This window comes from Hyphomonas sp. (assembly GCF_036964145.1).
Taxonomy (GTDB): domain Bacteria; phylum Pseudomonadota; class Alphaproteobacteria; order Caulobacterales; family Hyphomonadaceae; genus Hyphomonas.
The window spans coordinates 228,546-286,216 of the sequence record NZ_JBALUC010000002.1 but is presented as its reverse complement, the minus strand read 5'-3'; the positions used below and the strand labels follow the sequence as shown (position 1 = coordinate 286,216).

Sequence of the window (57,671 nt, the reverse complement as noted above, 5' to 3'; positions counted from 1 at the left end):
CCAGTTTGAGCCAGTAGCTGCGCCCGACATGCAGGTCTTCGTCACTAAGCCAGATGACGGTTGCCTCAAATTGGTCCGCAACTTGGGGAGAGTTGTCTGCTGTTGCCAGAACGCTTCCCCGCGAGCACTCGATCTCCTCAGTCAGCGTGAGTGTGACATGTTGACCAGCCACAGCTTCGTCAAGGACGCCAGCAAAGGTGACAATGGATTGTATGGAACTTGTCTTCCCAGAGGGCAAGACACGTATCAAATCGCCTGGCTTGACTGTGCCTGATGCAATCAGACCCGAGAAACCCCGGAAATCAAGATCAGGGCGCTTGACCAGTTGGACCGGCATGCGGAATGGTTGTTCCCGGACGAAGTCCAGATCGATCTGAACAGATTCGAGATGATCGATCAGAGCCGGGCCATGATACCATGCTGTATTCTTGGATGGAGCGGCAGTGATATTGTCGCCTTTAAAACCGGAAATCGGTATTGCAACAAAACTGTCGATGCCGATCGTTTTCGCGAATTTGGCATAGTCGGCCACAATCATTTCGAATGTTTCCTGACTATAATCGACGAGATCCATCTTGTTCACAGCCAAGACTAGGTGGCGGATACCAAGCAGGTGGCACAAATAAGAATGACGGCGTGTCTGCACGAGAATACCCTTGCGTGCATCGACCAAAATCACGGCGAGGTCAGCGGTTGAGGCGCCAGTTACCATATTGCGTGTGTACTGTTCATGTCCCGGACAGTCGGCCACAATAAACTTGCGCCTCTCGGTGTTGAAAAACCGATAGGCGACATCGATCGTTATGCCTTGCTCTCGTTCTGCAGCGAGACCATCCACCAAGAGTGCAAAATCGATATTCTCTCCCTGCGTACCAGAACGTTTGCTGTCCTGCTCAAGTGCAGCAAGTTGATCTTCGAAGATCATCTTGGAGTCATAAAGCAGGCGACCGATCAATGTGGACTTGCCATCATCAACGCTGCCACATGTGATAAAGCGCAGCATTGTCTTGTGCTGGTGCTGATCCAGATAGGCGTCGATGTTATCGGCAATAAGGGCCTCAGTCTTGTAAACCACTGCTTTGCTTGGCTGGTCGGCCATTAGAAGTATCCCTCCTGCTTTTTCTTCTCCATTCCAGTGCCCTGTTCGTCTTGGTCAATGGAGCGGCCTTGGCGCTCACTGGTCGTTGTCAGCAGGGTTTCTTGGATCACTTCGGCAAGGCTCGAGGCCTCACTCTCCACCGCGCCGGTGAGCGGGTAACAGCCAAGCGTGCGGAAACGGATTGACCGCATCCTGGGCGCTTCATCCTCCTTGAGCGGGAACCGGTCGTCATCGACCATAATCAGCATCCCGTCACGTTCTACGGTCGGGCGTATGGCGGCGAAATAGAGTGGAACGATGGGGATGTTTTCCAGTTGAATATATTGCCAGACATCCAGTTCGGTCCAGTTACTGATGGGGAAGACACGGATGCTTTCACCCTTCTTCTTTTTCGCATTATATGTGTTCCAGAGTTCTGGACGCTGAGTCTTGGGGTCCCAGCCATGCGAAGCGGTGCGGAAGGACAAAATACGTTCTTTTGCGCGGCTTTTTTCCTCGTCGCGGCGTGCACCTCCGAAGGCAGCATCGAATTGATGTTTGTTAAGAGCCTGCTTCAGGCCTTCAGTCTTCCACATATCGGTGTGAAGCGGGCCGTGGTCGAAGGGATTGATTCCACGCTCCGCCGCTTCAGGGTTCTGGTAAACGATAAGATCCATACCGGCTTGCTCAGCCATAGTGTCGCGAAGCTCGTACATCGCCTTGAACTTCCAGGTCGTATCAACGTGCAGCAGGGGAAAGGGGGGCGGTGACGGGTAGAATGCCTTGCGGGCGAGGTGCAGCATCACGGCGCTATCCTTGCCGACCGAATAGAGCATCACGGGTCTTTCGCTTTCGGCAACGACTTCGCAGATGATATGCATGGCTTCAGCTTCGAGACGCTGCAGGTGTGTGAGATTTGCGTGTCTGGTCATTTCCATCCTATCCATTTTCAGGATCAGGTTAGCGGGCAAGTTGCAGTATGGACCTCCCAAATGGGAGGTGGTACAAAATTTTATGCGAGTTCCCGTTCTAGGCGAAACCGAATTGCTTGTGCCCTTGCATGAAGGTGTATTCGAGCAACCGATGTGGCAGACATTTCTCAGGCGACTATGCGATTCCGCTGACGCCGATTTCGCCGGATTGTTTCTTCGGTCGTCTGATGGTCGGGATTTGGTGAGCCTGATAGAAAGTGCTTTTCCGATGCCGGTCCAGTTTGAAAAGCTCTTCGCGCAGGCCTGCGACAACGGTCCATTCCGAACTCGACCTATGAGGGAAGGGCGCGTTTACAGTCTGGATGAGTTAGTTGAGGCGGGAGGCGAGGCAGAGCGGGCCTTTCGTACGAATGTCCTCGTGCCTTTGGATGTCACCAGCATGCGCGCGATGCGATTGCGGGAGCAAAGCGGATTGGATGCCTGGCTGGTGCTCGCTGGAGAGCGGTATCTTGGCGCGGAAGTCGGCAATCTGTTTTCTGCCCTGACGCCTCATTTGCGGGTGGCACTTCGGGTGCTTGCGACCCTCGAGCGTGAACGTACCCGGTCATCTCTCAACGCAGATATATTCAGCCGGATGAATTTCGGTTGGATTTCAGTCGACGCCCATGGCGGCATTGTCGATCTCGACGAACAGGCGGAACGTCTGTTGCAACAATCCCGCATCTTCCGACGGGGACCGTACAACCGGTTGACGCCATCCTCGCCATCCGTTGATCGACAACTCACTGACCTTCTACGGAAATTCGCCGGGAACTCGCGTGCCCTGCCACGGGCGATCAATCTAAGTCAGGACCCCTGGCTCGACATACTCGTCTCTCCGCTCCGCGTCCGGGCACTTACAGGTGATACCAGGGCGGTGGGGGTAATCTATTTTCGTGGGGATCGCCAGTCCACTGCAAACAGATGCGCACAGCTCTGCGATGTGTTTAATCTGACGGATAGCGAGGCTCGGCTAGCTTGGGCAATGACCCAGGGAAAATCGATTGTCGAGGCCGCAGAATCCTGTGGTCTGACAGTTGAGACCGCGCGCAATTACTCAAAAAAAATCTACGCAAAGACGGGTGCTCGCGGACAGGTTGATCTTGTGCGTCATATTTTGACGGGTGTACTGGCGCTTGCCTAGGCCAAGGGCGCTCAGATTCCACTATGTACGCATCACGCCATTCAATAAGAAGTAGGCGCTGTGCTGCTAGTATACAGACTATCAATCCAGACGCCTCAGGACTTCCCTGCGAACAGGTTGAGTTTCAACTTGCCACAGACGAGCAGTAATCCCTTTTGTCCTCAATCTCCTGTCCGGCCTCATCTCCAAATCCTTAGCCCAGCTTGATACCAGGAATGGTGAGCCAGGCCAGGAAGCGCCTCGACTCGACACCCGGCATCCTCATGCGATGGGATTAAGGCGTATTGGTCAATTTTGGCATGACGGCTCGCCCGACCATTCTCTGGGCTGTCTGTTGACCGGCGCCCTTCATCAGGGGCATGAGCGAGGTGCCCGCACGCTGGCGCAATGTTCTCATGGATTTTTCAATGTCATCTGTCTCTATCTCGAAGAGAGTCAGATAACGTCGCATGTTCTCTGGCTCTTCCTGCAGACGAAACCGTTGTGCTGAGACAAATCCCGGAACGTCCAGAACATCCGGCATGTGCTGGCATTCATACCAGGCGCGATAATCGTCATCTTCTTCGTCCGGCCCGACAGTGATGATGATAAAGCAGTACTGCTCCATGCCGCTTCTCCCCCGTGTGATTTGTGAAAGCAATTTTGTCTGTACGGTCAGGAGGAATCTTAGGTGTAAGTGTCCCTGATTGCTGCGGATCAAGCATGAAACGTCTCTAGGATCCAGCTTGGAGAGGCGCCAAAACCGCGCGGTATACATCCCGCTAAGACCCGGATATAAAAAGAAAATAATGCATTTCGAATCTGAGTTCTGTCCCCAACTTGCTGATGCTTGTGTTAAATCGAGACACACTATGGACAGAAACACATCGATTCACGGACTTTCGCTGTCCCTGAGTTGGTAGGCATAGTTTTTATCGTGACTCATAATCACATTCGCGACTTGTCTTTCCTGGCGAGGGGCAAGCGATAAATGGATAACAAACAAAAATAGATACCAAAAAGGTACTACGGGGAGGAATGATGAAAAAGGTTTCGATTTTAATAGGTGCTCTGACCTCGGTCTCGGTTGCGGCAATCTCGTCCGCGCTACCCGCCATGGCCCAAGATGCCGTACCTTCGGCAGCTACGGAAGAAGATTCGTCGAGAAAGCTGGGCACGGTGACCGTCACGGCGCGTCGGGTCGATGAAAGCGTTCAGGATGTGCCGCTTGCTATCACGGTGATTGATGAAACAGTCCTGGCCGATTCTGCGATCTCGAATATTCGAGATCTGCAAGGCTTTGCGCCATCCCTCTACCTGGCAAGTGGTCCCGGAGGACCGAGCGCAGCGAATGTCGGAATACGAGGGCAGACCCAGGCAGATACTCTGCTGACGACCGATCCGTCTGTTGCCGTCTATGTTGATGAAATCAGCCGGCCACGGCAAATCGGCTTGCGGGCTGCATTGTTTGATGTGGGCCGGATTGAGGTGCTCAAGGGGCCTCAAGGCACCCTCTTTGGCAAGAATACCACGGGTGGAGCCGTGCTGGTCTATTCGAAACGTCCCGATTTTGAGGGCGTAAGCGGATATGTGGACTCCATTGTCGGAAATCTGAATACCGTCGAGGTATCCGGTGCTGTCACGCTGCCGGTGATCGCGGACAAGATGGCAATCCGGGTGGCGGGCAAGTCCGCCCAGAATGATGGTATTGGTCAGAATGCGCTTGGTCAGAATCTTGGCGAGACCAATGACACGGCGGCGAGGGTTTCTATGCTCTGGGAACCGTCGAGCAATATCGAGTGGCTCGCCACCGCTGACTGGACTGAATCCGAGACGACCGGATCGGTCATCAATGTCGTCCATGTCAATGATCTGGCCATTGACCCTGACACGCTGCGACTAGGAAATGCCCTCAATTCGGTGATTACGGCGACCCGGGTCGAGCTTGGCCTGCCGGGAACGCCCGAAGGGATAACGGCTGCCTATAATGCATTCGTTGATTCCGCCATGAATACAGGCGGGTTTTACGAGTCAAATGGTGCGACACCGGTGTCGGGGCATCTCGAGCTCTGGGGAGCCTCCTCAGACCTGAAAGTGGATGTGGGTTCTGTGGTGCTGCGCTCCATTACCGGCTATCGCGACACCAGCCGCAATGACGTGCAGGATTATGCCCAGACACAATTTGACCTTCTGCGCCCGAACAATTTCTCCTATGCGGGTAGTTTCACACAGGAGTTTCACATCATCGATGATGTCGATGATCGCCTGTTCTGGATCGTGGGCGCATTCTATAATTATGAAGACGGCAGAGAGGGGAGCACGACCCCGCAATTGACGGCTATCAATCCGAACAGTCCGAGCATGACGGCTTTCTCGGCGACGAATGAAAACCTGTCCATCTTTGCCCAGGCGGAATACGAATTAACGGAGCAGATCCGGGTAACCGGCGGTATACGCTATTCCGAAACTGAACAGGAAGTCATCAGTCGAAACGCCAATGGTGGAGGCTGTGTGCTCCCGACAGAGCTCCTGGACACGCCTGGCACATGCAGGGCGACGTTCAATACGGACGCTGCGCAACCATCCTATCTGTTGAGCCTGGACTGGCAGCCACATCCCGACTTGCTCATGTATGCGAAACTCGCCAGCAGCTTCCGGGCAGGGGGCAACAATGTACGAGGCAGCAGCGACCCCGTGACGTTCTCGCCTTTCGAGCCAGAAGAAGCGACTGAGTATGAGATAGGCTTCAAGAGCGACTTGGCTGACGGGCGACTGCGCGTGAATGCGGCAACGTTCTATACGGACTATAAAAACATTCAGCGCAGCACGACAGTAAGTCGTAACAACAACCTGGCGACTTTTGTAACCAATGCGGCCGAAGGTCGTGTCTTTGGCGGCGAAGTGGAGGCCTGGCTGGTACCTACAGACAATCTCGCATTGAGCGGATCTCTCAGCTATGTGGATGCTGCCTATGATGAATGGCAGGATGCGCTTCTGGGAGACCGGACAAATGAGAAATTTGCGATACCGGATCTGCAATACTCCCTGACTGCAAAATATACGGTACCAGTCGGTGGAAATGACCTTAGCATTTTTGGTGCATGGCGGTGGCGCGACGACGTCGAGTTCCGCTCGGAAGCGATCAATACGAATACGGTCACGCAGGAAGGTTTCGGCCTGCTCGAAGCCCGTATCTCCTACGATCTGGATGATTATGGCCTTGAAATTTCTGCGTTCGGAAAGAACATGCTTGATGAGGAATACTATACCGGCTTCCTCGCCTTCGACACCAACCTTGGATACAATATCGGCTATACAGGGGACCCGGCGACGTATGGTCTCGAAGTCCGCTATCGTTTTGGCGCACGATAGAACCGACATCGACATGCGCCAGTTCAAATTGCATCCCTGACAAGGCCGCGCTGGCACCCTGAGTCGCATTAATGACTTTTTGGTGCCGGCGCGCGCGCGATAACCCCTTCAACCCACATGCCAGCAATGCTGCTGTCGCAGAGACGTCAAGATCGCCATTGCCAGAAGCGGTCCAGCGCATCTCGAAAATCTCAGATATCCGATAGGAAAGCCGATGTCCGACGCCGTCATTCCCGAAAAAAGCGCCCGGGCTGTCCCCCAGCCGGAGCGAGCGAAGTCTCCAATCTCGGCTGTTGCGATCGTCACAATTAGTGTTCTCATTGTCCTCTATCTCATGTCCTTTGCGGACAAGCAGATGTTTTCACTCCTCGTCGATCCGATCGGGGCTAATCTCGCGCTGAGTGACGTGCAGCTTGGCGTACTGAATGGGATTGCCTTTTCCTCAATGTATATAACCGGCGTGCTCATTGCGGGCTGGTGTGTCGACCGTTTCGAGATCAGGACAGTCCTCTTTCTAGCGGTTGCCTTCTGGTCTTTTTTTGCAGCATTTTCGGGCTTGGCGAACGATTTCGGAACGCTGTTCATTGCTCGAGGGGGCGTTGGGCTCGGCGAGGCGTTCCTGCCGCCAGCTGCCTATGCGCTTTTGGCCGCCACCTTTCCCAGGGACCGACTGGCATTCGCGAACGGTGTGTATCATGCAGGGGCGAATATTGGCGCCGTGCTGACACTGATATTTGGCGGCATGCTTATTGGAGCGCTGACGCGTCTCGGTTCAATCAGTCTGCCGATCATCGGTGAGATAGAGGGCTGGCAGGGAGCGTTTCTCTGTACCGGGCTGCCCGGCATTGCATTGGCCTTTCTGGCCTTTTTCCTGCCGCGTACTCGAAAGCATCGCTCAGCTGAGCAGCAGGCAGCAGCGGAGGCCAAAGCCAAGGCGGCCAAGGAGGTCAGCTTTACCGCTTTCCTGGCAAAGAATCCCGGCCTTGTAACTGCCCATGTTCTAGCCGTCGCGCTGCTTGCAGTGCTCGCCTATTCATTAATTACATGGAGTCCTGCATTTCTGGGGCGCACGTTTGGCTGGTCGCATGAGCGCATTGGCTGGACGCTCGCGGCAGGCTCAGCTGCCGGCGGGCTGGGCAATATCTTCTGGGGCTATATCTGCGATCGCTATTATCGAAAAGGATATAATGACGCGGCCTACCGCGTCTTCACCTTTGCCACGCTGATCGGTGTTCCCTTCATCATTGCGGCCTTTCTTCTGAAAAGCGAACAATGGTTTATCGTGCTCTATTCCGTGGCATGGTTCACAGCGAGTAGTTTCGGTCCGCTCGTAACGGCCGTACAGCTTTTTGCGCCGTCGGCCCTGCACGGGCGACTCGTGGCCATTCAGACCTGCTTCGTCGGCCTGTTCGCAATAGGGGGTGCGCCGCTCATTGTGGCGGTTCTGGCGGATCTCTATGGCGGGGAGGCATATATCGGCGAGGGCATTGCCACAACAGCGACGGTGGTAGGCGGCACCGGAGTTCTATTGCTTGTCCTGGCCACGCGGAGACTGCGAAATGCAGTCGCAATTGAAAACGCGGCGCACGATGCGTCTGACGGGCAATCCGCCCCGGAAACGGATTGATGCGAACCCGCGCGATTCCGGGAGTCTATTCGCATCGCTGCGCGAGGGAAATGCGAACGCTATGTGAAATCGCAAGATGTGCAAACAGGTAGCGACATGATAAGTGATGGTGCGTCACAAAACAGCCGCTGACTGAGCGCAGGCTAAGGGAGATTGAATCGATGGAAATGAACGACATGATTTTGGTGAGCGTGGATGACCATGTTTGCGAGCCTGCTGACATGTTCGAGCGGCACATGCCCGAGAAGTTCAAAGATCGCGCGCCACGCGTCGTGAAGACGGAGCATGGGCAGGCCTGGGTGATCGAGGACAAGAAAGTCACCGGGCTGGGCCTGAATGCCGTCGTCGGGCGCCCCAAAACAGAATACGGCTACGAGCCGATGTCCTTCGATCATCTCCGGAAGGGCTGTTTCGACATTCACGCCCGCATTGATGACATGAATGCAAACGGCGTTCTCGGTTCATTGAATTTTGCCCAGTTTCCGGGATTTTCTGGCGTCCGTTTCATGCGCCAGGAAGACAAGGCGCTCGCTCTTGCGACAATCCAGGCCTACAATGACTGGCACATGCATGAATGGGCTGGGCCATATCCGGATCGGATCATCCCACTCGCGCTGCTGCCCTTGTGGGATATCAAGCTTACGCTGGCAGAACTCGATCGCATGGTGAAGCTCGGCGTACACGCCATCAGCTTTACCGACAACCCGGCGCTGATTGGTCTGCCCAGCCTTCATGACCCTTATTGGGAGCCACTCTGGTCAGCTTGCGAAGAGGCCAATGTCGTTATTTGCGCCCATATCGGTACGGGCGCATCAGCAGACCATGCGTCAGACCTCTCGCCCATCAGTGCCTGGATCACGTCCATGCCTATATCCATTGCCAATTCCGCGGCTGACTGGCTCTTCGCGTCATTTTGGAAAGATCATCCAAAATTGAAATTAGCGCTGTCCGAAGGCAGCATCGGCTGGGTGCCGTACTTCCTTGAGCGGGCAGAGTGCACGGTACGCCAGCATGGTCAGTGGACGAACCTCAATCTAGGGGGTCTTAGCCCGACAGAAATCTTCCGCCGTCACTTCATCACCTGTTTCATCGAGGATGATTTCGGAATCAAGAATCGCCATGAGATCGGCATCGATAACATTACTTGGGAATGCGACTATCCTCACTCGGATACACAGTGGCCATATGCGCCCGAAATGCTCTGGGACGCTGTCAAAGACCTTCCCAAGGATGAAATCGACAAGATTACACACCTCAATGCCAATCGGGATTTCAGCTTTGCGCCCTTTGAGGGCATGGGCGGTCGCGAGAACTGCACGGTCGGTGCATTACGGGAACTCGCGCGTCAGAAAGGTGTCAATGTGGAGGAACGGGTCGGCATGGGGGGGCTGGCACCTCGGCTAGAACGGGGCAAGCCAGTGACATCCGGCGATGTGAAGAAAATGCTGTCAACTACCTGAGCCAGAGGCCGGAAACCGCCGGACATCAGTGATTTTTCGCGGCTTGCTTCGAATGATGCAGCTTGTCCGGGCCTGTCCTGCGGCTTGAACATCCCTCCCTCCCGACCGGAAGGCATACATCCGATGCAAGGAATCCCAAGTGTTACACAGAAACGATAAAGTGAGACCACTTCACCAAACCGTGACCAAAGTCCTCTCTGAGGCCGTAGAAAGACATGCCCAGCGGATCTTCCTCGATTTCTCGGGCACCACCTACACTTACGAAGATCTCGATAGAGAATCCAACCGGCTTGCGAATGGGTTGAAGGAACTCGGCGTGAAACGCGGCGACCGGGTTGGCCTGCTTATGGACACTTGCGTCGAAGCCATCGAAATATGGTTCGCAGTCAACAAGCTCGGCGCAATCTTCGTCCCGGTCAACGCGGCTTATAAGGGGGAATATCTACGGCACCAGTATGGTGACGCAGGCGTCGAGGTTGTTTTTGTCGAACCGCACTATCTCGACCGGATCGAACTCATCGCAGATGATTTGCCGGATCTGCGTGTGGTGATCCAGCGTGGTGACGAGATGCCGGAGTCAAAAGTCCTGGATGTGCGGCGCTATACCGATGTTTTGGGAGAAAACACGAAGTTCGTTGATGAAAATAAATTCAGCGACATATCGATGCTTATATATACAGGCGGCACGACGGGACCTTCAAAGGGTTGTATCGTCAGCCATAATTTCGTGTGCAACCTGGCGCGTCAATCTGTCGAAAATGGCAACCGGACCAGCGAGGATGTTAATTGGTCTCCCTTGCCGCTTTTTCACCTGAACGCATTGGCGTCCACGGTGCTGGCCTCTGCCATGGTTGGGGCGCGAGCATCCCTTTATCCCCGCTTTTCCGTCAGCAAGTTCTGGGATGAAATCGAACGAAGCAAAGCGACCCTGGTGAATCTGCTGGGTTCCATGTTGTCCTTCATTGCCGATCAGCCTGATAGCGAAGCCAGTAAGCGGTGCTATGGGCAGCTGCGTGCCATTCGGGGGTCTCCCTTTTCGCCAGAATTGCAGGAAAAATGGAAAACACGGTTTGGCGTCAAAGTCGCCGGCTCGAATGTATACGGCCTGACGGAAGCCTGTGTGGTCACCAGCCTGCACGATGACGAGTACGCCAAGCCAGGATCGTCGGGCAAGCGCAATGCCGATTTTGAGGTCCGCATTGTTGATGAGAATGATGAAGAGGTTCCGCCGGGTGTGGCGGGCGAAATCATCGTCCGACCCAACCGGCCGCATATCATGTTCGAAGGGTATTGGGGGCGACCTGAAGATACTCTCAAGGTCATGAAGAACCTGTGGTTGCATACAGGTGATATTGGCATGTTCGACGAGGACGGATATTTCTTCTTTGTCGACCGCAAGAAGGATTATTTGCGGCGCCGGGGAGAAAATATCTCCAGCTTCGAGCTGGAAAAGACATTTCGTCAGCATGCTGCGGTTTCGGATGTCGCCATACATGCCGTCTTTTCAGAAACTGCCGAAGATGAAGTGAAGGCGACTCTTGTGATGAGGGAGGATGCTGATCCTGTTTCGGAAGCAGATCTTTGCCAATGGTGTGCCGACCGTGTCCCGTATTTTGCAGTCCCCCGATATATCGAGTTCCGGTCGGACCTGCCACGCAACCCGGTTGGTCGCGTGCTGAAATACGTGCTGCGTGATGAAGGCTGCACGCCTGCGACCTGGGATCGGGAAGAGGCCGGATTTAAGCTCGAGAAACGATGATGAAGGCGAAGGCAGCGGTTCTCATAGCCGACCGGACATTTGACTTCCGTGAGCTACCCGTACCAGATGCCCCCCCCCAAGGCGGTGCCCTTTTGCGCGTAGAAGGTTGTGGCATGTGCGGCAGCGATATTGAGCAGTACAAGGGCGGCACGGCAAAGGCAGGTATCGGGGCGTTCCCTGTTATACCCGGACACGAAATTCTCGGAAGAATCCAGAGTCTTGATGCTGCAGGCGCCCGGCGTTGGGATTTGGCAGAAGGTGACCGCGTGGCGGTTCACGGACTTGCGCCTTGCGGAGTGTGTCCGCCGTGCATGCGGGGTGCCAAGTGCGTAGATGCCTTCTATTACGGTTTCCGGTCTTTGAGTGACGGGTCTGGCCTGTGGGGCGGATATGGCAATTATATGGAGATTGCGCCGCTGACGAAGCTCTACCGTATTGCCGATGATTTATCTGTCGAGGACGCTTTGCTTTTCAATCCGTTCGCGGCAGGATTTGACTGGGTCTTGCGTCTTGGCAGGCTGCAAGTCGGACAATCTGTCCTGATACTGGGCGGCGGTCAGCGAGGCCTGGCCAGCGTCCTGGCCGCAAAGGATGCTGGCGCGTCGCAAATTATTGTTACAGGACTTCGGCGCGATGCCTTCAAGCTGGAGATTGCACGCCAGTTCGGGGCGACGCATTCGCTGATTGCGGAAGAGACTGATGTGGCCGAAGCCATAGCTGAGCTGACGGCGGGCCGGGGCGTGGATCTTGTTGTCGACACGACGCCAAATGCCTTCCAGCCCGTGACTGATGCGATCAAGGCGGTCCGCCATGGCGGCCGCATCGTGCTGGGCGGGATCAAGGGTCACAAGGACATGCCCGCCTTTCCGGTCGATGAACTCTTGATGAAGCAGATCGAGATGATCGGGGCACTCTCGTCAAGTCATTGGGGGGTCCAGCAAGCCATCCGACTGGTTGAGGAAAGGCGCTATCCGGTGCACCTGATGCACACTCACAGCGTACCCATTCAGGACGTCGAGAAAGCGATCCAGACATTGGCCGGTGAAATTCCGGATGATCCGGCCCTGCACATTTCCATCATTCACACGCATTAAAGGGGGCGGGGGATGGATTTGGGGGTGCGAGACAAATTGTATATCGTCTTCGGGGGCTCGCGCGGCATGGGTTTCGAAGCGGCTCGGGTGCTGGCAGCGGATGGAGCCAGACTTGCCCTTGTCAGCCGGTCGCGCGCCGATATCGATGCGGCGGCGGCCAGTCTGTCGAAAACCTGCGGCATCAGCGCTTCGGGATATGTGGCTGATGGCGGGAAACCGGGCGCTATCGAAGCAGTTATCGGAGACATTGCCGATACGATGGGCACCCCGCGCGGCTTGCTTGTCACCACGGGCCTCACCGGGCGAAATGGCACTCTAGAGGATGTTGATGATGATGACTGGGAGGCAAACTTCCAGGATGTACTGATGGGCCATGTGCGCGCGATCCGGGCGACTGTGCCTTTGATGATAGCGGGGGGTGGTGGAACGGTTGTGACCACGGCCGCTTATTCAGCCCGCATGGCGAAAAGCTTTTTATTTCCTTATGCGGCGATGAAGGCAGCGGTCATCAACCTGACCAAGAATGTCGCGAAGACATATGGTGCGGAGGGGATACGTGCAAATTGCGTCTGTCCGGGAGCTTTCGAAACCCTTCGAGTTTCTGCACGCCTCTCCGAGATCGAGGAGGCTGACGGACTATCGAGAGCGGAGGCCAGGCGCATCCTCATGCGAGAGATTTTCAAGATGCCGGTCGCGCTTGACCGCCCCGGAAAGGCCACTGAGGCCGGGGACCTCATGGCCTTCCTGCTTTCTGAACGAGCCGCCTACCTCACAGGGGCAATTATCAATATTGATGGGGGGACGGACTTCTGAGTTCCCGCACCAACTTCACTCGACCGCCATCAGGCTCTTAGGTTGGCGGGTGGGGAACATGACCTTGCCGGTTTCGACGGCATGAGCGAGCTCCTGAGCCGAGAACTCCGGGGCAGGGACATAGCCCGGACCATTTTCCAGTCTTACTTCCCGGATAATCCCGCCGCCGGCAACAATCGTCTTGCCCGTTTGCGGAGCTGACAGGTCACTCACCATATACAGCACAACCTCCGCTACCTTATCGGGTGTGTAGACGGCCTTGTAGTCCTCATTGGTGACCGCCTCAGTCAGGCGGGTGTTCGCGGCCGGGGCGAGCGTCCATACACGGATACCGTAGCGTTCGCCTTCCAGGGTAAGGGTATTGGAAAACCCCCAGACACCGCCTTTGGCTGCACCATAATTCCCCTGACCGAATTTGCCTTGCAGCCCTGAGGTCGAACTCGTATTCACAATCACCCCGCCTCTGGCTTGCGTTTTCATCTGGATAAACACCGGACGTGTCACGCAGAACGTGCCCTTGAGATGTACGTGCATGACATCATCCCAGTCCTTTTCATCCATCTTGGCGAGCGTTCGGTCGCGCAGAATGCCCGCATTGTTGACCAGGATGTCGACGCCGCCGAATGCATTGATCGCTGATTGAAGAATCGAATCGCCTCCTTCGACCGTGCCGACATCGGCAGCATTGGCCACGGCTTCGCCGCCAGCTGCCCGAATTTCTTCTGCCACCCTGTCTGCCGAAGCTGAAATTGACACGCCACCGTCGGATGCCACGCCATAATCGTTCACAACGACTTTGGCGCCCTCGCGCGCGAAGGCCAGTGCGTAGGCCCGGCCAAGCCCTCCGCCAGCACCTGTCACGATTGCGACCTTGCCATTCAGAATACCCATCGTCCGCTCCTCAGTTCATTGTACGGGAAACTATTGTTGCTGTGCCCACGAGTCTGAAGCAGGTGGTTATGAAAGTCAGTGGGTTTCTGCGGCGCCTTTTAAGGGAAGTCGGAAAGATGTCTGACGGAGTTCGCATGAGCGCCCGGGATAAAATATAGGCAGAGTGTATCTTCAACATTCAAGGACCCCCCTGTTCGGGTGGGTTCTCTAGCGCGTGTAGGGAGACAAGTGTCATGAACCTGGACTTCAGCCCCGAAGATGAGGTATTTCGCGCAGAAGCGCGCGACTGGCTGCACGACAATGTCCCGCGTGAAGCACGCCCGCCGTCAGATCAGGGCATGCGGGCATTTGATCTTGCCTGGCAGAAATTGCAGTTCGAGGGGGGATGGGCCGGTGTGTCCTGGCCGCAGGAGTATGGCGGCCGCGGCCTGGGCCTGACCCGTCAACTGATCTGGTATGAAGAATATGCCAAGGCTGGCGCGCCCAATGCGGAGCTTCTGTTCGTCGGCTGCAATCACGCAGCCCCGACCCTCATGACTTGGGGCACCGACGCACAGAAACAGTATCACCTGCCGCGCATACTCAAAGGAGAAGTGGCCTGGTGCCAGGGGTTCTCGGAGCCAAATAATGGATCCGATCTCGGCGGCTTACGGTGCCGCGCCGTGGTCGAAGGTGATCATCTCGTCGTCAATGGGTCGAAAATCTGGACCAGTTCGGCACATCTGGCAGACTGGCAGGAATTGCTGGTGCGCACGGACACCGATGTCCCCAAACATAAGGGTATCAGTTGGGTCATCTGCGACATGAATACGCCAGGCATTGAGCTTCGCCCCATCCTGATCATGACGGCGCCCGGACATCATCACTTCAACCAAGTCTTCTACAACGATGTCCGTATACCGCTGAGCAATGTGGTCGGGCCGCTGAACGAAGGCTGGAAAGTGGCGATGTCGACGCTCGGCTTCGAGCGGGGAACGGCGAGCATGTCAGAACAGATCCGGTACAATGTCGTGGTTGAAAAACTCGTCGACCTTGCACGTGAGCGGTTTGGTGCTGCCGCACTGGAGCATGATGAAATCGGGGCGCGGCTCGCCCAGCTCAGAGCAGAGTCCTCCGCGGTTCGGGCGATGACCTATTCGATTGCATCGCGTGCGGCTGGTGGCCAGCCACCAGGATCCGAAGCATCATTGATGCGGGCCTTCTTCAGCCAGCTGCAACAACGTATTCGCCGGATCGCCCTTGACGTCATCGGTGCAGACTCGCTTGAGCTTCCTGATACCGATGATCCCTGGATACGACCCTATTTGCGTTCCTACAGCAACACGATTGCTGCGGGAACTTCGGAAATACAACGAAATATCATTGGCGAGCGGGTGCTCGGATTGCCACGTTAGGGGTCTCACATGCATTTATTGCCAACAGACGAACAGGTTCAAATCGTAGATACAGTCACCTCATTCCTGTCGGATATGGCTCCTGTCGAAAGACTCCGTCCGGACAAGTATGGGCAAATCGGCAATCCTGACTCAAATCTTTGGCCTCAACTCGGTGAACTTGGTTTTCTTGGACTGGGACTGGCAGAGGATGATGGCGGGGTTGGATTGGGCGCAGTCGAGGAAGCCCTTGTGTATCGCCAGTATGGTCGAAACCTTATCTCGCCAGAAATCTTCGGAATAACGCTCGGGGCGCATATGGCGGCCGACGCACATCTCAACACGGCTAGCGAGATCATGTCCGGAAAGATTCGGGTTGGACTTGCCAATCCGCGTGGAGTGGTAAGCTCTGACAATGGCCTGAGTGGAAGTTTTCACCTGATCGAAGCAAATAGAGCCGACCTCGTCGTTGTGCTCGCACCAGAAGGCCCCTACCTTCTGCCCGCGTCCGCATTCGAGGATATTGAAGACGGCTGCGGTATGGACAGCCATACGCTTTTGCGCCGCGCGCAGCTGCGCAATGCACAGCCTATGTCCAGCCGAGCTATCTCGAACACGCACAAGCCAAGAGCACTTCTGCTTTTGGCGGCGTATGCCTCAGGCCTCTCCAAGGCGTCACTCGACATGGCTGTCGACTATGCGAAGATGCGCGAACAGTTCGGAAAGCCGATCGGGGCCTTTCAGGCGGTCAAACACAAATGTGCGGATATGGCGATCGCTGCCGAAGTAGCCGCGTGCCAAGTCGATTTCGCATCGGTCGTAGTGGCGGAGAACAGACCGGATGCGTACTATCATGCAACAGCTGCCAAGCTCGTCGCAGTGGAGGCTGCCCTGAAGAATGGCGCCACCAATATCCAGGTGCATGGCGCGATCGGCTTTACCGCAGAAGCAGATGCCCATGTCTATCTCAAGCGCGCACACACGATTGATATCCTTGGGGGGGACCTGAGAACGACGCGGGCTTCAATGATTGGTCAGGCGGCGCCAAGCTGACACAGAAGGAACTTCCGTGGTTGCGCATTTATGCGTGTGCGTAACTCGACACTTGACGGCGTCCTCCGGGCAATCAAGAAAATTGGACTGGAGGCGCCGTCATTTTTTCCAGATGGAGTGAGAACTCAGGGGGAGGGCTGCAGGAACGACATCAGGTCTTCAGAAGTCCTCGCGATTCTTCGCATAAGTTTTCAACAGGTCTGGCGTCTCCGCGACGATGTCGAGCAGCGTCGTTTCACTGACCTTTTTCTGCTCGGCATATTCCACAAGGTGGTGAATGTCCTTGAGCAGATTGCTTGAATCCCCGGTCACTTTTCTGAATTGCTGGTTGTTCATAATAAGTCGCAAACCTGTGCTGGCCCCCGACGAGGCCGCAAAGACTTCGGCCGCGACCCGCTGGTCCATGCCGAATTCACGAGCCAGCTGCAATGCGTGGACAGCCATCGCTGTGTTCGCGAAGCAAAGATTGTTGTTGAGGAGCTTGGCGGCCTGTCCTGTACCAATGCCGCCCATATGAAAAATGTTCGAGCCAAAGGATGCCAGGACTTCCCGCACTGCTTCGAGTGTGTCGATATCGCCGCCCACCAGTATGGACATGGTCCCGGCTTCCGCCCCGTCCGGGCCGCCGCTTACCGGGGCGTCCAGAAGACGCAGCTTTCGGATATTGGCTTCCTTTTCCAGATCCACCATGGTGCCAGGGAGGACTGTGGAATGAATGCAGATGATCGTACCTGGCTCAGCTCCGGCAAACACGCCATCGCTTCGTAGCAGAATGTCGCGGACGTCATCGTCATTTACGACACAAATTCCGATGATTGGACACTGGCGTGCAAGGTCTGCCGGACTTGCAGCAACCGTGCAGCCGCCTTCCCGATAGGCAACCATGCTGGCCTCTCGACGTGCCCAGACGGCAAGGGGACGGACCCGGGTGATGCGCCAGGCAATTGGCGCCCCCTGATTGCCAAGACCTATAAACCCGACACGTCCGGTAGCGCCACTCATGCCTTTGCCTCCGCTGGCGCGCGGTGGCGGTCATCCTTGTCGGGGGTGAAGTTGGAGGTGAGGTCGTTGGAGGAACAATGCAGGTTGCGTCCGCCATCCACGGGGATCACGCATCCCGTGGTAAACGAGCTGAGATCGCTCGCCAGAAAAAGGGCGCTCCTGGAGATCTCGACAACACGTCCATGGCGCTTCATGGGCAGTCGGTTTTCGAACTGTTCCAGTACGGATGGATCCTTGAACAGTGCTTCAGCGCCGCTGGATTTGATGAGGGCGGGCGAAATGATATTGAAGCGGATATTGTCGCGTCCGAACTCAGCAGCGAAGTTCTTCATCATCTGGACTTCGGCAGCCCGTGCGCAGGAATAGACTGAGCGTTCTGTCGTCGATTCAAATGCCGATCCGGAGCCTATATAGACGACTGACCCTCCGCCCGCTTTCTGCATGTGAGGAATGCACATAGCGGAAATCCAGAAGCGACTTTTAAAGATGTAGAGAAACTGTTCATCGATCTCTTCATCCGGTGTATCTATCGACGCACCAAAAAAAGGACGAATGGTGGGTGAGATGACGAGGGTCGTGATCTGGCCAAACGTGCTGATTGCAGTGTCGACGATGGCCTGTAGGTCGGATTTTGTTGACAGGTCGCCAGCCTTGCCGACCGCGATCGGTTTGCCAGTAGCATATTTGGCGTTTAATGCCCCCGCCTTTGCGTCAGACGCTGTCTGCGACCGGCTGGTAATGATGACCTGACCACCGCCGGCCGCGATGTCTTCGGCGATCTGGGCCCCCATGCCCTTAGTCGCACCGATAATGATGGCTGTTTTGCCGGACATATCAAAGCTGTTTTCGGGCATGAAGGCGCATCTCCAAATTCACTTCAGCGGTCGTAGCAACAGAACGCTTATGATTGGCCATGAGAATTGCGGATTGGCCTGCGCCGCGTCCGTTTTCGCCTAAATGGGGGGGTGGATCGAAATATGCTCACTGCGCAGAATGCCCGGATAGCTCGGAAACGGGCAACTCAACCGGGAGAAGTGCGCGCATGCATCCACAGTCAGACGAAATGGCAATACGCAGTCTCGCTGCTGCCTATACCGACGCGGCGAACCGGCGGGACGGCGCGGGTATGGCGGCCGTCTATGCCCCGGACGGACAGCTTGAAGCGCCATCAGCAGGCGATCCCGTTGTGGGGCGGGAAAAGCTCGAGAAGCGCTTCAGGCGGCTCGTTGAACTAGAGCGTGACTTCCTGTTTCAGATGACGCATTCTGGGGTTGTGCAAGTGAATGGCGATAGAGCCATGGCGAGGTGGTGGTTTACCGAGCTCAAACAACCGTCTGGCCAGCCGGTCGAATGGGTGTGCGGAGTTTACCAGGATGAATGCGTGCGCCTCGACATTGGCTGGCGCTTTGCGCGGCGGGTAGTGTCTTCTCCATTCAGGTGGGTGCTTCCCGAAGGTCAGGATATTAATGCCCTACTACCTTCCTTCCTGCCAATCTCAGGCTTGCCGACAGCATGATGTCGACTACGCAAACAGGCGAGAAGCCGGATCCATTCGACCGACTCCGTCTTGAAGGAAAGGTCGCGGTGATCACCGGTGGCGGCGGAGGTATTGGACGGGCTATTGCCCTCCGGTTCGCCGAACTGGGCGCAGACATTGCGATCGCCGAAATCATCCCGGAACGAGCAGACGAGACGGTCGCACGTGCACGCGAATTCGGACGCCAGGCGATAGCCCTCCCGACGGATGTCATGGATACCGACCAGATCAGGGCGGCGATCGAAAGGACAGACGAGACGTTTGGGCGCATCGACGTCCTGGTCAATAATGCGGGCGGCGTGGCAGGCAAGGCCTTCCTCGATCAGAGCGAAAGAAGCTGGCGGCGGCACATCGACATCAATTTCGTCAGCATGCTGGCGGCTACATCCGCGGCAGTCCCGGTTATGATCCGCGGTGGACGGGGGGGCAGCATCATCAATATCACCAGTATTGAGGGCATGCGTGCGGCGCCAGGCTATGCGGTTTACGCGGCGTGCAAGGCCGCCATGATCAATTTTACAGAATCGATGGCGCTGGAGTTCTCCGCCGATGGTATCCGGGTCAATGCGATTGCGCCGGATCATACGATCACGCCAGGCGGGCGGGGCAACCGGACCGGGCCTGTTGATCCTCTGACCTGGCTCCATCGTTCTGATGAAGCCCAAGACGCCATGAACCGGCTCATTCCGCTGGGCCGGGAAGGCCTCGATACGGAATGTGGTGACGTTGCCGCCTTTCTGGCCTCCCCGATGGCGAGCTATATGACGGGCGTCACGCTACCCGTGGATGGCGGCACGATGGCGGCAGGAGGCTGGCACCGGGACAGGAACGGCCGCTGGACACAGATCGAGGGGCAGGGGCGAAGTTGAGCGTGTGATCTGCTTGTTTCGGCGCCTCGTCTTCCTCTCAGTGGAAACGGGCAAGATAGTCCAGGAATCCAGCTCTGATCGTCGGAGAGTCCAGACCGAACTCATCATGTGAATAAGTATGGGCACCGTGTTTGCCTTTTGGGCGTGCTTTCAATCTTGCGTGTAGGCGGTCCGAGAAATTCTTTGTGAATTCCAGGCCCAGCGCATCGTACAGAGAATGCAAGGTTGCGACAGGATCTTCATTCAAGTCCTTCTGATGAACATCTACGAACATATGTTCGCCCAGCCGCCTGCGCGATTCCATGGCGACTTTAATGCCTGCGGACTGGAATTCCAGTTGCATGCGACCCAGGGCAGGCTTGTCTACGGTTTCGCCGCCCGCTTCGCGGATGGTCGAAACAAGACTGCACACTGAAGGTATGCTTAGGGCTGGATCACGATGCGCCCATACGAACCGGGTATCAGGAAAGACCGAGGCAATCGCAGTGAGGGAGAATATATCTGGCGGATTCTTGAGGTTCCAGTACGGCGCCGGAGACTTCCATTGCAATAATTTCAGCACCTTTGCAAAATACATATAGGCCGGGCGCATATCGACATCCTGCAGCCAGTTAGTATAGCCCGGAATAGGCCAGAGACTTGGGAGCTGCAGGTTGCGGAAGGTCAGGCCAAGCTGGATGCCATGTTCCGAGGGATCTTCCGGTTCGACGGGCAGCATCGTCTTGAGAGCCGGTAGCGCCGCATCCCGCGCGGCAAATGCGCGGCTTGTCTCCTCAATACGGGGGTCGAATTTGTTGTGCGCATCCGGTGGCGGGGTGACTTGTGTTGACTCCCAACGCCTGATCGAGCGCATCTGAGGGTCCTCGGACAGGAATTGCGACAAGGCGGTTGTTCCGCTGCGCGGCAAGCCTATGACGAAGATGGGGGAAGTAATGCGTTCCTCAAGGATGGATGGGTGCTGCTTGAGGCAGGCTTCAATACGCAATCTTTCGCTGAGCGATGCAATGATGCTGGTTTCTGCCTGTCTCAGGCGAGATTGCGGCAAGTTTGATTCGAGCCGCAAGGAGTCGCAGAAAATGGTCAGGCCATCATCAAGCGGTTCATCTCCAAAATCATCCAGACCCGTCAGGTCGATAGCTTGCTGCTTAAGGGTGCGGGGATCCAGCATGTTTCAGCCTTTCAGTTCTGGTGAGGTTCAGGAAACGAGGGCATCTGGGCGGCGCGCTTCGACCATCCGGCGCATTCCCTCTTTCCATCGAACCTGCCATTCCATGCCAAGCGATGTCCCGTAATCCGTATCAGTAATACGGCCCCACAATGTCTTGCCTGCCCCGTATTCAAAGATTGGCTCGCGTCCGACCAGCTCTCCGATATACCGGCACCACTCCTCAAGCAGTACGCCTTCCGGCCCGCCCCAGTTAACCAGGGTCGCGGGGGAGGATGCGGCGCGGGCGAACACTGCGAGGTGGCGCACCATGTCATCCTCATGGATAGGTGAATGAAGGCAGGGGCGACCTTTCGGAAGAAGCACTGGCCGCCCTTCGATTATGGACTCCAGATGGTGACCCGGCAGGCCCCCATCATCGTATGGCCCACCATAGGAAACGTCGAGACGGGCAATAGTTGCCGGCGTGCCGTTAATCCGGGAGAGCGTCCTGACAACGCCTTCTGCAGCGAGTTTAGTGGGGCCGTAATTCGGGGCGAAAGGCGTTGTGCCGCCGACATCATCCGTTTCCTTGTACCTGTGATGAGGGTCCGGATTATCCAGATAACATCCACTCGCAGAGACGAATATAAAGGCATCCACATGGCGGTATTTGTGCATCAGAAGACCAGTGCCTTCCGCATTCTGGAGCATTCCGTTTTCCGCTGTTCCCGGCTTGGTGTTCGCGGCTACATGGACGACGATCTCGATCTCATCTGGTGCGTCATCGAGTTCACCCTTGGCAAAATCCCCGATAATGGTTTTCACCCCGGCTTGTTCTGCACGTTCGCGAGACCCCGGGCTTGAGTAGCGCGCAAGACCCCATACGTCATTGTCCTGTGCCAGTTGGTCTGCGAAGGCCCCGCCAACTTGGCCGGTCAGTCCTGTAAGCAGAATTTTTTTGCCTTTTAGCATGGCGCTCTCCCTTGTCTGAACGAATAGCCGACGAACGCGTCCGGGTCTGGAAGCTTTTCCAAAGTGTTGAGGAAGAGCGGGTGGACCAAAAGTTCGGTCGATCAGTATTTATTGTATGGGACGGAGTATAGCGGCCGCTTCATGCTCCGTATTATGTGATCGTGACTTTCACATATGGGAGAGTCCCATTAGCTGAGTCCGGAGCTGAAGGTTAGGGTTAGGTTGGTTCAAAGTTTGCCCGAGTGACGATTGAAAACAGCCGGTCAAACCCGGCATGGGGGTGAGACGGCCACCGGCTTCGCTGATCCCGAAGAGAGGGAATGCGCATGGATGACGATTTGAAGACAGACCCGTCGCCGCCCAGGGCAGAAGACGCCTTAAGCCAAACACCAGAGCCTGAGCGAGGCGCCTATCGCTGGTATGTGCTCTTCGTGCTGACAGCGATCTTCACGGTGCACTATATCGACCGCACGGTCATGTCAGTCGTCATCGAACCGATCAAGGCGGAGTTCGGCCTGTCCGATTCTGCGCTCGGCTTGTTATCGGGCCTTGCCCATTCCGGGGCGCTGTCCCTGCTGGCCCTGCCCATGGGCTGGTTCAGTGATCGTACCAACCGGGTTCGCATGGTCTCCGGTGTTGTAATGATCTGGAGTGCGATTACGGCCCTTGGCGCGCTGGCCGCAGGCTACTGGTCTCTGCTGTTTATGCGGATGGGCGTGGGTGCTGCAGAAGCGGGAGGGCCGCCAGCCAGTGTGTCAATCATCGGCGATCTATTCGAGCGTCGTGAATTGCCAACAGCGATGGGTGTATATTACCTGGCGATGGGATTGGGGACAGGTCTGATCTTTCTTGTTGGCGGCTATGTTGCCGAGTTCTTTGGTTGGCGCGCCGTATTTCTGATTGCGGGCATTCCAGGTTTTTTCCTTGGGCTCATCCTGCTGTTTACCGTGCGAGAACCTCATCGGCGTTCAACACCTGACGGCACGAAAGCGCCTGGACTCAAAGAAGTCGTGAAAGCTCTCTCCACGAACAAGGGCCTGTTGTTTATTATCCTTGCCGGGACATCTGCATCGCTCGCTCAGGCCGCCTTGCTGACCTGGATGGGGCCATTCCTGATCAGGTCGCGCGATCTCAGCCTCGGTGAAGCCGGTGTGGTCATGGCGATTGCCGCCGCAGGCGGGAAAACGCTCGGGTCGCTGCTGGCTGGCGTAATGACCCGGGTGATGGCGCGGGACCGGATCCGTGAATTCTTCCGGTTTCCCTCGCTCATGTTGCTGCTGTCGCTGCCTACATGCTGGATTATGGTATGGGTTGACAGCGTCGCGCTGAGCATCCTGTTCGCGATCCTGCTGAGCGTCATTCTCGGCTGCTGGTCGGGGCAGGTGACTGCCATCGTGATGACGGCCAGTCCCTTGTCCATGCGGGGTACGGCAACCAGCACTTATTGGCTGATGGCCAATCTTGTCGGAGTCGGCCTCGGCCCGCTGGTCATCGGTCTGATCAGTGATCTGGCAGGGTCGCTCGGTACAGCCATGGCCATTGCGACCATCATCAATGCGTTTGCGGCTGTGTTCTTTTATCTATCGTGCCGGAATGTCAGGGAAGAGGAGGACCCGGTCTCTGCTGCCTGAGTTTTCGTTTTATCAGGTCTCCATCGGGCAGGGCAGATCTTATGCCGCTAGATCAGCCTCAATGGCAGTTGCGAGCAATTCCTTCCACTCCCGGGCCGCGCCTCCCACGAGGGCAAGATGACGGGCACGGCGAAAATACAGGTGGCAGTCGGCTTCCCAGGTGAACCCCATCCCGCCATGGGTCTGAATGTTTTCCTTCGATGCAAACCAATACGCGTCACACGCCGAAACGCGGGCCGCGGCGGCGGCGAGCGGCAGTTCCGCTTTGTCGCCGGCAAGGGCCCAGGCCCCGTAATAGGCATGTGCCCGCGCCAGCGTGTTCTTCACATACATGTCCGCAAGCTTGTGCTTGATGGCCTGAAACCCGGCAATCGGTCGACCAAATGCAAAACGCTGCAACGCAAAATCGCGCGCCATGTCGAGACAGCGTTCGGCGCCACCCAGCTGTTCGAACGCCGTGAAGACCGCGACGCCTTGCAGGACCCGGCAGAGCAGATCTTTGCCTGTCCGACCGGTGCAAAGCGGTTCAGCCGGTGTTTCATCGAATACCAGACGGGCCACCCCCCGGCTCTGGTCAATACTTTCGAGAGGCTGTGCCTCCACGTCTTCAAGCGAGACAATGAACAGACCGATCTCTCCCTTGTGGCGTGCCAGCACGATCGCAGCGCCAGCAATAGCGCCGTCGGTCACAGGAGCCTTTGTGCCGGACAGTTTGCCGTTTTGATAAGTGGTTTCGATGGCGTCCAAATTGAGCGCACCGGGCTGTTCCGACAGGGCGAGACAGCCAATCAATTTGCCCGCTGCAACTTGAGGCAACCAATCCTGACATTGTACGGTAGACCCACCGCACTGAACCGCCTCGGAAAATCCGAACACTGTGGAATTGAACGGGATCGGCGCGCAAGCCCGGCCAAGTTCCTCGGCAATCGCACACACATCCACCCGGCCGAGACCGAGGCCACCGACTGCTTCGGGCAGGCCGGCTGCCACCCACCCCATATCGATGACTTGCTGCCAGAGATCGGGATCGTAGGCACCCGCATTCGTTTCCAGGCTTTTCCGGACACGATCAGGCGGGCATTCGGCATCAAGGAACTTGCGTGCCTCTGTTTTCAGGAATTGCTGGTCCTCTGAGAAGTCGAAATTCATGCGTTGGTCACCCTGTGCCGCTTGACTAAAATAGTGGCTCAACCTAGCCGCAGAACGTCCTGACAGGTTAGGCCAAAACATCCCGGACAGGTCCGATTTACGCATCTGTCGAGGGCTGGGGTTTTGTGGCGCTTGCGATATTTTGCTCATCTTGACATTGACGCATCAGACATGAGCAGAGGATCTCTCTTGGATTTCGACGATACTGACGAAGAAGCCGCCTTCCGCAAGACTGCCCGCGACTGGCTGGCAGCCAACGGGCCGGCGAAGGGATGGTTTGCAAGCTTACCGACCGATGCGGAAAAGCTACAGGCCGCGCGTGATTGGCAGCGGACCAAGTTCGAAGGCGGGTTTGCCTGCATAACTTGGCCAAAAGAGGTTGGTGGCGGGGGTGGTACATCTATCCAGCAGGTCATCTACAATCAGGAAGAAGCGAAATATGACGTTCCGCGTGGCTATTTCGACGTGACGTTTGGCATGTGCCTCCCGACACTGATGAAAGTGCTCGGGGCGGACGCCACGAAACGGTTCATTGGGCCAGCCCTTCTGGGCGAGGAAGCGTGGTGCCAGCTCTTCTCGGAACCCAGTGCGGGATCTGACCTTGCCGGCCTCCGAATGCGTGCCGTCCAGACCGGCAACACGTGGATGGTCAACGGTCAGAAAGTCTGGACCTCAGGTGCGCATTTCGCAGATTATGGTCTGCTGCTGGTGCGTACCAGTCCGGAAAAGCCCAAACACAGGGGTCTCACCATGTTCTGGGTCGACATGCGCTCGCTCGGCATCAAGGTTCAGCCGATCAAGCAGATGTCGGGCCGGTCGATGTTCAACGAAGTGTGGTTTGACGATGTGGAAGTCAATGACAACCAGCGCATCGGCGAGGTTGATGATGGCTGGAGAATGTCCCTCGTCACCTTGATGAATGAGCGGTTGTCAATTGGCGGCGGGAGTGGGCCGACCTATAGGGACGCCATGAAAACCGCTGCGGAAATAACCGGGCTCGATGGTCGTCCAGCGTCCGAGGATCGCGCGTTCCGGGAGAAAATAGCCGAATGGTATATTGCGTCCAAAGGTGTGGAGTTGACCGGGTTCCGGACGCTCACCGCCCTGTCGCGAGGGGAAACGCCCGGTCCGGAATCGTCGATTAGCAAACTCGTCTCGGCCAACACCGCGCAGGCCGTAGCGTTGGAGATGATGGATGTCCAGGGGGAATGGGGCGGCGTGCGTGACGCTGAGGAATCCGTCGCAAACGCTGTTTACCAGATGTCGATGATGATGAGTCCTGGCGGACGGCTGGCGGGTGGCACCGACGAGGTGCTTCGGAATATCGTCGCCGAACGCGTTCTGGGACTTCCGGGCGATATTCGCGTCGACAAGACTGTGCCATTCAACAAGATCCCGACCTCATGACCGCAGGGCAATCAGCAGCCGCAGGCACAGAACCTGTCCTGAGCGATTTGGTAGATGGTGTGCAGTGGCTGACGCTCAACCGGCCGGACCGACTGAACGCGGTCACGCCAGAACTTTATGAACAGCTGAAAGCGCGCGTGGCGGAAGCTGCTTCAGATCAGCGTGTGAAATGCGTCGTGCTGACGGGGGCGGGAAAAGGATTCTGCGCCGGCAAGGACCTCAAGGCTACTGTCGCAGAACAGAAGGCGACGGCTGGCGAATGGCTGGAGGCCCGGATTGATTATCTTCTGGCGTCCTCACAGATATCAAAAATGCTCCACGAAATGGAGAAGCCGACGATCGCGATGGTCAATGGGGCGGCGGCCGGGGCGGGGTTGAGCCTCGCGGCCGCTTGCGACTTGCGAATTGCGGGGGAAGGTGCCGTGCTGACATCGGCGTTCGTGAAGGTCGGTTTACCCGGTGACATGGGGGGCACGTGGTTCTGGACCAGGATATTGGGGGCTGCCAAGGCCAGGCGACTCTATCTCCGAAGTGAGCGCTTCGATGCGCAAGCAGCGCTGGCATTCGGTCTTGTCGATGAGGTGATCAGCAATGACGGGTTGAAGGCGCATGTTTCCACGATCGCCGCGCAATTTGCCTCGAATTCTGCGACAGCGTTGCGGTTTGCCAAGGCCGCGCTGAATGCAGCCCCGTCCTGCACTCTTGACGAGATGCTCGAGGTCGAAGCTGTGAATACGGCGAGGGTGGGCCTGGACGCCGCGATGCAGGCCTAGCAGGTTACGTCACCCGCCAGGCCCTGTCGGCGCTATCTGATGCGGTATTTTTGTTTCTGACCGAGCTTGCGCTCTGTTCCCGCCATGGCGATCGGATTGCCGATCTGGGTATACATCAGGGCATTTTCCATGGCTTCGCGATGGGGGAGGCTGAGCGCTTCCCAGATCGCGCGTACGGATCCTTCGATGGCGACCGGGTGCTTGTTGGCGATGGATGCCGCCAGCTCCCTCGCACGATTCCACAAATCATCGCGGGTCACGATCTCGGTCACGAGGCTGATGCGCAGGGCGGTTTGTGCCGACATCCGTTCTTCATTTCCGAGCAACACCATTCGCTGGATTTCCGACAGCGGCATTCTTGCGAGAGCACCGACCGGTTCACAAGCCGATACCATGTTGAAGCTCACATGCGGGTCGAAAAAGGTCGAATCATCCGAACAGATAATAATGTCGGCTTCGTTCAGGAAGTAGAAGGCGCCGCCTGCACAGATGCCTGAGACGGCGACGATCATCGGTTTCCAGACCTTGTTGGATTTCGGTCCGAGAGATTCCGCAGGATCATCCATCTGCCATGGTTTCTGACGCGCGTCCGGCAGGCGGTAAGGTGTAATTCCAGGCCCCCCCTTTACATCAGCGCCGGAACAGAAAGCCGGGCAGGGGGCAGCCTGAAGGACAATCGCGCGCACCGCATCATCGTCCCGGATGCGGTTCCATACATCGGTGAATTCGTTCGTCATGTCCCTGGTGAAACTATTGTACGCTTCCGGGCGATTGAGCGTGATCGTGGCAATCCCCTCCGACACATCAAAAAGTATAGTCCTGTAGTCCATGAATCCTCTCCCAATGTTATGCTGAGCCCATCAACTGGGGCTGATATCTCGACGAAACTAAATTAATTTATGACGTACCGTCACTGAAAAACCTATTCTTTTTCAATTTGGCTTATGTGTTTTCAATCAAGACCATTGCAAAATACGTGCAGTTGAGACAGCCTACAGCACGGGAAAAAAACAAAAAATATAAAATCTGCAAATCTTGGGAGGTAAAAATGTCGGAGATAGATAGACTTATTCGTTTTGCTGCAGTTGCTGAAGAGTTGTCATTTAGCAAGGCGGCGCGACGTTTGAATGTTGATCAACCTTGGCTTTCGCGACAGATCCAGCAATTGGAGATGCGGCTTGGATTCCCACTGTTCGTGCGCAGCACACGATCCGTTCGACTAACTCGGGAAGGGGAGCTGCTCTATGAAGAGGCCTATCTGCTGAAGGTCGCCAGTGACGAATGTCTCGACAAGGCGAAGCACATGATGAAGAGCCACAGTCAGGTCATTCAGGTGGGGGTCAATCCGTTCACCTATTGGGTGCCTGAGCGGCGTGAGCTATTCACCCAATTCGAGGAGCGGCATGATCGCGTCAGTGTCGAGATTACGAGCAATTATACATCAAGACTGATTTCGAAACTGCGCAAACGACTGATCGATTTTGCACTTATCCCCTTGTTCAGTGACCTGCCCGACCTGGAATCATTGATTATCCACTCCAGCCCCGTCAGCCTGCTCGTTCCGAAGGAGGATGAACTGGCAAATCGAGATGAGATTACGCTCGACGATCTGAAGGGACGCAAGATTCCGGTTACCAATCCCCGGATCAATCAGGAATTTTACGATCGCATCTATGCCCCGGTCATTGATCGGGGATGTGAGGCCATTATTGTTCCGGAAGGTGCCCAGGCCATCGCCCACCTGGCTCAGGAGCAGCGGCTGCCCTTTATAAGCTTCAGCTACCCGCATAGCGATCCCGGTGTAGATGGATCGTTTGTCCATGTTCCGCTTACGGGTCGTGCTCCTACCGTTGAATATGCCCTTGTTCGCAGGAATGAGCCGCCACGCGCAACCGTCTCGCATTTCTGGAAAACGGCAGAAAGTCTGGCGCCGGCGTCGCGGACGAAAAAAGGCCGCAGCGTACGGCAGGAAGAAGCCGCTTAAGTCAGATATCTCGGGTCTCGGGCTGGTTCTTGGCTGCCAGCCCGACGCAGGCCGGCTGGCTTTTCAAAGGGTGCAGCTCAGTCCACCAGCACCGCACGGCCATTCTTGAGGACGGTCGCATCGCGCTCCCGTACATGCGCGGTGAAGGATATCTCGGTTCCCGACTTCCACAGATGGAAAGTTATAGTGTCACCGGGCAGAACGGGTGCGGAAAAGCGGACATGCAGTTCCTTCAACGTTTCTGGTTTGAAGTGACCAAAGGCATCAAGGATGATGCGAGCCGCCAGACCATAGGTGCACAAGCCGTGAAGTATGGGCCGATCAAAGCCGGCGGATAATGCGACGCCCGGATCTGCGTGAAGGGGATTGTAGTCTCCGCTTAGTCGGTAAAGGAGCGCCTGATCGGGTCGAGTTGTGATCGTCGTGACCAGGTCCGGCGCTCTGTCAGGCATAGGATGCGGCGGTGGCGCGCCATCTCTGGGGGCGCCGCAATTGCCATCGCCGCGCGCAAAGGATGTGACCCTGACTGTGGCGAGCGGTATATTCGTTTCAGCGTCTATCAGGTCAGTTTCGGTGTTAACCACTGCACCCTTGTCGCCCTTGTCGTATACCGACAGGACGCGTCCTTCGCCCCGGAGGCGGCCATGTGGTGGCATGGGATTATGCCAGATGATTGATTGTTCGCCGTGAACGGACATACGGTAATCAATGCCGAGTGCATCGACGGTGACGCCGAGACCGCGGACCAGAATGGCCGCGATGGTCGGCATCGCCTTCTGATCTTTCTCGTAGACGAAAGGCAATTCGCGTTCATCCAGCGGATCGGAGCCAAGCCCGAGACCCAATGAGTACAGCATCGAATCCTGACGGGTCCATTCCTTGGTGTGACCTGAGGATGTGAGGTTTAGAATTTCCGGATACTGAATCGGCATTTATGTTTCTCGGTCTGTTGAGGTGAGCTGGAGGCGCGATTAACCACGCGCGGGCGAAGGTGCGAAAAGTGGGAGCCACACATCTTCAACCTGTTCGAACACGACGCTGACGGGCATGCCGATCCAGACATTTTCGGGCGCACAATTAACGATGTTGGTTGTCAGATTCAATCCGGCCTGCTCCTCAAGCGTCACAATGGCGATTGTGTAGGGCGTTTCGAGGTCCGGCTCCCATTTCTGGTGATTGATTGTATAGGTGGAGACGACGCCGCGCCCTGACATAATCGCGGGCGCAAGGTCACGTGATAGGCAGCGTCTGCAGATGCCTGTATGCGGATGAATATAGAGAGCGCAATTCTGACACTGCGTAATAATTAAATTGCCTGAAGATCCGCCTGACCAGAAATCAGAATTATCTTTGTCTATAACAGGAAGGTGATGTCTAATCATGTGGGTTTCAATCATCAATCAATGTGATACTTCTTCACTAATCATACTGCGTTGTGGGAGCAATAGCCGATATGTCCGAAGGCATTCTGAGCAAGATCAGGGTCGTAGAGTGGTCAGGAGGCCACGCCTGCGCCTATGCAGGCCTTTTGCTGGCTGAATCAGGGGCGGACGTCGTTCTGATTGAGGGGGATGAGTCCGGGCCGAGGCACAACTTGGCATCATTTGCTGTCTGGGATCGCAGTAAGCGAAGGCTGAAGCGCAATTGCGAGACACCAGAAGGCATGGAGATGCTGCACGATCTCCTGTCCGAGGCAGACATTCTGCTGACTGATATAACGCCCAGCGAAAGGAATCGCCTCGGGCTGTGTTCGCATATCATCAAGCACAGGCATCCACAGTTGATCGTCACGGAGATTGGCGGGTGGCCGGCGGGGCACACGCTGGAGGATGTTCCCGTGGATGATACGCTGGTTCTTGCTGAGGCGGGACTAATGGACGAGCAGGCCGGCGTTCGGGAGGGTCCTATCTATCTGAGATTCCCGCTGGGCAGCTGGGGGAGTGCTTACCTTGCTGCCATCGGCACAGTTGCCCGTCTCATACAGAGGGCGCGGGGAAAGGGTATCGGAGGCGTCTCAACAAGCCTCGTTCAGGGTGCGCTCGCGCCGAGCGCGATGTTGTGGCGCACGGCGGAAAAGGCGACGCCAGCATTCAAAAATTCAATGGGGAAGAGCATTCGGTCTCCCCAGTTCGAATGTGGGGATGGGGTGTGGATCCACATCAAATCCACTCCGGATCACGCACCCTTGATGCATGCCGCGCTGCAGGAACTTGGAGCCGAACGGATTGCGCAGCTGAATGCGGAAGAAAAAGGCGATCACATTTGTCCCAACTGGGGTGCAAACAAACACATCTTCAAGACCCGACCGAGCAAAGTCTGGCTTGAAGATCTCTGGTCGGCAGATGTGGCCGTGCAGCCTGATGTGCCCATGGGGCATATCTATTCTGATGCGCAAGCCAGGCTGAATGGCTACGTCATCGAGTTCGAGGACCCTATCTTCGGCAAGACATGGCAACCCGGTGCTCCGGTTTCAATTGAACCGCCGATGCGTGCTTGCCGCCCCGCGTCCTCCGCGTCACCTTGGCGCGATGAGGACTGGTCGAGCGAAGCCGGGAAAAGTCACATTGCGTGTCCGCCTGACGCGGCGCTTGATTTGCCTCTGAAAGGCGTGAAAGTGGCTGACTTCGGAGCCTTCCTCGCCGGGCCGTTCGCAACCATGATGCTGTCCGACCTTGGCGCTGATGTGGTGAAGGTCGAAGGCCTCACGGGCGATCCCCTTCGCCGCAATGATGGCGCCTTTTTTGGCTGTCAACGGGGCAAGCGTTCGCTTGCGGTCAATCTGAAGCACGAAACGGCGGCTGATATCATTAAAAGGCTTACCAAATGGGCCGACATCGTTCACCACAATATACGGCTCCCGGCTGCACATCGCCTCGGTATCGACTATATGAAACTGTCGGCGATCAATCCTGACCTTATCTATTGTCATGTCAGCGCTTATGGCCCGAAAGGCCCTCGCAAAGACTGGCCGGGATATGACCAGCTGTTCCAAGCACAGACGGGATGGGAATTCGAAGGAGCCGGCAAAGGCAATCAGCCGATGTGGCACCGTTTCGGCATGATGGACCATCAATGTGCACTCGCCAGCCTCTTTGGTACATTGCTGGGCCTGTATCACAGGGACAATGGCCATGGTGGCCAGGCTGTCGGGGCTTCACTGCTTGGTGCCGGATTGATGACGGTGAGCGAGACAATCATGCTCGAAGACGGTTCGCTGACACCCTATCCGGTGCTGGACCAGCAGCAGATGGGTGTATCTCCGACCCGCCGTTTGTATTCGTGTAAGGATGGTTGGGTCGCCTTCGCCAGCGATATGCCCGAAGCGTGGGAAAGCCTGCAGCATCACACGGACGAAACCAGCGTGCGCGGCGTCGAGCATTACCTTCAAGGCTTGTCTGTTGTCGACGCCCTGGCACTGGCTGGCCATTGTGAAATTCCAGCGGCCGAGGCAAGGACCGATAACCGGGACAGGTTTTTTGAAGATCCGGCGAACCTGGACAGAGGTCTGGTCGCCCGGTTCAATCAATCGAAATTCGGACAGGTCGAGATGGTAGGTTCATTCTGGCTCTTCGATGGCCAGCCTGCTTTGCCTCAACACGGCGTACCGGACCTGGGAGAGCATACCGTGCTATGTCTGGAAGAGCTGGGTTTCAGTCAGATCGAGATCCGCAATTTGTGCCGAGACAAAATAGTTGCAGATCTGCGAAACGAGGTAGCCGAATGAAGATTCACCTAAATACGCCAAATGAGGCCCATCATGACTGATTCAGAAAGGCCTGCACCGGCTAAGAAGCAAGGCGTCGAGCGCAAACCGAAGAGCGTGCCTGTTCGCGGCCGTGAAAACCGGCCGAGATCAAGAAGGGAGAAGTCGATTCTTACGCGTCAGCGCCTCTGCGACGCGACGAGTCGATTGCTTGAAAGCCGCTCCCTACGCTCGGTGACCGTTTCGGATATTACCAATATGGCATCTGTTTCCCCGGCGACTTTCTACATCTACTTTGCGGATGTCGAAGAGGCGGTTCTGGCCGTTCTCGAAGATCTGAAGGGAGAGCTTCCGGACTTTCCCAGTCTCGTAAATGCCATCGATACCGCCGCGCCGGAAGCCGGCGTCCGTGCCATGGTGAAGGCATATCTGTCATTCTGGGACAAGCATTATGCGGTGTTGAGAATCCGCAACCTGGCAGCAGATGAAGGTGAGCCACGCTTCCGGGAAGCACGGGCAACTATGCTTCGTCCGATGATGGCTGCGCTCGAGGATAAATTCAAATCGGGGCATGGCCCGGTGCTTGGCTCTCCTGAGGCGCCCGTCCTTGCTGTCGTCACTGTGTTAATGGGAATGCTTGAGAGACTTGCCGCTGTGATCCGGCTGCGCCCTGCAGGACGCGACATTACGAGGGGACGACTAATAGACGGAACAGTCATGGTGATTTCCACGATTATGACAAAAAAGGCAGACCGGAATGGCAAATAATTTCAGAGGGGCGGCGATCACAGGTGTGGGGCTGGCTGCACCCGGCCGCAAGGCGACGCGCCCCATCATGGATCTCATGCTGGATGCGTCTTTTCAGGCACTGGATGATGCGGGTCTAACTCCGAAAGATATCGACGGCATAGCAACATGGCCCAGCAAGTCGCCATCACCTGGCATGTCGCCGATAGGCGTGATTGACCTCAAAGAGGCGCTGGGATGTGATTTGAGCTGGTATAGTGGCCTGATAGAAGGTCCGGGACAGCTCAGCTCGGTGATTAATGCTGTAGGGGCAATCGCGACCGGGCAAGCGCGGCATGTCCTCTGCTATCGCACGCTCAATGAATACTCCGTCCGAAAATCGAAATCGCCAGAACCTCAACCGGATGCGGTCGCGAACCGGATTGTCGGTCCTTATGCCTGGCAGCGGCCATTCAACGCGCTCTCACCGGTCAATTCGCAAGCGATGCTGGCCCGTCGGCACATGCATGATTTCGGTACGACGAAGGAACAGCTTGGGTGGGTCGCAGTCAATGCGCGGCGCAATGCCATGCTTAACCCGCATGCAGCCTATCGTGATCCGATGAGCCATGAGGATTACATGAATGCCCGCATGATCTCTGATCCGCTCGGACTTTATGATTGCGACGCCCCGACAGATGCCGCGACGGTTGTAATCGTATCATCATTGGACGCCGCCAAGGATATGAAAAAACCGCCGCTTAGGATCGAGTCGATGGGGGCAGCCGCGTTTGGTCGCAATAGCTGGGACCAGTATGAGCCACTATCCGGCATGCCTGCCCTTGATGCCGGGCGGCTGCTCTGGTCGCACACTGATCTGAAACCGACCGATGTCGATGTGGCGAATATCTATGATGGTTTCAGCATTCACACGCTGGTGTGGCTGGAGGCGCTTGGTTTCTGCAAACGCGGCGAGAGCGGACCCTTCGTCGAAGGCGGTGCGCGGATCGCGCGGGATGGTGAGCTACCCATTAATACAGGGGGCGGACAATTATCGGGGGGGCGGCTGCACGGTTTCGGCCTGTTATGGGAAACCTGTATTCAGCTTTGGGGGGAAGGGGCAGACCGGCAGGTTCCCGGCAATCCTGAGGTCGGTGTTGCAGCAGCAGGCGGGGGCCCTCTGGCTGGATGTCTTCTGCTTACCCGCCAGTGAGAAGCGACATGACATCTGACACCTCACCCCAGAGCGTCCTCATCACCGAACGCATCGGTGGCATCTCCCTACTCAAACTCAATCGGCCTGACCGATTGAACGCATTGTCTCCACAATTGCATGAAGCGCTTCAGCAGGCAGTCCGCGTAGCGGCGGAGGATACTGACGTTCGCGTTGTCGTGATCACGGGCGAGGGCAGGGCGTTTTGCTCCGGCGGGGATACGGGCGGGGCACCGGGTCAAGCCGGTCCAATGTCTCAGGAGCGACGTATTGACGAGATGGTCGCTCGCTCGGCGACCAACCAGATTCTGCACGAGATGCCCAAACCCTCCCTCGCCCTGATCAATGGCGTGGCGGCCGGCTCGGGGCTCGCCCTGGCGCTAGCCTGCGATATCCGGATTGGTTCCGTCGAGGCATGCATGGTACCAGCCTATGCCAAGCTCGCTTTGTCGGGCGACTATGGCGTGACCTATTTCCTGACCCAACTGGCCGGACCGGCAAAAGCGTGTGAGCTGATGTTTCTGAACCAGAAGATCGATGCCACCGAAGCCAGGGCGTGCGGATTGCTGAACCAAATAGTGAGCGCCGATTGCCTCCTGGCCCGGGGATTGCAAATTGCTGAGCAGCTTAGTGCCGCGCCGCCTGTCGCGCTTCGCCATATGAAGCGCAACATTCGCGCGTCCGTCCGGCAGGATCTCGGGGAAATTGTGGCGCTTGAAGCATCCGCGATGATCCGTTGTTCCAAAACGCAAGATGCAAAGGAAGCGATGCTTGCACTGAAGGAAAAACGCATGCCTGTCTTCAAGGGCTACTGATTTTAGCCATCCGCAAATCTGCTGGGCAGGCATAGGTCAGGGCCGGTCAACCTAGTTTAGGACTGGCCGGCCCTGACGGTCCGTACTCCTAGGCTTTTTCCAGAATGTGCACGGCGCTGCACGTGCCGAGGCCGACAACGTGCGCAAGGCCGATTTTGGCCCCGGGCTGCTGGCGCTGGCCAGCTTCGCCCCGAAGGTGGGTGCAAATCTCATAGAGATTGGCGACGCCTGTCGCAGCGATCGGATGCCCTTTTGACAATAGTCCGCCCGAGAGGTTGACCGGGATGCGGCCTCCCATCGTTGTCTCTCCATCTTCCAGCATGCGAACTGCTTCGCCCTCGCTGCACAGTTGCAGATTTTCATAGTGGAGCAGTTCGGCCGTGGCAAAGCAGTCATGGAGTTCAACAAGATCGAGATCTGCGGGATCGATACCTGACATTTCGTAGGCCTTCTGGGCAGATAACCGCGTTGCCGAATTAATGTCCGGCATTTGCGGATTTCTGTCCTGCCAAGGGTCGGAGGCAAGTGCGGATGCCCGAATGCGGACAGCCCGTCCGAGTCCGAGTTCACGTGCCTTGCGTTCGGAAACAAGGATAGCGGCTGCCGCCCCATCAACATTGATCGAGCACATGAATTTGGTGTTCGGGTAGGCAATCATTTCGGCGCCCATAACCATTTCCAACGGTGTTTCCTTCTGAAGCATAGCCTTCGGGTTCAAAGTGGAATGGTGGTGGTTCTTGACCGCGACGTTGGCAAAATTCTCGAAAGTGGCGCCATGTTTTGCAGCATATTCCATCCCGGCTTCTGCAAAGGTCGCGGGCATCGAAGCTGATCCCATGAGGCCTTCAGTGGGGATCGGACTTGCGCGCGATCCCCCCAGCATGCCCATTCCTGTCATCTGCTCGACGCCGACAGCCAGGACGACATCATAGTCGCCCGTGCGAATTGCCATCCAGGCATCGCGGACCGCTGTGGCGCCTGTTGCACAAGCATTGCTGAGATTGGTCACAGGGATACCGAATGCACCCACTTGCTGCAGGATCTTTTGCCCGTTCATCGTGTTGAAGACGCAGCCTGAATAGACAGACTGGACATCCTTGATTGTCAGGCCGGCATCGTCCAGCGCGCCAAGCACGGCCTCGGCTCCCAGGAGGGCGGGGGTCTTGTCGGGGTACCGGCCGAATTTGATCATGTCGATCCCGGCGATGTATACGTCGCTCATGTTTCTAGCTCCTGGGTCGCCGTCACCGGCTCAAAAAAGTGGCTCACATAGTGATTGCCCTGATCGTCCTTGCGGTTCAGGGCGTCATCCAGGACCACGTTAACGGCCATGCCGAGTGAAATGCTTCCGGGATCTGGTGCAATACCTCGCAGATTCCCTTTGAGGCTGGGTCCATCATCCATGTCGACTATCGCGGATATGAAAGGTACTGCCACATCTGGAAAGCTGCGGTGCACGATCGAGTATGAGTGCAATATGCCTCTCATTGTTGCAGGGTGATGGAGGGAAAAACTGTCCCTTGCACCGCACTTTCCGCAGGCAATACGGTTTGTTTCCAGTGAAAATGCACCGCACACGGTGCAGCGCGGAAATTCAAGATGAGCCGCACCGGTCTGCTCCACCTTGATAAAGGGTGTGGCTGGCAGAGGGTGTGCTGGTTCAGTTTCAGTCATGGTGTACTCCGAATGTCTGGTATTGAATGGGTTGCGCGAGAGTGCAATTGAGTAGGCAGGCAGCGTCCACAACACGGAACAGATTGGCTTGGATGGTGACTGAACAGACCAACAGCATGCGCTATTCCGCCGCTTCTTCTACGCTGCTGGCTTCTTCATCCGCCCAGAGGTCGCGTGGCATACCTAGCACGCGTTCGGCGAGCTTATTGCGGTGAATTTCGCTGGTTCCGCCACCGATGGTGGAGGCACGGGTCGAGAGATATGCAGAGGTCCAGATGCTTTCCTCAAGTCCCGAGCTCCCCATTACGTCGATCAAGAATTCGAACATCGCCTTCTCGTTTTCCTGGCCGACAATTTTGGTGATGGAGCTCTCGCTGCCTACGTCGGAACCGCTGGTGAAGCGGGCGACGTTGCGCAAGCCGTGCAGATGTACGATCTGGGTTGTCGCCCACAGCGTGTTGAAACGCTGACGGAGGCCTACCTCAAGGCCGCGTTCGGCTTCACGCTGTTTGAGCAGGCTGGCGATACGCCGGATGGTCCGCGCCTGACTGGCATGTGCGCCGAGAAAATTGGTGAGGTGCTCGCCCTGCATAGTCGTCCGATTGACTGACCAGCCAGCATTCCTGGGCCCGATCAGGTTACTCTGCGGGATGGTCACATCGTTGAAGAAGACTTCGTTGAAATGATAGTCGCCATTGTTCCGGCGAATTGGCCTGACTTCTACACCCGGGCTATTCATCGGAAAAATGACGACACTGATGCCGTCACGCTTGGGGTGCTGCGGTCCGGTCCTTACCAGAGCGTACATCCAGTCGGCATGCTGGGCCTGGGAGGTCCAGATCTTGTGACCGTTAATGACCAGATTTTCGCCATCCCTGACAGCTCTGGTACGTAGTGATGCGAGGTCAGAACCTGCGCCACGTTCGGAAAATCCGCCTGCCCAAAGGATATCGGCGCGTCGCGTTGGTGCGAGGAGTTTTTTCTGTTCATCGGTACCGTGCGTGATAAGCGTGGGGCCGACCAGCATCAGTCCTCGATTGCCAGGTAGCGGGGGCAACCCCCGCTTTGTCATTTCAGCATAGTACAGGACCTGTTGGGTAAAGCTCGCAGCGCGTCCGCCATATTCTACAGGCCAGTGAATGCCGGCCCAATTGCCCTCAGCCATCTCAGCCTGCCAAGAGCGGCGAGCGGCAAGATCCGAACGGCGCAGCTCCGAGATTTTTTCGGGAGGGGCATGGTCGTCGAGCCAGGTCTGGAATTCAACCAGGAATTCGGCGTCAGCCTGACTTGGAACAAATCCGATATCCTGCTCAGTATTCTTGCTTGATCCGGGCTTGTTTCGCTGCGCGCCATAGCGGTCGAGCGCATCTTCGCCCAAGACTTGCAAATGGGAGGAGGGGGGACCAAAACTGATTTCACAATGCTTGCTGCGTCGCATCAGGAGATGCAGGTCATGTTCCCACGTGCAGCCGATTGCACCATGCATCTGCACCGATTCACCAGCAATATATGTCGCAGCTTCACTCGCTGCAGCCTTGGCAAGGCGGGCGGCAGCCCCCTCTGGAATACCCTCATGAGCGGATCGTAGCGCACCCCAAAGGCTTGAGCGCCCGGCTTCCAGTTTTAGCAGGCAGTTTGCGAGGTTCTGCTTGATCGCCTGAAACCGTCCAATCGGCTGGCCGAACTGTTCTCGCTGCAACGCATACTCATTGATCAGGTTAAGCGCACCTTGGGCTACGCCCACCGCTTCGGCGGCAACAAGACATTGAGCAATTTTCAGGAGATCGTCGACCGGAAAATTTCCTATCGGAGCTGCCGGCGCATCGACAAGTTTAATTCTCGCCATGGGGCGTGTCCTGTCGAGACTTTTCAGGGCAGTTCGTTCCACGCCCGGCGCGTTTGCGTCCACGATCCACCAAATGCCGTCGGCGTGTACCAGGAGACTCCCGAGATTCATGCCCTCAAACGCAAATGGAATGTCAGCAGACAGATGCCCGGCTTCTTTGTTTCCCGGTTTCATCGAGACGTCGGGAAGGCGTCCATCGGCGTGGAGGAGAGGGCCTATGATCGTCTTGCCACATGCCAGGTCCGCTGCAAGGCTAGCAGCGTTAGGGCAGGCAGAAAGTATATGGCACGCCAGATAGATCGATACGACCGGAACGGGGGCAACCTGCTCGCCAAGCGCCTCTACCACCAGGCATTCTTCCGCCAGGCCGAGTTCAGATCCCTCCATATCCACTGGTAGGACAATGCCGAGCAGGCCGAGTTCACCCAGCCGCTCCAACAAGTCCGGATCCACACCGGATCCATTCTCCACCGCGGCGCGCGCCGCGCTCCGATCGGCGGCCAGACGGCGGACAGTGCGGTCGATCTGTTCTTGTTCGACGGAGCGCATAATCAATAAACTCGGCTTGTTGAATGACGACCCGCATGGTCCTCGTCTGCCCGTCATTCGTCTATGTAGAATTTTTTTCGGATCGTCCTTGGAAACGCATAAGACGCCCTGTTCGTGAGCTGTTGTACTGATGAGGAGCGGGAGCGTGCGTCACGCTGATCAGGCGTGGCGGCACCGGCGCAACCGAAGTATCGCTGCGCGGCTGTCTGCAGCAATTCTAGCGTGCCAAGAGTGTTAAGTGGAGTGATCGTTGAAGATCGAAGTGACATCAGAGGAAACTGCATTTCGGGCCAAAGTCCGGGACTGGCTGACTAACAATGTTCCAAAGACAGTCCGCCCTTTTGCCGGGGATGAAGTTCGGGACTTCGACCTCGCCTGGCAAAGGCGTCAGTATGAAGCGGGCTGGGCGGGAATAGCCTGGCCGAAAGAGTTCGGCGGACGCGGTGCCAGCCTCATGGAGCAGCTAATCTGGCATGAGGAATATGCGCTCGCTGGCGCGCCGAGATCGGGTTGCTGCTTCGTTGGCCTCAGTCATGCCGGTCCGACCTTGATTGCCTGTGGGACTCAAAGCCAGAGGCGGGACCATCTCCCCAAAATCCTGAAAGGGGAAGCGGTCTGGTGTCAGGGGTTTTCTGAGCCGAATTCCGGGTCCGATCTTTCCAGCCTGTCGACCAAAGCTGTCCTCGATGGTGACGAACTTATCGTGAATGGATCGAAAATCTGGACGAGTTATGCGCAGCATGCGGACTATCAGGAGTTGCTGCTGAGGACGCAGCCGGGATCAGAACGCCATCACGGGCTCAGCTGGGTCATCTGCGACATGAGTGCGCCTGGAATAGAGTTGCGGCCAATCCGGACGATGACCGCCGCCGAGGATTATCATTTTTGCCAGGTTTTCTACAATAATGTGCGCATACCGCTGTCAAATGTGGTCGGTGAGCTGGGCAAGGGATGGGCAACAGCGAACGCAACACTGGGCTTTGAGCGAGGCACAGGTTTCATTGCCGACCAGATTCAGAATAGTGAGTTGATCGAGGCGTTGATCGATATGGCCCGAGACCGTCCCGGAGTCGACGGAACCGGTTCCATGCTAGATAATCCGGACATCGCCGCGAGCCTGGCGGCGCTGAGGGCTGACGCAGCGGCGATACGCTCAATGACATATGCGACGATCTCGCGCGCTGGTCATGACAATCCCGGACCGGAAGGCTCTATTGTCAAACTCATCTATTCCGAGGTCGCCCAGCGCGCGCGGAAGCTGAGTATGGACATACTGGGGGGCGACAGTCTGGAGACCACGCTCGCGGAGGGCCTCGTCTTTTTCTACTTGCGCTCTTATGCAAGTACAATTGGTGGCGGAACATCCGACATCCAGCGCAATCTGATCGGCGAGCGTGTTCTTGGCCTGCCAAGGGGACCGAGACAATGATTGACCTTCAGCCATCTGACGAACAGCAGCAAATTATCGACAGCATCTCGTCGTTCCTCGCAGATACTGCGGCGATCGATCGGTTGATCTCGTCGGGTGCCGCTGTGGCGAACGAAGATCAGGTTTTGCGCCATGCGCTCGCCGGGCTCGGTGTCTTCGGACTCGGTGTTGCTGAAGAGTTTGGCGGCGTCGGATATGGACTCGCGGAGGAAGCGCTGGTCGCCCGAGAATTCGGCCGTGTGCTTCTGTCGCCAGCGCTGTTGATGGGAATTGTCGCGCCACATGTTGCGCTGACATCCCAAAACGGTTCGCTGGCCAACAATATCATGAGCGGCGCAGTAGCCATTGGAGCCGGAGCGAGCATCACAGCGGCGGATGAAGACCTGCTGGGTGAGTGGCATTTTATTGATTCCCGGGATGTGGAGTTGATACTGGTGTGCCGGGACGATCGTATAGGATTTGTCGCAGCCAGCGATCTTGCTGGGCGGCGGGATGTCCTCAGTATGGATTGGACGCTGAGCCTGGAGCGAGGTGACGTGACCGGCGGAGTGGTCAGCATGGTTTCGCCGACCTTATGCCGTCGCATGAATCTACTTGTCGCCGCATATATGGTCGGAGCGGCCGAAGCGGCGACGCAGATGTCGGTAGATTATGCGTGCGTGAGGCATCAGTTCAACCAACCGATCGGGGCATTTCAGGCGGTGAAGCACAGGTGTGCTGACATGCTGGCGGCGTCGGTTTCGGCCTGGAGTCAGACGGCTTTTGCCATACTGGCGCATGCGGATGAGGCCAGTGACGCAGCCTATCAGGCGCATGCGGCCTGCATGATCAGCAAGAACGCATTGTTCAACAACGCGGCCAAGAATATTCAAAACCATGGTGGCATAGGGTTTACGGGAGAGCACACACCCCATATTTTTGTGAAGCGAAGTCACTTTATGGACCGAATAGGGGACACTGATCTTGCTCATCGCTCAGCATTATTGGGTCGCTTTCCATCTCGTTCACAGTCATTTGTGAATTTTTAGCTCGGCGATGCGGGATTCACAATAACGATGCTGGCTGTGTATCTATATATGGGGTGGCAGGTGAATTGTGAAAACATGTCAGAAATGGAATTGGGATTGTGACTGAAATCGAGCAAGCAGAACAGATTGCGGCACATTTCGCTTCTTTGCCGAAGCTGGAGCCGGAAAGTGAAGCCGTACGCTTCAAAGGCAGAGGCTATTCTTGGGGTGACCTGGGAGCGATTGCGGATGGACTGTCTGATAAGTTTGAGGCGTTGGATGTGCCGGAATTTGCCTGTGTCGGCTGGCTCGCGCGCAATGATCCGTCGCTCGTTGGGGCGTTGATAGGCCTTATCCAGACACGCCATTGCATCTCGCCGCTCAATCCTCATCAACCTGCCGAGAAAACCGCTGAGCAAGAGCGCCAGCTCAAGATGGGTGTTGTGGTAGGCGTGGCGCAGGATTTCACGCCCGAACTCATGTCAGCAATGAAAGATATCGGGGCGGCGGGTCTGGTCCTTGATATCGGTGCGATCGAGCCGGTTCAGTTCGCATCTGGCTTGGCGGAACTGGGTGAGGGACCCTTCCGCTCGTTGGGCGAGGACATAGTTGCCGAGCGGCTCACCAGTGGTACGACCGGCGAGCCGAAGCGCATTCCTGTGCCGTCAGCAACCTTTGCCAAAGCCATGCAGCTCGGTGCCCGGTCGGAAAAGAACAAGCAGGCAGAACCGCTCAAAGTGAAGCGGTCTCCCGCCATCTTGCAAACCACTTTCTCCCATTCCGGCGGGATGTGGGGGGCGCTCCTTTCGCTGAATCAGGCAAGACCAATCGATCTGCACGAGAAGTTTACGCCCGAAGGCTGGGCGGACGCTGTTGAGAGAACGAAGACGCGCGTTTGCAGTCTTGTGCCTTCGATGATCACCATGGTGCTTGAGGCCGATATTCCGCCCCAAAAGCTTAGCAGCCTGATGGCGATTCGGTGCGGGACGGCTGCGCTGGATCCCGAAACGCAAAAGCGTTTCGAAGAACATTACAAGGTGCCTGTTCTGGTGGAGTACGGCGCGTCCGAGTTCATGGGCGGCATCGCCGGCTGGTCGCTCGCGGATCACAAAGCTTATGGACAAAGCAAGCGCGGTTCGGTCGGTAGGCTGCGTCCAGACATGGAGGTCCGGATTACCGGGCAGGAGGCCAATGAGGCGCTGCCGGCTGGAGAAATCGGGACATTGAATCTCAAGACTCCACGTGCCGGTCCGGACTGGATTCGTACAACGGATCTCGCCTCGCTGGATGCAGATGGCTTTCTTTACCTGCACGGGCGCGCCGATGAGGCGATCAATCGGGGTGGGTTCAAGGTATTGCCGGACAAAGTCGCAGAGGTGCTGAGATTGCATCCGGGCGTTCGGGAAGTCGGCATACTGGCTGTGAAGCATGCTCGCCTGGGACAAGTACCGATAGCGGTCATTGAACCAGCATCTGATGTGCCGAGACCGACCAGCGAGGAGTTGAACGATTTCGGACGAGAGCAGATGGCCGCGTATATGGTACCGGTCGCGTTCGAGTTCCTGGACAGCCTTCCGCGTACCCTCTCCATGAAGGTGGACCGGCCTGCGCTTCGAAAACTATTCCAAGATAAATACGACCTCTGATTACGTCATAAAGGGTTCAATATGGCAGACATAGCAGCGCCTTCAGCGCGAGACATAGACGGCACGATCACTGACGAAGACATTGAGCGGGCCCGTAAGCAAATCGGCATCCCTCAGCGTCGGTTTGTGCCGACATTCAATGTGCGGGCATCACAGGATGCAATGCGCCATTTTGCATTTGGCCTTGTCGGGGATGATAACCCACTTTGGCATGACCCGGGATACGCGTCCAAATCGCGTTGGCGGGGACCGGTTGCTCATCCGCTCTTTATCCAGACGATGGGTGAAAACGAAACGCCGCCCTATTCTGATGATATAAAGCCGCTGTTCAAGGGCTTGTTTCGGGGGGTCGGAAAATATCTCGCTTCAACCACGTGGTCTTTCTACAAGCCGATTTTTGAGGGTGATATCGCCTACGAAGAATATACCACTTCGGACATCCAGGTGAAGGATTCCAGTTTCTCTGGCGGCCGGAGCGTGATTGATTCCTATCGTTCGCTCTATGTCGACCGGTCTGGAGCACCGATCGCCACACGCGAACATTCCTGTGTAAATGCGGAGCGCCGGGGATCGAAGGAAAAGGGCAAGTATGCTGACCGCGAGAAACACGTCTATTCGCCGGATGACATCGCCCGGATCGATGAAGTCTATGCGGCTGAGAAACGCCGGGGGGCTGAACGTCGGTATCATGAGGATGTGGACATTGGCGAGGAGCTAACACCTGTCGCCAAGGGACCGCTTTCAATGGTGGAGATTATCAGCCGCCATATCGCGACCGGCATGGCCGATGGATACAATATCGGTCCGCTGAGATATGGTTGGAAGGCGCGCCAGAAAATCTCCGCATTCTATACGCCGGACGATTGGGGCGTACCACAACCGCAGCAGCGCGTTCATTGGGACGATCGCCGGGCGCAGGATCTTGGCCTGCCAGGCGGCTATGATTATGCGATCATGCGATTTGCGTGGCTATCTCACATTGTGACCAATTGGATGGGGGATGATGGCTGGCTCGCAGAGTTGAAAGTTGATCTGCGGCAATTCAACTTCGTCGGCGACTTCCATATCATTTCCGGGGAAGTCACCGGGAAGCGTGTCGAGAACGGTCAGCCGGTTGTTGATATTGCCTTAAAAGGGGTCAATCAGCGCGGTGATGAGACAACCAGGGGGGTGGCCAAGGTGATGTTGCCTTCGCGCGCATATGGCCCGGTGACCATGCCGGTTCCACCTGCTGAACTCTCCAGACGTGGTGCCGAGATGATGCAGGCTGCTGCAGAATATTCCGGCAAGGGAAAATCATGACAGAGGTGAGGTTTGACGGCGACGTCATAATCGTGACGGGCGCGGGGGGCGGCCTCGGACGCTCATATGCATTGGACCTGGCCCGGCGAGGCGCCCGCGTGGTCGTTAACGATCTCGGGGGATCGGCCTCGGGCGACGGGGCCGATGCAAGTCCGGCGGCCGAGGTGGTGGATATGATCAAGGCTTGTGGCGGCGAGGCGGTCGCAAATTTCGACACGGTTGCAACCCAAGAGGGCGGTAAAGCCATTGTTCAGGCAGCCCTCGATGCATGGGGACGGGTCGACGGTGTTATCTGCAATGCCGGAATCCTGCGTGATCGGAGCTTTGCCAAGCTTGACTTTGACGACGCACAAGCCGTTGTGGATGTCCATCTCTGGGGTGGTATCAACGTTTCCCAACCAGCTTTTCTGGCGATGAAGGGAAACCCCAATGGCGGGCGCATTGTATTGACGACATCCGCTTCCGGCCTGCTCGGGAATTTCGGACAGACCGCTTATGGCGCGGCAAAGATGGGGCTGGTCGGATTGATGAGATCTCTCCGGATCGAGGGTGAGCGGTCAGGTATCACGGTCAATGCACTTGCACCGATCGCCGGGACCAGGCTGACCAATAATGTTTCCGACGACCCGAACGCTCCGAAAGCCCCCGACAGGGTCGCGCCCATCGCGACGCTGCTCGTTCACCGGGACTGCCCGGCCAATGGCGACATCTTCATGGCCGGAGCAGGCTGGTTCTCGAGGTGTTTCATTGGCCTGACAGAGGGGTGGTCGGTGCCGGGCAATGTGACGGCGGAGTCCTTGCTGGCGAATTGGGACAAGGTCACTGACGAGACAGGGTTCACGCAGCCTGCAAGCGTGCTTGAGGTGAGTGAAATTCTCAACCGGCTGCTCGTGGCCAACTGAGCCGGCACAATGTGAAAGGTATTTCAGAGAGTATGGACGCTATCCTGTATGAAGCGAGGGACCGGGTCGCCATTATCAGCCTGAACCGGCCCGAAAAGCATAATGCAATGAACTCAGCCATGAGTGAGGCATTTGCGCATGCGATTGCCAGAGCCCAGGCCGACTGTGATGTCCGGTCGATCCTTTTGCGAGGAGAAGGCAAGTCCTTTTGCAGTGGCCGGGATACGTCGGCGCTGGGCGTTCGTCCTGAGGGCGTCAGCGATTTCGCACATGTCAGCCAAAGTCAGAGCCGCAAATTCAATCTCATCGACAGTCAGAAGCCTGTGATCGCGGCCTTGCGCGGCCACGCAATTGGCGGCGGATTCGAGATCGCGCTGCATTGTGACATGCGCGTTGCCTCAGAAACGGCTCGGCTGTCCCTGCCTGAAATCGATCATGGAATAATAACTGATGGCGGCGGGTCCGTCATCACGGCGGCCCTCGCTGGCGCATCGCGCGCAAAATACATGCTGATGACCTGTGACGCCGTTGGGGCCCATCAGGCCCTGCAATGGGGTCTGGTTGATTTCGTTGTACCAGACAAGGACCTTGACGCTTTCGCGTTCGATCTTGCGGCTAAAGTTGCTGCACGCCCGCCCATCCATGTCGCGATGGCCAAAATTCTCATTGACGGCCTTCAGGGCGAGTCGATCCGGAGAGGTATCCGGGAAGAACTCATCGCCATAACGGCGCTATACAAGACGGAAGACCGTCAAGAGGCAAAGACCGCACACACTGAAAGCCGTAAACCAGAATTCAAAGGATGCTGAGATGTCACTCCCGGAACCGTTTCCTGAAAATCATGACTTCCTTCCGCCTGACACGTTCAGCGAAGATGTCATCATGGTTACCGGTGGCGGGACAGGGCTCGGCAAGGCAATGGCGAAAGGCTTTGCCCGTCTCGGCGGACGTATCGCGATTGCAAGCCGAAGTGCTGAACATCGTGATGCGGGTGTCGCGGCGATTGAGGCGCTGGGGGTCGAGGCGGTCGGCGTTGAACTCGACATCAGAGACCCGGAAAACGTTGCCGGAGCATTCGATGAAATCGAGAGAAAACTTGGCCCGGTTTCGGTTCTGGTGAACAATGCGGCTGGCCGGTTCATGGCGCCAGCCGAAGACATATCGCCGAATGGCTGGCGCGCGGTAACCCAGATTGTCATGGATGGCACCTTCTTCTGCGCGCAGGAGTTTCACAAACGTCGGCTCGCCGCCGAAGGCAAGGGGGCTATTCTCAATATCGGCGCCACCTTTGCCTGGACAGGGGGGCCTGGCTCAGCGCATTCTGCAGCCGCCAAGGCAGCGGTAAACAATTTGACGCAAACGCTCGCCGTTGAATGGGCTGTGGATCAAATCCGGATCAATACAATTGCACCGGGGGTATTTCCACACGAAGATACAGCAGAGCACATGAAGGGAAGCTGGTCGACTGATCGCGGCCGGCAAATCCCTGCGGGACGCGTTGGACAGCTTCAGGAGCTCGCTTGGGCCGCATGCTTCCTCTGCTCACCCTACGCTTCCTACATCACCGGCCATACACTTGTCGTGGATGGGGCCAACTGGTTGCGACACCGAGCCTCTTCGGCCCCTGACTTTGTTCCGGTGCGCGACTGGGCCCGGCAAAAAAAGAAGACGTGAGGAAGGGTGCGGCCATGGGTCAGACAAAACAGGGAGTGACCATTGTCACCGGCGCAGCAGGTGCACTTGGGTCCTGCGTTGCAAAGAAATTGTCAGACAAGGGATTGATTGTTTGTGCTATCGACGTGCAGCCCGTCCCAGAGCAAGACGGTATAAGGTCCTGTGGCAGAGAAGTGGACCTGACCGATTTTGAGGATGTCAGACGCTCCATTGCCGAGATTGTCGATCTGTGGGGTCCGATTGAAAACCTGGTGAACATAGCTGGCGGATTTGTCTGGGAGACCCTGGCAGAAGGATCAGTTGAGACATGGAACAGGATGTGGGCCATCAACCTCCAGACGGCGCTTCACATGAGCATGGCCAGCCTGGAACAGGTGAAGGCTTCGAAGGGTAGCATCATCAATATCGGCGCTGCGGGGGCTTCGCAGGCCGATGTCGGCATGGGCCCGTATGCGGCAAGCAAGGCCGCGGTGGAAAAACTCACGCAATCCCTGTCCAGGGAATTGAGACCCGTCGGGGCGCGAGCCAACGCGATCCTGCCGAGCATCCTCGATACGCCGGCCAATCGCCTCTCGATGCCCGAGGCGGATATGTCAGCCTGGATTCCTCCCGACGAAGTTGCGCACCTCATCGGCTTCTTGCTCTCAGACTCAGCACGCTGCATCAACGGAGCGCTTATTCCAATCACATGTGGTGCGTGAGCAGGCGGCCCTCTCAGAAAGAAACAAGGTCGATAATGGGTGTATTGCGTAGGCGGATAGCAGTGGCGACGCGCAAGTTTGCGCTAGGTGTGCATGAAGCCCGGGCAGCTGTCGAAGACGACTTTCATCATTTCCGTGTCACGATCGTGTCACGTGACGGTCATGTAGAAACCGCAGCAGCCCAGTCACTTCGTACACCCACGGTGATTTGCAGCCAGGCCGGAAACAGACTTACCGAACTGATCGGGATGAGGATCGACACCGCTTCGGCTAGCGTGCTGAAACATACTGATGCGCGCCTTCAATGTACGCACATGATTGACCTTGCCGGACTCGCTGTTGCCGCATTATCGCGCGGCACCACCTTTCGGCAGTATGATGTCGAAGTGGATGACAAGCTGCCCGGCACGCCCAGGCGCGCGCGACTTCGGCGCGCGGATGAGCTGATGCTCAATTGGGAATTGGATGGCTATGCTGTGAAGAATCCGCCACCCTATTCCGGGCGGTCCCTCGGAGCCGGATTCACTGGATGGACGCAAGAGCATCTGCGGCCGGACGAAGCCGAAGCAGCACTCGTGCTTCGCCGCGCAATCTTCATTTCCAACGGGCGAACGGTGGATCTCGATGCACCGGGGCGGCGGTCCGGACCGGTTGGCGGGTGCTGGGCCTGGCAGCCTGAGCGGGCTGACCTGGCATTACGTAATTTCGGGTCTACCCAGGACTTTACCGAATGCCCGGATGACCTGCTTGAACAGGATGAAGCCTGGTTGGCGTTTGAATCCATTGGCTAGGTCGCGTTCCTGCAAGCTTTCAGCATGGATATACTCATATTCAAAGGCTGATCACCTCAAATCGTGATTAGTGTGATTCCAACGCATCCCTATGCAGAACATCGCATCGAAACACATGTCATGTTGAACTTATCTCGAGGGCACACAGCGTATAGTCTTGTGTGGAAATATCTGCAGCCTTCTGGCCCAGTCTGATGGGCCTCCAGGCGGGTACGGAGATAGATATATGTTCAACAGAGTATCCTATAGTCTCAGCGGAACCCTCGACAATTTGTCCGATATGGATGGAATCGAATTTAATGGAAGTTGGGTGAAATGGGGGGCACTGGCCGCGCTGGCTTCGCCGATGAATCTGCTGATCGAGGCCGCGGGGGCACCAGCGCAGGCAAAGATCGGGCTCGTGGCCCGGAATCGTCCTGAATGTGTTGCGGCGTTCCTGGGGTTGCTCAAGGGCGGCTATTGCGTCGTACTGATCAATCCTTTCCAGACCGGGCAGGCCATCCTGGATGAGGTGGCGCAGCTTGGCCTGAGTCTGATGGTGGCCGAGACGGAAGTCATACACAGTCTGCGCCTCGCTGAGACGGCTAATAACAGCGCTATCCCTCTGATCAGTCTTGGGTCGCTCGAAAAGGGCGAACCGAATTTTGTGCCAGGCTGCTCGATCCGTGCAAAAATCAAAACAGAAGAGTGTGCTCTTCTGATCGGGACAAGCGGTACAAGCGGCAAGCCCAAACGTATTCCGATCCGATATGATACGCTATTCGCCTCAGTTATGGAAAGCGATACGATCAATCAGGAGTTTGGAGAGGTCCCCATGCCGGGGCGCAAACAGTCTCCACTGATCCAGTATTCGCCGCTCGCCCATATCACGGGTGCACTCACGGTTGCGCGTGCCGGCATTACAGGCAGGCGACTGATCCTTCTTGAGAAATTTGATTCCCGGAAATGGATTCGCGCCATCTATACGTACAAGCACCAGATTGCCGGCCTGCCGCCTGCAATGATGAAAATGGTGCTTGACGAGAATCCGGAGTCCGACAAGCTGGCAAGTTTGCGAGCGGTCTGGACGGGCTCGGCCCCGCCAGATCATGGGGTCGTAGCTGAGTTCGAACGGCGCTACGATCTTCTGGTTCTGGGAAATTATGGGGCAACCGAATATTGTGGCGCGATTGCCAATGACCGCTTGTGTGACAGGATAAAATATGGCCAGGCCAAGCAGGGCGCCGTGGGACGAGTACGGAGGAATGTCGCCGATTTTCGGATCGTCGATCCGGAAACGGGAAGGGAGAAAAGGGGGCAGGGGATTCTGGAGGTCCGTGTGCACCGTGTCGGATCCGACTGGATTCGTACATCAGACCTTGCATCAATTGATGGTGATGATTTCCTGTACATTCATGGTCGTGCCGATGATGCCATCAATAGGGGCGGGTTCAAGATTGTCCCTGAGGTCATTACCGATGCCCTCAAGCAGCATGAGGCGGTAGATGAGGCATATGCACTGGGATTGGCGGACGAGCGTCTTGGTCAGGTGCCTGTTGCACTCGTAAAGCTGCATAGGGGCGCCGAGGCAAGTGTGGAATGCCTGCTGGCTCATCTCCGGAGCAAACTTGTTGCCTACCAGGTTCCAACGGTCATCAAGATCGTGCCGGGGCTTCCACGGACACCGTCCATGAAATTCGACAGGTCAAGGATGCGTGAACTGTTTGACGGCGACCGTCATATTAAGACCACCGAATGATAACGACCCTGCAGCCGCTGCGATATCCGGTCTTCCGCAATATGTGGCTGGCCAACCTCGCGGCGCATTTTGGGACCATGATTCAGGCCGTTGGAGCGGCCTGGTTGATGACATTGCTGACGGATTCGGCCCAGATGGTTGCCCTCGTGCAATCGTCAACGACCATTCCTATTCTGCTCCTCGCCCTCTTTGCGGGCGCTGCGGCGGACACATTTGACCGACGTCTGGTGATGCTGTCTGCACAGTGCATGATGCTCGCCGTTAGCGCTGTCCTGACCCTGCTTTCGGCGTTTGGCCATGTTACGCCGTTTACCCTGCTGGGTCTCACCTTCCTTATCGGAGCCGGAACGGCAATCAACTCGCCAACATGGCAAGCATCATTGCGAGACCAGGTACCGGTATCTCTACTGTCGTCGGCAATTGCACTCAATTCGATTGGGTTCAATCTCGCTCGAAGCCTCGGGCCAGCCATAGGTGGGATGGTCATGGCCGGCATCGGTCCAACGGGTAATTTTTTCCTCAATACCTTGTCGTATACAGCGCTCATTTTCGTTTTGCTCAACTGGCGTCCGGTCTTCAATCGGGATGACACGGTAAAGGGAATCCGTCATTCCATCGCGCTCGGCGTTGACTATGCGTGGCGGGAACCGGCGATCCGTCGGACGCTGGTGCGATCAAGCCTGTTTGGTCTGATGTCCTCATCCATATGGGCATTGGCGCCGCTCGTCGCAAAGGACATTCTGCATGGTGGACAGCTGACTTTCGGACTTTTGCTGGGAGCACTTGGCGTGGGCTCCATTGCAGGCGCGATCATAGCGGACGAGATGCGAAGACGCCTGACACTCCAGAATGTCTTCACGATCGGCAGTCTCGGATTTGCTCTTGGCATGGCCGGCATCATGTCCTTCCGTGTTCTGTCATTAGCCCTGCCATTTGCGCTTCTGGCCGGGGCCTGCTGGGTTGGGTCACTCTCGACGATCAATATAGCGATCCAGAGTTACGTGCCACAACGGCTCGTGGGCCGGTGTATAGCGACTTATTACATGTTCGCTTTTGGCGGTGTCTCCCTGGGAAGCTATATTTGGGGGCTGGTCGCAGATATGTCCGGTCTGAAAACGAGCGTTTATGTCTCGGCGGTGCTGCTGATTGCGGTGACCCTGCTGGGACTGAGGTTCCCGGTGCCCGAGGCGTCGCAGAAAGCCGCGCCAATCAGGTGATACCGTGAGTGGTTGTGAGGCTTCAGACGCCACGACGATGGGGACTCGGCCACAGGCCTTCGCTGTCAATTCGCCTGACCTCCTCAAGCGTTAGAACGCTTGCATCACCGCCTGTCAGGGCAGGATCGCTTTGCTCGTGGCGCCGCATTTCAAGGCGCGCGATCTGATTTCTATGAACTTCATCCGGGCCGTCTGCCAGCCGAAGTAACCGCGCAGTTGCGAGGGCTGCGGATAGTAAATGATCGTTATTGGTACCGCCGCCGCCGAAGAGTTGAATGGCCCAGTCTACAACTTTCTGCGCCATATTAGGGGCAGCGACCTTTATCATCGCGATCTCCTGGCGCGCAGCCTTATTGCCGACCGTGTCCATCTTTACAGCAGCATTCAGGGTGAGCAGGCGGGCCTGATCAATCAGGATGCGAGCTTCGGCAATCCGCTCCAGCGTTACTGTTTGGTCTGACAGTTTCCGTCCGAATGGACTGCGTCCGGCAGCCCGCCTGCACATCCGTTCAAGGACGCGTTCAGACAGGCCGATGAGGCGCATGCAATGATGAATTCTGCCGGGACCCAATCGACCTTGCGCAATCTCAAAGCCCCGTCCTTCTCCCAGCAACATGTTCGTTGCCGGTACACGGACATCCTTGAAAACAACTTCAGCAGCCCGGTCGGGAACACCATAAAATCCCAGCACCGGTATGGCGCGAATGACATGAACGCCCGGATGATCCCGCGGAATGAGAATCATAGACTGTCGGGTATAGGGATTTTCCGATTCGGGAGAGCTCTTGCCCATGAAAATTATGATCTTGCAGCGCGGATCGGTCGCCCCGGTCGTATACCATTTACGGCCATTGATTACATAGTCATCGCCATCGCGAACGATCGAGCTTGCAATGTTGGTGGCATCGGAAGACGCGACGTCCGGTTCGGTCATGGCGAAAGAGGATCGGATCTCGCCTGCGAGCAGCGGCGCCAGCCATGTCTTTTTCTGTTCTTCACTCCCATAGCGGAGAATCGTCTCCATATTCCCGGTATCGGGTGCCGAGCAGTTGAATATTTCGGGGGCAAAAAGGCTTCGTCCCATGATTTCACAAAGCGGGGCATATTCGGCATTGGTGAGTCCGCTTCCTGATTCCTCCGCTGGCAAAAAGAGATTCCATAAACCTTCTGCACGCGCCAGAGCCTTCAACTCTTCGACGACCGGATAATTTTTCCACGGGCCCATGCGTTCGGCCTCCAGATAATATCGTCGCTCATTGGGATAGACATGTTGGGCCATGAATGCGGACAGACGCTGTGCAAGGTCAGGCAAATTATTTCTGGTGTCATCACTCATCATGGCTGGTGCCCTATTTGTATGTGCCCGCAGCGCATGTGGTGACATGTACGCAGCGGTGTAAAAAGGCGGCGGCACAAGGCCGCCGAAGGTTAGTGTGGTCTTGCCAGACCACCTCAGGAGGAGGATGCAGCCGATTGCAATTGATCGGCTACTGTCGAAGAGGCTTAGAACTCCCAGCGCCCTTCAATGCCGTAAGTTTTTGGGGTGCCAGGACTGTTCGAGAAGTAGCCAAGCCCGGCGCTTGCCAAGTCCAGCTGGAACGTCGTGTATTTCTTATCTGTCAAATTCTTTCCATAGGCAGCGATAGAAAATCCACTATTGCCGAATTCATACCGGAGGCGCGCGTTCAGGAGACCATATCCCCCCTGACGTATGTATTGGACATAGCCGGGCGTAAGTGTCTGCGTGACACCAACATCGTAAATATCGTCTTGATAGTAATAATCGCTATGGAGTGTCAGGACTCCCCGCGTCAGCTGCTTGGTGTACGTGGCGCCTATGCCGGCCGTGAAGGGCGGTGTTCTCTCGAACTTTTCCCCAGAGCGATCGAACTTATCATCGATGCACGGCACCACAGCGGTCGCAGGATAGGGCATAGGGCATTGCGACATGAATTCGGAATATTCCGCTTCGGTGATGCCAACAGCTGCATTCAACTCAAATTCATCTGTCAAAAGAGCTGTTGCTTCAATCTCTATTCCGTAGATTTCTGCAGCGGCCGCATTGATGGTCGTCGTAGCAACGCCGCCGACGCCATTTGGCACCAGAACGCTGCGCTGGATATCTGTGTAGTCAGAATAGAACGCTGCCGCATTCAGCCGGAAGCGATTGTTGAATACCTGCGACTTGAGGCCAAGTTCATAATCGATAACCTCCTCGGGTGCGAAACCGCCATAGGTGAAGGGCGTAGTGCCGCGCAAATTGAAACCCCCTGCACGATAGCCCTTCGAGGTCTTCGCATAGGTCATGAAATCAGACGTCCAGTCATATTCCAGGCTGATTAGATAGTTGATGGAATCATCGGTTCGCGATTGCGAAATAAGACATTCATCGGTCGGGGACAATCGGACGGGTGGATCACCAGCGCTGAGGGAACACACTCCCGCCGAGCGACTTCTCAGATCCAAAGACTTGGAATCTTCTGAATACCGAATACCGATTGTTGCTGAAAACGCGTCAGTTATGTCGAACGAGCTCTGTGCAAACACTGCCCAGCTCTCACCTGACACGTCCCCGAGGGTCTGGGTGGGATTGTTTGGATTAAGGAGAGGTAGAGCAAGCGTGTTGTTACCATCTATCCCTTCCTCTTCAAAATAGAATGCGCCGAGTGTGTAATCTATGCGGTCTTCGGCGATCTGTCCGTTCAGCTGCACTTCGTGACTATTTTGGTCGGTCGCCGCAAATTGCTGGGGATGCAGAATGGTGAAAGGCGTTCCGTCATAGTCAAACCTGCCGGTATCCGATTCCATTGATCGATAGGCGCCGATATATTTCAGATCGGCAAACCCAAGATCATACGTGACCGTCGCGGAGATTGTTTCGGTGTGAACCGTCTCATTCGCATCCTGATTGAGACTGGAATTGTAAAATCCATCATTGGCGTACTGCGCGAACGTTTGCGAGCCTGGAACAAATGGTGCCGGGCAGGCCGGATCAAATGACTGAAGGCAGCCGCCGGATGACAAGGCTGCGATGATTTCAGGTGCGGCCGGAAAGGGAAGCGCAAACTCCAGATTGGTTGGCTTGCCCGCCTGGTCCAGATCAAAATATTCGTAAGACAGGAGAAAAGACAGATCGCTATTGGGCTCAAAAAGAAGCTTTGCCCGCAGGCTTCGAGTATCCTCTTCGCCGAGCTCCGTATTCAGGAACGTATTATCGTAATAGCCGTCATGTTTTGCGAATGCCCCTGTGAGTCGCAGAGCAATCATGTCAGACATGATTGGCAGATTAATTGCGAATTCCGCGTCCCGCTCGCTGAAATTCCCGACTCTGCCTTGAACATGGCCGCTGATGCCATCAAAACTCGGATCTGTGGTAGTTACATTAATGGCACCACCCGTGGTATTGCGACCAAACAATGTGCCCTGGGGCCCCTTGAGAACTTCGATGCGGGAGATATCGAGTAGGTTCGCATTCATGCCATGGGAACGAGCCCAGTATACGCCGTCTACGTAAACACCAACTGACGGGTCGAGAGTCGTCAGAACGTCATTCTGGAATTGCCCCCGAATGCCAAAGGCCAAGGCGCCTGGTGACGCGCCACCCTGTCCAATATAGACATTTGGCGCAGTGCTCTGAAGATCCTTAACGTTGAACACGGACTGTTCAAGAAGGTCGTCTTGCGACAGAACGGTCATTGATATTGGAACGTCCTGCGCCGACTCTTCCCGTCGGCGAGCTGTTACAATTACGGTGTCCAGTGACCTGGCAGCATCCTCTGCCTGTTCCGCCGTGGAATCGACCGCATCTACTGTTTCGGTCTCTTGTGCGTGTGCGGATGCATAGATAGCCGAAAATGCCAGTACGCTGACCGATGCGCATCCAAATCGAACTGCTCTCATCTGTTTTGTCCTCCCAATGCTACCCCGTGCCCCGTTTCGTAATTATCAGGCTGAGGTCTCTGCGGCTTTAACTAGGACAGGTATCGGAGGTTTGGAAAGATCCGAACCTCTCCGGATTTATGCCGTTTATCAGCTCCATCACAGGATTTTGACAGGAAAGGATTCTTGGCCGGCCCGTAGATCAGCTAGGTTGATTATAATCCTGGGGACAATAAACTTTAGCGCACTGGCGCGGAGAACAGCAAGGTTCCGGTGCTCAGTCGCGAGTTGTACTTACCAGGAAAACGGCATAGTGCGCGAGATGAAAGAGGAGGCCTCTGGAGAAGACTTTCTATGACGCCTAGGGCATGCGTATGTGTGGAATTGCTATCGCGCCGTACGAAGGCCAGGAAATTTCTTGCCTTGCATCAGGCGCAACTCGCAGTCATCACGAAGTGCGCTACGCCTCATCTTGCCGGATGCGTCCCTTAGTGGTGCGGAAGTGTATTCGTAAGTGTACGGCAGCTTATAGCGTACAAGGCGTTCTGTCAGATGGGCCTCAATGTCTTGAGCTGTCAGGGTTTCTGAGCCGGGTTCAAGCTCTATGATCGCATGAGGTACGCGCCCGAAATCTGCATGCGGAAGCCCTACGACTGCGCTTGAGAATATGTGTGGATGAGCTTCCAGCGCGGCTTCAATTTCTGCGGGGTAAATATTTACCCCTCCACTGACGATCATGTCCGTGCGTCGATCAGCTATATACAGGTAACCGTCTCGGTCCAGATATCCCATGTCACCCAAAGATTCCCACGCATCAATCTTTCGGGCTTCCGCGCCAATATATCGATAAGGAGCTGCGTTTCCGGTCGGCATTCGGAAGTAGATTTCTCCGATTTCCCCTTGTGGGAGTGGTTCATTGTCTTCACTCAGAATGCGGACTTCCTGCGCAGGTTTTCCGACAGAGCCGCGATGTTGAAGCCATTCAGTGCCAGTAATGAGAGTCGCGGCAATGCCTTCGGATCCAGCGTAAACTTCAAAGATTCGGTCTGGGCCAAGCCAGTCAATCCATGCAGCCTTCAGCCAGTCAGGGCAGGGAGATGCCATGTGAATCACGACCTCAAGCGATGAAACGTCATACTGGTTTCGAATCTTGTCGGGAAGGCTCCATATTCGGCTCATCATTGTGGGAACGAGATAGGCCCAGCGAACCCTGTGTTTTTCGACTAGCCGCAACCAGTCTTCGGCATCAAATTTCTCCATGCAGATAATATGGGCGCCCCAGGCCAATCCCCAGTTCATCTGCATGAAACCGGCGCTGTGATATGGCGGCGCCGGATGCAACATAATGTCGTCTATCCGGATCTGCAGGAATGGGCTGGGCTCGTCAGGTATTAGGGTGGAGGGCCGACCATCAACGATTATCTTAGGACGCCCCGTGCTGCCCCCACTGGTAATCGCCTTCACGCTGGAGGCAATGGCCTCGGGCAGTGCATGATCTGGCAGGAGGGGGTCCGGGACGAAGTCACCTGCCATCACGGGCAGATCCAGCCGGACGCCGGGAATGCTGCCAACCAGGAGAGCAGGAGAGGCGAGTCTGAGGATCTCCCTCAGTTCTGAGGCTGGCAACTTTGGAGAAAGCGGCATCGGCGTGGCGCCGATTTTCCAGATGGCAAATGCAAATATGTGATGAGCTGGACTGTTTGGTAAGCAGATTGCGACGAGGTCATCCTTCTTCACGCCCCGGGACAAGAGGGCCCGCGCCATCCGGTTGGCC

General features: G+C 56.4%; 48 protein-coding genes and 1 pseudogene (2 of these 49 cut by a window edge). 30 read left to right on the top strand and 19 right to left on the bottom strand.

The genetic code is table 11. The features are described 5' to 3' along the window. Nucleotides 1-1,099 carry the 5' portion of a sulfate adenylyltransferase subunit CysN gene (cysN, locus tag V7660_RS06400; RefSeq protein WP_335602294.1) on the bottom strand. Its footprint begins 827 nt before the window's first position, so 1,099 of the gene's 1,926 nt are visible here — the first part of the coding sequence; the start codon lies at nt 1,097-1,099; the stop codon falls past the left edge of the window. Beyond that, the gene (gene cysD, locus V7660_RS06395) at nt 1,099-2,016 is read right to left on the bottom strand and encodes a sulfate adenylyltransferase subunit CysD (RefSeq protein ID WP_348211843.1); all 918 of its coding nucleotides are present in this window, start codon (nt 2,014-2,016) and stop codon (nt 1,099-1,101) included. Before cysD ends, cysN begins: the two co-directional genes overlap by 1 nt. A 76-nt stretch (nt 2,017-2,092) precedes the next feature. Between cysD and V7660_RS06390 the strand changes: the two genes are divergently transcribed. After that, nucleotides 2,093-3,193: a helix-turn-helix transcriptional regulator gene (locus V7660_RS06390; protein ID WP_335602293.1), complete on the top strand. Its 1,101-nt coding sequence runs from the start codon at nt 2,093-2,095 to the stop codon at nt 3,191-3,193. 274 nt (nt 3,194-3,467) lie between these two features. Here V7660_RS06390 and V7660_RS06385 read toward each other — a convergent pair whose 3' ends face one another. Continuing rightward, a complete protein-coding gene (locus V7660_RS06385; protein ID WP_335602292.1) occupies nt 3,468-3,800 on the bottom strand; it encodes a hypothetical protein in 333 nt (110 codons plus the stop codon). Between the two features lie 410 nt (nt 3,801-4,210). Between V7660_RS06385 and V7660_RS06380 the strand changes: the two genes are divergently transcribed. The 6 genes from V7660_RS06380 to V7660_RS06355 all read left to right on the top strand — a co-directional run bounded on the left by V7660_RS06380 (nt 4,211) and on the right by V7660_RS06355 (nt 13,297). Further along, nucleotides 4,211-6,544, top strand: coding sequence for a TonB-dependent receptor (locus tag V7660_RS06380; RefSeq protein ID WP_335602291.1), 2,334 nt, complete (start codon nt 4,211-4,213; stop codon nt 6,542-6,544). 214 nt (nt 6,545-6,758) lie between these two features. Further along, on the top strand, nt 6,759-8,171 hold the full coding sequence (locus V7660_RS06375; RefSeq protein WP_335602290.1) for an MFS transporter: 1,413 nt from the start codon (nt 6,759-6,761) through the stop codon (nt 8,169-8,171). Between the two features lie 161 nt (nt 8,172-8,332). Next, the gene (locus V7660_RS06370) at nt 8,333-9,631 is read left to right on the top strand and encodes an amidohydrolase family protein (protein WP_348211764.1); all 1,299 of its coding nucleotides are present in this window, start codon (nt 8,333-8,335) and stop codon (nt 9,629-9,631) included. Between the two features lie 181 nt (nt 9,632-9,812). After that, nucleotides 9,813-11,390 carry an AMP-binding protein gene (locus V7660_RS06365; RefSeq protein ID WP_335602288.1) on the top strand — a complete coding sequence of 526 codons (1,578 nt, stop codon included), beginning with the start codon at nt 9,813-9,815 and terminating at the stop codon, nt 11,388-11,390. Continuing rightward, complete coding sequence (locus V7660_RS06360; RefSeq protein WP_335602287.1) at nt 11,387-12,484, top strand: zinc-dependent alcohol dehydrogenase; 1,098 nt, start codon at nt 11,387-11,389, stop codon at nt 12,482-12,484. The genes V7660_RS06365 and V7660_RS06360 overlap by 4 nt, the downstream gene beginning before the upstream one ends. Nucleotides 12,485-12,508: 24 nt before the next feature. Further along, nucleotides 12,509-13,297, top strand: a complete 789-nt coding sequence (locus tag V7660_RS06355; RefSeq protein ID WP_335602286.1) for an SDR family NAD(P)-dependent oxidoreductase — start codon at nt 12,509-12,511, stop codon at nt 13,295-13,297. A gap of 15 nt (nt 13,298-13,312) precedes the next feature. Here the strand turns inward: V7660_RS06355 and V7660_RS06350 are convergent, their stop codons facing one another. Further along, the gene (locus V7660_RS06350) at nt 13,313-14,188 is read right to left on the bottom strand and encodes an SDR family NAD(P)-dependent oxidoreductase (RefSeq protein ID WP_335602285.1); all 876 of its coding nucleotides are present in this window, start codon (nt 14,186-14,188) and stop codon (nt 13,313-13,315) included. 233 nt (nt 14,189-14,421) lie between these two features. Here V7660_RS06350 and V7660_RS06345 point away from each other — a divergent pair, with 233 nt between their 5' ends. Beyond that, entirely contained in the window at nt 14,422-15,582 is a 1,161-nt protein-coding gene (locus V7660_RS06345) for an acyl-CoA dehydrogenase family protein (RefSeq protein ID WP_335602284.1), read from the top strand. Nucleotides 15,583-15,591: 9 nt separating this feature from the next. Then, nucleotides 15,592-16,614 (top strand): acyl-CoA dehydrogenase, encoded by a 1,023-nt coding sequence (locus V7660_RS06340; protein ID WP_335602283.1) that lies wholly within the window; start codon nt 15,592-15,594, stop codon nt 16,612-16,614. 159 nt (nt 16,615-16,773) lie between these two features. Here V7660_RS06340 and V7660_RS06335 read toward each other — a convergent pair whose 3' ends face one another. After that, complete coding sequence (locus tag V7660_RS06335; RefSeq protein ID WP_335602282.1) at nt 16,774-17,616, bottom strand: NAD(P)-dependent oxidoreductase; 843 nt, start codon at nt 17,614-17,616, stop codon at nt 16,774-16,776. Then, a complete protein-coding gene (locus V7660_RS06330; protein ID WP_335602281.1) occupies nt 17,613-18,470 on the bottom strand; it encodes an SDR family NAD(P)-dependent oxidoreductase in 858 nt (285 codons plus the stop codon). Before V7660_RS06330 ends, V7660_RS06335 begins: the two co-directional genes overlap by 4 nt. Before the next feature lie 188 nt (nt 18,471-18,658). Here V7660_RS06330 and V7660_RS06325 point away from each other — a divergent pair, with 188 nt between their 5' ends. Next, entirely contained in the window at nt 18,659-19,132 is a 474-nt protein-coding gene (locus tag V7660_RS06325; protein ID WP_335602280.1) for a nuclear transport factor 2 family protein, read from the top strand. Next, complete coding sequence (locus tag V7660_RS06320; protein ID WP_335602279.1) at nt 19,129-20,022, top strand: SDR family NAD(P)-dependent oxidoreductase; 894 nt, start codon at nt 19,129-19,131, stop codon at nt 20,020-20,022. Before V7660_RS06325 ends, V7660_RS06320 begins: the two co-directional genes overlap by 4 nt. Nucleotides 20,023-20,059: 37 nt before the next feature. On the opposite strand, the gene V7660_RS06315 is transcribed toward V7660_RS06320, so the two are convergent. After that, a complete protein-coding gene (locus V7660_RS06315) occupies nt 20,060-21,190 on the bottom strand; it encodes a sulfotransferase family protein (RefSeq protein ID WP_335602278.1) in 1,131 nt (376 codons plus the stop codon). A 27-nt stretch (nt 21,191-21,217) separates the two neighbouring features. Continuing rightward, nucleotides 21,218-22,141 carry an NAD-dependent epimerase/dehydratase family protein gene (locus V7660_RS06310; protein ID WP_335602277.1) on the bottom strand — a complete coding sequence of 308 codons (924 nt, stop codon included), beginning with the start codon at nt 22,139-22,141 and terminating at the stop codon, nt 21,218-21,220. 326 nt (nt 22,142-22,467) lie between these two features. On the opposite strand from V7660_RS06310, the gene V7660_RS06305 reads away from it, so the two are divergent. Further along, nucleotides 22,468-23,772 carry a spinster family MFS transporter gene (locus V7660_RS06305; RefSeq protein ID WP_335602276.1) on the top strand — a complete coding sequence of 435 codons (1,305 nt, stop codon included), beginning with the start codon at nt 22,468-22,470 and terminating at the stop codon, nt 23,770-23,772. A 39-nt stretch (nt 23,773-23,811) separates the two neighbouring features. Here the strand turns inward: V7660_RS06305 and V7660_RS06300 are convergent, their stop codons facing one another. After that, nucleotides 23,812-24,921, bottom strand: coding sequence for an acyl-CoA dehydrogenase family protein (locus V7660_RS06300; protein ID WP_335602275.1), 1,110 nt, complete (start codon nt 24,919-24,921; stop codon nt 23,812-23,814). 189 nt (nt 24,922-25,110) lie between these two features. Here V7660_RS06300 and V7660_RS06295 point away from each other — a divergent pair, with 189 nt between their 5' ends. Both V7660_RS06295 and V7660_RS06290 read left to right on the top strand, forming a co-directional pair. After that, nucleotides 25,111-26,328, top strand: a complete 1,218-nt coding sequence (locus tag V7660_RS06295) for an acyl-CoA dehydrogenase family protein (RefSeq protein ID WP_348211844.1) — start codon at nt 25,111-25,113, stop codon at nt 26,326-26,328. Beyond that, nucleotides 26,325-27,101: an enoyl-CoA hydratase-related protein gene (locus tag V7660_RS06290; protein ID WP_335602273.1), complete on the top strand. Its 777-nt coding sequence runs from the start codon at nt 26,325-26,327 to the stop codon at nt 27,099-27,101. Before V7660_RS06295 ends, V7660_RS06290 begins: the two co-directional genes overlap by 4 nt. 32 nt (nt 27,102-27,133) lie before the next feature. On the opposite strand, the gene V7660_RS06285 is transcribed toward V7660_RS06290, so the two are convergent. Continuing rightward, nucleotides 27,134-27,931, bottom strand: a complete 798-nt coding sequence (locus V7660_RS06285; protein WP_335602272.1) for an enoyl-CoA hydratase/isomerase family protein — start codon at nt 27,929-27,931, stop codon at nt 27,134-27,136. A 218-nt stretch (nt 27,932-28,149) separates the two neighbouring features. On the opposite strand from V7660_RS06285, the gene V7660_RS06280 reads away from it, so the two are divergent. Continuing rightward, nucleotides 28,150-29,085 carry a LysR family transcriptional regulator gene (locus V7660_RS06280; RefSeq protein WP_335602271.1) on the top strand — a complete coding sequence of 312 codons (936 nt, stop codon included), beginning with the start codon at nt 28,150-28,152 and terminating at the stop codon, nt 29,083-29,085. Nucleotides 29,086-29,162: 77 nt separating this feature from the next. On the opposite strand, the gene V7660_RS06275 is transcribed toward V7660_RS06280, so the two are convergent. The 3 genes and pseudogenes from V7660_RS06275 to V7660_RS17240 all read right to left on the bottom strand — a co-directional run. Beyond that, nucleotides 29,163-30,017, bottom strand: coding sequence for a MaoC family dehydratase (locus tag V7660_RS06275; protein ID WP_335602270.1), 855 nt, complete (start codon nt 30,015-30,017; stop codon nt 29,163-29,165). Between the two features lie 39 nt (nt 30,018-30,056). Next, entirely contained in the window at nt 30,057-30,299 is a 243-nt protein-coding gene (locus V7660_RS06270; RefSeq protein WP_335602269.1) for a Zn-ribbon domain-containing OB-fold protein, read from the bottom strand. Nucleotides 30,300-30,323: 24 nt separating this feature from the next. Continuing rightward, nucleotides 30,324-30,467: pseudogene (locus tag V7660_RS17240) on the bottom strand (zinc ribbon domain-containing protein); the annotation flags it as partial. Between the two features lie 71 nt (nt 30,468-30,538). On the opposite strand from V7660_RS17240, the gene V7660_RS06265 reads away from it, so the two are divergent. From V7660_RS06265 to V7660_RS06250, 4 genes are read left to right on the top strand one after another with little or no spacing between them, the layout of a single operon-like run. Continuing rightward, nucleotides 30,539-32,809, top strand: a complete 2,271-nt coding sequence (locus tag V7660_RS06265; RefSeq protein ID WP_335602268.1) for a CoA transferase — start codon at nt 30,539-30,541, stop codon at nt 32,807-32,809. Nucleotides 32,810-32,842: 33 nt separating this feature from the next. Further along, entirely contained in the window at nt 32,843-33,556 is a 714-nt protein-coding gene (locus tag V7660_RS06260) for a TetR/AcrR family transcriptional regulator (protein ID WP_335602267.1), read from the top strand. Then, nucleotides 33,546-34,727, top strand: coding sequence for a thiolase family protein (locus tag V7660_RS06255; protein ID WP_335602266.1), 1,182 nt, complete (start codon nt 33,546-33,548; stop codon nt 34,725-34,727). The genes V7660_RS06260 and V7660_RS06255 overlap by 11 nt, the downstream gene beginning before the upstream one ends. Before the next feature lie 8 nt (nt 34,728-34,735). Continuing rightward, nucleotides 34,736-35,542, top strand: a complete 807-nt coding sequence (locus V7660_RS06250) for an enoyl-CoA hydratase/isomerase family protein (RefSeq protein ID WP_335602265.1) — start codon at nt 34,736-34,738, stop codon at nt 35,540-35,542. Nucleotides 35,543-35,630: 88 nt separating this feature from the next. Here V7660_RS06250 and V7660_RS06245 read toward each other — a convergent pair whose 3' ends face one another. The 3 genes from V7660_RS06245 to V7660_RS06235 form a co-directional block, all read right to left on the bottom strand. After that, nucleotides 35,631-36,764 (bottom strand): thiolase family protein, encoded by a 1,134-nt coding sequence (locus tag V7660_RS06245; protein ID WP_335602264.1) that lies wholly within the window; start codon nt 36,762-36,764, stop codon nt 35,631-35,633. After that, a complete protein-coding gene (locus V7660_RS06240; RefSeq protein ID WP_335602263.1) occupies nt 36,761-37,216 on the bottom strand; it encodes a Zn-ribbon domain-containing OB-fold protein in 456 nt (151 codons plus the stop codon). Before V7660_RS06240 ends, V7660_RS06245 begins: the two co-directional genes overlap by 4 nt. A gap of 121 nt (nt 37,217-37,337) precedes the next feature. Further along, entirely contained in the window at nt 37,338-39,611 is a 2,274-nt protein-coding gene (locus V7660_RS06235) for an acyl-CoA dehydrogenase family protein (protein ID WP_335602262.1), read from the bottom strand. A gap of 250 nt (nt 39,612-39,861) precedes the next feature. On the opposite strand from V7660_RS06235, the gene V7660_RS06230 reads away from it, so the two are divergent. From V7660_RS06230 to V7660_RS06180, 11 genes are all read left to right on the top strand, one after another. Beyond that, nucleotides 39,862-41,040 carry an acyl-CoA dehydrogenase family protein gene (locus V7660_RS06230; RefSeq protein ID WP_335602261.1) on the top strand — a complete coding sequence of 393 codons (1,179 nt, stop codon included), beginning with the start codon at nt 39,862-39,864 and terminating at the stop codon, nt 41,038-41,040. Then, a complete protein-coding gene (locus V7660_RS06225; protein ID WP_335602260.1) occupies nt 41,037-42,068 on the top strand; it encodes an acyl-CoA dehydrogenase family protein in 1,032 nt (343 codons plus the stop codon). Before V7660_RS06230 ends, V7660_RS06225 begins: the two co-directional genes overlap by 4 nt. A gap of 98 nt (nt 42,069-42,166) precedes the next feature. After that, nucleotides 42,167-43,693, top strand: a complete 1,527-nt coding sequence (locus tag V7660_RS06220; protein WP_335602259.1) for a class I adenylate-forming enzyme family protein — start codon at nt 42,167-42,169, stop codon at nt 43,691-43,693. 21 nt (nt 43,694-43,714) lie between these two features. After that, nucleotides 43,715-44,995: a hypothetical protein gene (locus V7660_RS06215; protein WP_335602258.1), complete on the top strand. Its 1,281-nt coding sequence runs from the start codon at nt 43,715-43,717 to the stop codon at nt 44,993-44,995. Beyond that, entirely contained in the window at nt 44,992-45,897 is a 906-nt protein-coding gene (locus V7660_RS06210; RefSeq protein WP_335602257.1) for an SDR family NAD(P)-dependent oxidoreductase, read from the top strand. Before V7660_RS06215 ends, V7660_RS06210 begins: the two co-directional genes overlap by 4 nt. 32 nt (nt 45,898-45,929) lie before the next feature. Then, nucleotides 45,930-46,706: an enoyl-CoA hydratase/isomerase family protein gene (locus V7660_RS06205; RefSeq protein ID WP_335602256.1), complete on the top strand. Its 777-nt coding sequence runs from the start codon at nt 45,930-45,932 to the stop codon at nt 46,704-46,706. Between the two features lies 1 nt (nt 46,707). Next, nucleotides 46,708-47,571, top strand: a complete 864-nt coding sequence (locus V7660_RS06200) for an SDR family oxidoreductase (RefSeq protein WP_335602255.1) — start codon at nt 46,708-46,710, stop codon at nt 47,569-47,571. A gap of 14 nt (nt 47,572-47,585) precedes the next feature. Beyond that, on the top strand, nt 47,586-48,272 hold the full coding sequence (locus V7660_RS06195; RefSeq protein WP_335602254.1) for an SDR family NAD(P)-dependent oxidoreductase: 687 nt from the start codon (nt 47,586-47,588) through the stop codon (nt 48,270-48,272). A gap of 62 nt (nt 48,273-48,334) precedes the next feature. Further along, nucleotides 48,335-49,063: a DUF2889 domain-containing protein gene (locus V7660_RS06190; RefSeq protein WP_335602253.1), complete on the top strand. Its 729-nt coding sequence runs from the start codon at nt 48,335-48,337 to the stop codon at nt 49,061-49,063. Between the two features lie 226 nt (nt 49,064-49,289). Next, a complete protein-coding gene (locus tag V7660_RS06185) occupies nt 49,290-50,801 on the top strand; it encodes a class I adenylate-forming enzyme family protein (RefSeq protein ID WP_335602252.1) in 1,512 nt (503 codons plus the stop codon). Continuing rightward, nucleotides 50,798-52,018, top strand: a complete 1,221-nt coding sequence (locus tag V7660_RS06180; protein ID WP_335602251.1) for an MFS transporter — start codon at nt 50,798-50,800, stop codon at nt 52,016-52,018. The genes V7660_RS06185 and V7660_RS06180 overlap by 4 nt, the downstream gene beginning before the upstream one ends. 22 nt (nt 52,019-52,040) lie before the next feature. On the opposite strand, the gene V7660_RS06175 is transcribed toward V7660_RS06180, so the two are convergent. The 3 genes from V7660_RS06175 to V7660_RS06165 all read right to left on the bottom strand — a co-directional run. Next, complete coding sequence (locus V7660_RS06175; protein ID WP_442910032.1) at nt 52,041-53,354, bottom strand: acyl-CoA dehydrogenase family protein; 1,314 nt, start codon at nt 53,352-53,354, stop codon at nt 52,041-52,043. A 167-nt stretch (nt 53,355-53,521) separates the two neighbouring features. Next, nucleotides 53,522-55,918, bottom strand: coding sequence for a TonB-dependent receptor (locus V7660_RS06170; protein WP_335602249.1), 2,397 nt, complete (start codon nt 55,916-55,918; stop codon nt 53,522-53,524). Nucleotides 55,919-56,284: 366 nt separating this feature from the next. Beyond that, nucleotides 56,285-57,671, bottom strand: partial view of an AMP-binding protein gene (locus tag V7660_RS06165; protein WP_335602248.1) — the 3' portion only. It continues 146 nt past the right edge of the window; the window shows 1,387 of its 1,533 coding nt (coding positions 147-1,533); the start codon falls outside the window, past its right edge; the stop codon is at nt 56,285-56,287.

Coding starts and splice junctions, on each gene's coding strand:
- cysD (WP_348211843.1), bottom strand. CDS start 2,016: ATGGAAATGACCAGACACGCAAATCTCACACACCTGCAGCGTCTCGAA.
- V7660_RS06390 (WP_335602293.1), top strand. CDS start 2,093: ATGCGAGTTCCCGTTCTAGGCGAAACCGAATTGCTTGTGCCCTTGCAT.
- V7660_RS06385 (WP_335602292.1), bottom strand. CDS start 3,800: ATGGAGCAGTACTGCTTTATCATCATCACTGTCGGGCCGGACGAAGAA.
- V7660_RS06380 (WP_335602291.1), top strand. CDS start 4,211: ATGATGAAAAAGGTTTCGATTTTAATAGGTGCTCTGACCTCGGTCTCG.
- V7660_RS06375 (WP_335602290.1), top strand. CDS start 6,759: ATGTCCGACGCCGTCATTCCCGAAAAAAGCGCCCGGGCTGTCCCCCAG.
- V7660_RS06370 (WP_348211764.1), top strand. CDS start 8,333: ATGGAAATGAACGACATGATTTTGGTGAGCGTGGATGACCATGTTTGC.
- V7660_RS06360 (WP_335602287.1), top strand. CDS start 11,387: ATGATGAAGGCGAAGGCAGCGGTTCTCATAGCCGACCGGACATTTGAC.
- V7660_RS06350 (WP_335602285.1), bottom strand. CDS start 14,188: ATGGGTATTCTGAATGGCAAGGTCGCAATCGTGACAGGTGCTGGCGGA.
- V7660_RS06345 (WP_335602284.1), top strand. CDS start 14,422: ATGAACCTGGACTTCAGCCCCGAAGATGAGGTATTTCGCGCAGAAGCG.
- V7660_RS06340 (WP_335602283.1), top strand. CDS start 15,592: ATGCATTTATTGCCAACAGACGAACAGGTTCAAATCGTAGATACAGTC.
- V7660_RS06335 (WP_335602282.1), bottom strand. CDS start 17,616: ATGAGTGGCGCTACCGGACGTGTCGGGTTTATAGGTCTTGGCAATCAG.
- V7660_RS06330 (WP_335602281.1), bottom strand. CDS start 18,470: ATGCCCGAAAACAGCTTTGATATGTCCGGCAAAACAGCCATCATTATC.
- V7660_RS06325 (WP_335602280.1), top strand. CDS start 18,659: ATGCATCCACAGTCAGACGAAATGGCAATACGCAGTCTCGCTGCTGCC.
- V7660_RS06320 (WP_335602279.1), top strand. CDS start 19,129: ATGATGTCGACTACGCAAACAGGCGAGAAGCCGGATCCATTCGACCGA.
- V7660_RS06315 (WP_335602278.1), bottom strand. CDS start 21,190: ATGCTGGATCCCCGCACCCTTAAGCAGCAAGCTATCGACCTGACGGGT.
- V7660_RS06310 (WP_335602277.1), bottom strand. CDS start 22,141: ATGCTAAAAGGCAAAAAAATTCTGCTTACAGGACTGACCGGCCAAGTT.
- V7660_RS06305 (WP_335602276.1), top strand. CDS start 22,468: ATGGATGACGATTTGAAGACAGACCCGTCGCCGCCCAGGGCAGAAGAC.
- V7660_RS06300 (WP_335602275.1), bottom strand. CDS start 24,921: ATGAATTTCGACTTCTCAGAGGACCAGCAATTCCTGAAAACAGAGGCA.
- V7660_RS06290 (WP_335602273.1), top strand. CDS start 26,325: ATGACCGCAGGGCAATCAGCAGCCGCAGGCACAGAACCTGTCCTGAGC.
- V7660_RS06285 (WP_335602272.1), bottom strand. CDS start 27,931: ATGGACTACAGGACTATACTTTTTGATGTGTCGGAGGGGATTGCCACG.
- V7660_RS06280 (WP_335602271.1), top strand. CDS start 28,150: ATGTCGGAGATAGATAGACTTATTCGTTTTGCTGCAGTTGCTGAAGAG.
- V7660_RS06275 (WP_335602270.1), bottom strand. CDS start 30,017: ATGCCGATTCAGTATCCGGAAATTCTAAACCTCACATCCTCAGGTCAC.
- V7660_RS06270 (WP_335602269.1), bottom strand. CDS start 30,299: ATGTCAGGGCGCGGCGTCGTCTCCACCTATACAATCAATCACCAGAAA.
- V7660_RS06265 (WP_335602268.1), top strand. CDS start 30,539: ATGTCCGAAGGCATTCTGAGCAAGATCAGGGTCGTAGAGTGGTCAGGA.
- V7660_RS06260 (WP_335602267.1), top strand. CDS start 32,843: ATGACTGATTCAGAAAGGCCTGCACCGGCTAAGAAGCAAGGCGTCGAG.
- V7660_RS06255 (WP_335602266.1), top strand. CDS start 33,546: ATGGCAAATAATTTCAGAGGGGCGGCGATCACAGGTGTGGGGCTGGCT.
- V7660_RS06250 (WP_335602265.1), top strand. CDS start 34,736: ATGACATCTGACACCTCACCCCAGAGCGTCCTCATCACCGAACGCATC.
- V7660_RS06245 (WP_335602264.1), bottom strand. CDS start 36,764: ATGAGCGACGTATACATCGCCGGGATCGACATGATCAAATTCGGCCGG.
- V7660_RS06240 (WP_335602263.1), bottom strand. CDS start 37,216: ATGACTGAAACTGAACCAGCACACCCTCTGCCAGCCACACCCTTTATC.
- V7660_RS06235 (WP_335602262.1), bottom strand. CDS start 39,611: ATGCGCTCCGTCGAACAAGAACAGATCGACCGCACTGTCCGCCGTCTG.
- V7660_RS06225 (WP_335602260.1), top strand. CDS start 41,037: ATGATTGACCTTCAGCCATCTGACGAACAGCAGCAAATTATCGACAGC.
- V7660_RS06215 (WP_335602258.1), top strand. CDS start 43,715: ATGGCAGACATAGCAGCGCCTTCAGCGCGAGACATAGACGGCACGATC.
- V7660_RS06210 (WP_335602257.1), top strand. CDS start 44,992: ATGACAGAGGTGAGGTTTGACGGCGACGTCATAATCGTGACGGGCGCG.
- V7660_RS06205 (WP_335602256.1), top strand. CDS start 45,930: ATGGACGCTATCCTGTATGAAGCGAGGGACCGGGTCGCCATTATCAGC.
- V7660_RS06200 (WP_335602255.1), top strand. CDS start 46,708: ATGTCACTCCCGGAACCGTTTCCTGAAAATCATGACTTCCTTCCGCCT.
- V7660_RS06195 (WP_335602254.1), top strand. CDS start 47,586: ATGGGTCAGACAAAACAGGGAGTGACCATTGTCACCGGCGCAGCAGGT.
- V7660_RS06185 (WP_335602252.1), top strand. CDS start 49,290: ATGTTCAACAGAGTATCCTATAGTCTCAGCGGAACCCTCGACAATTTG.
- V7660_RS06180 (WP_335602251.1), top strand. CDS start 50,798: ATGATAACGACCCTGCAGCCGCTGCGATATCCGGTCTTCCGCAATATG.
- V7660_RS06175 (WP_442910032.1), bottom strand. CDS start 53,354: ATGAGTGATGACACCAGAAATAATTTGCCTGACCTTGCACAGCGTCTG.
- V7660_RS06170 (WP_335602249.1), bottom strand. CDS start 55,918: ATGAGAGCAGTTCGATTTGGATGCGCATCGGTCAGCGTACTGGCATTT.